Raw genomic sequence first — 56,181 nt, 5'->3', positions numbered from 1 at the left:
GTTTTTCTTCGAGAAGCTGTCGATGGTGCCGGGGATTCAGGAGGTCAACTCGATTGTGGCGCTGTCTGAGATCAAGTCGACCACCAGCCTGCCAGTATTGCGCTGACCGGCCTCATCGGGGCAGTCGAATCGTCGTACCGCGACGATTCGACTGCCCCGATGGCGATATTACAGACGCAGGAGGGTCTTCCAGGCACGGTTCTGATACACCGCAATCGCCTGATGCATGCGCGCATCCAGCGACTCGTCGGTGATCGGCTGGTTGGCCAGTTGCACCAGCTTGTTCAGCTCGCCGTACAAACGATCCAGTTCCGGAATATCCACCACGTTACGCGCATGGTGCAGCCAGGCCTGGATGCGCTCGATGCGTGGCAGTTGCTCTGCCAGGTCTTCCGGCTGCTGCTGGTAGCGCGGCAGTTGAAGGGCGACGGCATCGTCGGCCAGCAGGCGCGGCAGCCAGTTGGTGATTTGCGCGGCGCCCTGGCGGTTGCCGCGCACGTTGCGGTCGGCGGTCCAGGTGCGGGCCATTAGCCAGCGCGACGTGTTCAGCGAGAACCAGCCCCAGCGTACGTCATCCAATTCTTCGGCGAATTGCTCGGGCGCGGCTTTGCGAATGTCTTCGTCGTCGTCACCGGCCTGGACCAGCGGGCGCCAGTCTTCCAGCAGTGCATCGAGTGCGCTGCGCAGTTCGCTGGTGGATTGACGCGGTGCGGCCTGGCCAAGGCTGCCGATCAGGGCGCGCAGTTCGCCGAGGTTGTCGACCCAGTCCTGCAGTAGACGCCAGTGGCCATTGAAGCGGTATTGCTCGGCCAGGCGCTGGCTGCTGCCGAGCAGGTGCCACATGATTGCGGCGAAGGCGTCGTCCAGCGGCATTTCGGCGTGGATCTGCGGGGCCGGCAGGCTCAAGGAGTAGCTGCTGGCGTCGTACAGGCGGTAGCCGCGCTCGGCCTTGCTGATGTCACACGGCATCAGTGCGAGGGTGGCGGCCAGCTCGGCGGCCAACTCCAGCAGGGCAGCCGGTTCGCCTTCGCGCAGTTCCAGTTCCAGCTCGCAGATTTCTTCTTTCTGCTTGCCGACCACCACATGGCCCAGGTCCAGGGCGGCTTCGATCACCACCTTGGCCTTGCCACGGCCCCAAGCGATTTCGGCGCGTTCGCGCACGAAGTCGGTGGTGAAGATCGGCTTGAGGGTCTTTTTGTCCAACTCGGCCAGCTGCTCGGGCCAGCACTCGCCGTCGAGTTTCTTTACGTCGAGCTTGGCTTTGGGCAGGTCCCAGTTGTACTCGTTGCGTTCCGACAAACCGGCGACGCTTTGGCCACGGGTCTTGAGGGTCTGGATAATGTCGTCACCGTCCTTGCGCAGGCGCAGGGCGACTTTGGCCTGGGCCAGGTCGCGCTCGGGGGTGTCGAAGTACTGGTTCATCAACTCACGGCGTTCCCAGCCACTTTTGTTGCGTTTTTTCAGTAACGGGTGCTCACGCAGCGCGGCGAGTGTTTCGCGGCTGACGCGGAGCTTGATTTCGGTTTCTTTCTGCATGGCCGGAAAATCCAGAATCGGGAGCGCAGCCGGGAAAAAGAGTGGCTGCCAAGGTCGTGCAGTGTACAGGACTGAGCCCGGCAACGCGCCGCAACGGTTTATTGTGTCGTGCAGATGGCTCTATAGTGGGGCTCATCCGGGAAGTAGGGAGACCGCGCATGCCGTTACCGTCCATGAAAGAGCAGTTCGCCGCGCTGATTGCCGCGCCTTCGGTCAGTTGCACCCAAGCGTCTCTCGACCAGACTAACCGCCCGGTGATCGATCTGCTCGCCAGTTGGTTGGGCGACCTGGGTTTCTCCATCGACATCCAGTCCGTCAGCCCCGGCAAATTCAACCTGTTGGCCAGTTTCGGCACTGGCCCCGGCGGTCTGGTGTTGGCCGGCCATAGCGATACCGTTCCTTATGACGCGGCGTTGTGGAAGACCGATCCGCTCAAGCTGACGGAAGTCGACGGCCGTTGGGTAGGATTGGGTAGTTGCGACATGAAGGGCTTTTTCGCGCTGGCGATTGAAGCGGTGTTGCCGCTGCTGGATCAGCCGTTCAAGCAGCCGTTGCTGATCCTCGCCACCTGCGATGAAGAAAGCTCCATGTCCGGTGCCCGGGCATTGGCCGAAGCCGGGCGCCCGCTGGGCCGCGCGGCGGTGATCGGCGAACCGACCGGCCTCAAGCCGATCCGCCTGCATAAAGGCGTGATGATGGAGCGCATCGACATTCTCGGCCAAAGTGGCCATTCGTCGGATCCAAGCCTGGGCCACAGCGCCCTGGAAGCCATGCACGACGCCATCGGTGAGCTGCGCGGCCTGCGCCTGGCCTGGCAGCGCGAGTACCGCAATGCACAATTCAGCGTGCCGCAACCGACCATGAACTTCGGCTGTATCCATGGCGGCGACAACCCCAACCGCATCTGTGGCCAGTGCTCCCTGGAATTCGACCTGCGGCCCTTGCCGGGCATGGATCCCGAAGTGCTGCGTGCGGCTATCCGGCAAAAGCTCGAACCGCTGGCCGAACGCCATAAAGTCAAGATCGACTACGCGCCGTTATTCCCCGCCGTGCCGCCGTTCGAACAGGCCGAAGACGCCGAGTTGGTGCGGGTCGCGGAACGATTGACCGGTCATCGTGCCGAAGCAGTAGCGTTCGGCACCGAAGCGCCTTATCTTCAGCGCCTTGGTTGTGAAACCCTGGTGCTGGGGCCTGGCGACATCGCCTGTGCCCATCAACCTGGCGAGTACCTCGAAATGTCACGCTTGACGCCTACAGTGCGTCTATTGCGGGAACTGATCGAACATTACTGCCTGAAACCTGCGTAAATTAACCCCTGTCCATTCGTACATAAGGAGAGCGAGCGTGTCGCCAAGCCTGTTCCGACGATAACCATCAGCCCGCTGTGCGTTTTCACGACTCATCCTTTTTCGGCTGCTTTTTATTACAGGCCCAGGTTCCATGCCCGACTACGTTAATTGGCTTCGTCACGCTTCGCCCTACATCAACGCCCACCGCGATTGCACCTTTGTGGTCATGTTGCCCGGCGACGGTGTGGATCATCCGAACTTCGGCAATATCGTCCACGACCTGGTGCTGCTCCACAGCCTGGGCGTGCGCCTGGTGCTGGTGCACGGTTCGCGCCCTCAGATCGAAGCGCGCCTTGAAGCGCGCGGCCTGATCCCGACTTACCACGAAGGCATGCGCATCACCGATGCCGCGACGCTGGAGTGTGTGATCGACGCGGTTGGCCACCTGCGTATCGCCATCGAAGCGCGCTTGTCGATGGACATGGCCTCGTCGCCGATGCAGGGCTCGCGCCTACGGGTGGCCAGCGGCAACCTGGTGACCGCGCGGCCTATTGGCGTGCTTGAAGGTGTGGATTACCACCACACCGGCGAAGTGCGCCGGGTCGACCGCAAGGGCATCAACCGCCTGCTGGATGAGCGCTCCATTGTGCTGTTGTCACCCCTGGGCTATTCGCCTACGGGTGAGATCTTCAACCTGGCCTGCGAAGACGTCGCCACCCGCGCCGCCATCGACTTGGGGGCCGACAAGCTGCTGCTGTTCGGCGCTGATCTCGGCCTGATCGATGAAAACGGCCGTCTGGTGCGCGAACTGCGCCCGCAACAAGTACCGGCGCATCTGCAACGCCTGGGCAGCAGCAACTACCAGTCCGAATTGCTCGATGCGGCCGCCCAGGCCTGCCGGGGTGGGGTAGGGCGCAGCCATATCGTCAGCTACGCCGAAGATGGCGCCTTGCTCACCGAGCTGTTTACCCGCGATGGCGGCGGTACGCTGGTGGCCCAGGAGCAATTCGAACTGGTGCGCGAGGCGGCGATTGAAGACGTCGGTGGTTTGCTCGACCTGATCAGCCCGCTGGAAGAGCAGGGCATCCTGGTACGCCGTTCGCGGGAAGTGCTCGAACGTGAGATCGAGCAGTTCAGCGTGGTGGAGCGCGAAGGCATGATCATCGCGTGTGCGGCGTTGTATCAGATCGCCGATTCGGACGCGGGTGAGCTGGCGTGCCTGGCGGTGAACCCTGAGTACCGCCATGGCGGGCGTGGTGATGAGCTGCTGGAGCGTATCGAAACCCGTGCCCGGGCGCAGGGTTTGAAGACCTTGTTTGTACTTACCACGCGGACTGCCCACTGGTTCCGTGAGCGCGGCTTTGTGCCGAGCAGCGTTGATCGCCTGCCGTCGGCGCGGGCCTCGCTGTACAACTACCAGCGTAACTCGAAGATTTTCGAGAAGGCCTTGTAAAGCCCTACCTCCCAAGTCAATGAGCAGGCTCGTGTAAGAGCCTGCCCGCGTCGCAGGCCAATCTGGCGTGCCGTCACGCACGACTAAAGTTTAAGCATTCTTGATCTGACGCCGATAACAGGATGGCGGCTATGGGTAGATTGTGGGAGTTCCACACACACCTGAATCGTCGAAGGGGCGGCTTGGACAGCAAAAGAAACTATTAGTGACACAAAAACTGTAACAAATTGACGAGAGGATGTGCCTTTGGCCATGATGGCGTCGCCTTTTTGATCGTGGGTGACGTATGCGGCAGAGCGTCAACACTAATCGTTCTAAAAAAGCGCTAATAAATACCCTTTAGGAATTAGCTTGTGGAGCAGATGGTCTATGCTCGCCTGTCCGCATCACGGAATGGCTTATTCCTGAATCGTATTAAAAAGAATGAAATAATTCTTTTTGGGTGTATGAAAAACTCATTACCCTGCAGGGACCAAATCAACGGTGGTTAGACGAAGGTAGTAGACACACAAGGTTACGATTGACTTGGCAGTCACTATCCGGTGCTAATCGCGCATCTGTGGATCAAGGGCGTCAGACCCGAGACCAAAGAAATACAAAAATTAGAAATGAGAGGAGCGGTACATGAAGAAGTCCACCTTGGCGTTGGCTATAGCGTTGGCGGCAGTCGCCCAGCAAGCTGCAGCAGCCGGTTTCATTGAAGACAGTAAGGCCAGTGTCAGCTCGCGTACCTTGTATTTCGATAACGATCAGCGTGATGGCGGTGCTGATCAACGCGAAACAGCTACCGGTCTGAAGTTCGATTACAAGTCTGGCTTCACTCAAGGTGTCGTTGGTTTTGGTATCGACGCCCAGGCATTGGTAGGTGTTCACTTGGATGGTGGCCGCGGTCATCACCCAAACAGCAACTCCTTCGTTCCAAGTGACACCGACGGTTCTGCGGTAAGCAGTTGGAGCAGTGCGAGTGCCAACGCCAAGGCCCGCTTCTCCAAGACCGAGGCACACTTGGGTGGTGCCCTGGCGCCGAACCTTCCAATCCTGATCGCGAGCGACGGCCGTTTGTTGCCGCAAAGCTTTGAAGGCGGCACTGTCACTTCCAAAGAAATCGACAACGTGACCTTTAACGCCGGTCAACTCGAACATGCCACTGGTCGTGCTTCAAGCAACAGCACTGGCCTGGCCGTCGCCGGCGGTACCGAGGAAAGCAATAAGTTCCGTTTTGGTGGCGCTGATTGGAAAGTCACCAAAGACTTGACCCTGCAGTACTACTACGCAAACCTCGAAGACTACTATAAGCAGCACTTCCTGGGCTTGTTGCACGTATACCCGATCAGCGAAGGTCAGTCATTCAAGACCGACCTGCGCTACTTCGACAGCAGTTCTGATGGCAAGAACGGTCAGGCTGGGTATCGCTTCAACAACAACGGTGGCTACGCGAAGAACACGGGTGAGGTTGATAACAAAACCTGGAGTGCCATGTTCACTTACACCCTGGGTGGCAGCGCCGTTATGCTCGGCCATCAGCGTGTCAGCGATGACGGTGGTTTCGTCTGGGTGAACCAGGGTAACGTTTTGGATGGTAATGGTCGTAACGAAGGTGCTGGCGGGTCGAGCTTCTACCTGTTCACCGACAGCATGATCAACTCCTTCGTCCGTGCGGGTGAAAACACCACCTTCGGTCAGTACTCTTATGACTTCGCTGCACTGGGTGTTCCAGGCCTGCGAACCTCGATTGCCTACTTGCACGGCGACAACATCAAAGCCGTGGGCGGTGGCAGTGATCAGTCCGAGTGGGAGCGCGATATGCGTATCGACTACACCATTCAGGCAGGCGCACTCAAAGGTTTTGGCACCACTCTGCGGCACGGTGCGTACCGTGGCAGCGGTACCGGTATCCAGGACCAGGATCAGACACGTCTGATCTTCAACTACACTTACAGCTTCTTGTAAGGCTGGATAAGGAAAACCTCGCGTTATCGCGAGGTTTTTCTCACGTTCAATCAAGTCGGGCTAAACCCCCGCAAGCCCTTCCTGAACCCCTCTTTGTACAGCGTCTCAAGGCCTTCTCGAACCTTGGAACCGATGGTGCGCCTCTCCATTTCCCACGTCCAATGAACACATTTTTAATATTCCTTTATCGTCTAGATAAATCGATATTTATTCTTTTTAAATAACCCGTAATCCATGCACAGTGGGCTCCATAAGCACTCACCAGGAGCCACACCATGAGCCTAAGACTGGGCGACATCGCCCCCGACTTCGAACAGGATTCCAGCGCCGGCAAGATTCGTTTTCACGAATGGCTGGGCGACAGCTGGGGTGTGTTGTTTTCCCACCCGGCGGACTTCACCCCGGTGTGCACCAGTGAGCTGGGCTTTACCGCCAAGCTCAAGGACGAATTCGCCAAGCGCGGCGTCAAGGCCATCGCCCTGTCGGTGGACCCGGTGGACTCGCACCACAAGTGGATCGAAGACATCAACGAAACCCAGGACACCGTCGTCAATTTCCCGATCCTGGCCGACGCCGACCGCAAGGTTTCGGACCTCTACGACCTGATCCACCCGAACGCCAGTGACACCCTCACCGTGCGTTCCTTGTTCGTGATCGACCCGAACAAGAAGGTCCGCCTGACCATCACCTACCCGGCCAGCACCGGCCGTAATTTCCACGAAATCCTGCGGGTCATCGACTCGCTGCAACTGACCGACAACTACAAAGTCGCCACCCCCGCCAACTGGCAGGACGGTGATGAAGTGGTGATCGTGCCGTCGCTCAAGGATGAGGAAGAGATCAAGAAGCGCTTTCCGAAGGGTTATCGGGCGGTGAAGCCCTACCTGCGGCTTACTCCACAACCCAATCGTTGAAACTGAATCACAACAGGGGTTTTCAGGCCGTGTTTACGGCCTTTTTTTTCGCCTAAAGACTCAGAATCTGTATATGCATTTAAAGAATAAACAAATGAAAAAATAAGATTTATAGATATATAAATCTGCTGCTAAGGTCTGTTCCATCTTGGCGCTATCGCCACACAGCGAACCGCCGGCACTTGCTCAAGGAATTCCTGCATGTTGGTCGTAACACTTGGAGGCAGTCCCAGCCAGCGTTCCCGCTCCGGGGTCTTGCTGGAAAAAACCCGTCAGTGGTTGCAAGACAAAGGCGTTGAAGTGGTGAGTTACCAGATACGGGACTTCCCGGCTGAAGACTTGCTGCATGCGCGCTTCGACAGCCCCAAGGTCATTGACCTGCTGCAACAGGTGGCTAACGCGGATGGCCTGGTGATCGCCACGCCGGTGTACAAGGCGTCGTTCTCCGGCGCGTTGAAAACCGTGCTGGACCTGCTGCCCGAACGCGCCCTGGCCCACAAGGTTGTGCTGCCGATGGCGACCGGCGGCAGCATCGCCCACATGCTGGCGGTGGATTACGCCTTGAAGCCGGTATTGTCGGCCCTCAAAGCCCAGGAACTGCTCCACGGGATTTTCGCCGAAGACAGCCAGATCGCCTACGGCGAAGGCAGTGCCCAGGCGCAACTGGTGCCGGTCCTCGAACACCGTTTGCACGAAGCCCTGGAGACGCTTTATGGCGCCATGGCCCGTCGTCCGAAACCGCTGGACCCGCATGTGTTGAATGAACGTTTGTTGAGTGCTCGCTGGAGCATTTAAGTAAGCCTCACCGCTATATAGATGTACTCACCTTACTCAGCCGCCAACGGCCAAGCAGGTGCAGCCAACCCCCTCATCGCACTATTTGGAGAGAGCGCCATGCGCACTGTCATCTTGCGTCGTGGTCTGGTCGCACTGTTTGTTGCGGCTGTGTCCTTCGGCGCCATCGTTCAGGCTCAAGCCGCCGAGACCCTGCGGATCGGTTACCAGAAATACGGAACCCTGGTGCTGCTCAAGGCCAAGGGCACCCTGGAAAAACGCCTGGCCGCCCAAGGTGTGCAGGTGCAATGGACCGAGTTTCCCGGCGGCCCGCAACTGCTCGAAGGCCTGAACGTCGGCTCCATCGACTTCGGTGTCACCGGCGAAACCCCGCCGGTCTTCGCCCAGGCCGCCGGTGCCGACCTGCTCTATGTGGCCTACGAGCCGCCAGCGCCCACCAGTGAAGCGATCCTGGTGCCGAAAGACTCGACGATCAAATCGGTGGCCGAGCTCAAGGGCAAGAAAGTCGTGCTCAACAAAGGCTCCAACGTGCACTACCTGCTGGTGCGTGCCCTGGAAGACGCCGGCCTGAAATACACCGACGTGCAGACCGTCTTCCTGCCGCCCGCCGATGCCCGTGCCGCCTTCGAGCGTGGCAGCGTGGATGCGTGGGTGATCTGGGACCCGTACCAGGCCGCCGCCGAGAAACAACTGCAAGCGCGCACCCTGCGTGACGGCACCGGCATCGCCGACAACCACCAGTTCTACCTGGCCACCAAGCCGTACGCCGAAAAGCACCCTGAAGTGGTCAAGGCGCTGATCGAAGAAGTGCGTGCGGTGGGCGAGTGGTCCAAGGCCAACCCTCAGGAAGTGACCGAGCAGGTCGCACCACTGCTCGGCCTGCCGGCTGACATCACCCTGACCTTGGTAAAACGCCAGGGCTACGGCGCGCTGTTCCTGACCCCGGAAGTGGTGGTGGCCCAGCAGAAAATCGCCGACAGCTTCTACCAACTCAAATTGATCCCCAAGCCCTTGAGCATCAAGGACGTGATCTGGACGCCACCTGCTGCCGTGGCTAAAGCGCCGTAATCCGATTTCTTCAGGAGACAACTCCATGAGCCTCACTATTTTCTGGTTCCTGCCTACCCACGGCGACGGCCATTACCTTGGCACCGCCGAAGGCGCTCGCGCTGTTGATCACGGTTATCTGCAGCAAGTGGCCCAGGCCGCTGACCGCCTGGGATTCGGCGGGGTGCTGATCCCCACCGGTCGTTCCTGCGAAGACTCGTGGTTGGTGGCCGCCTCGCTGATCCCGGTGACCCAGCGTTTGAAATTTCTTGTCGCACTGCGCCCCGGGATCATTTCCCCGACGGTGGCGGCGCGCCAGGCCGCGACCCTGGACCGCCTGTCCGGCGGCCGCGCGCTGTTCAACCTGGTGACCGGTGGTGACCCGGAAGAGCTGGCCGGCGATGGCTTGTTCCTCAGTCACGAAGAGCGTTATCAGGCTTCGGTGGAATTCACCCGTATCTGGCGCCGCGTGCTGGAAGGCGAAACCGTGGATTACGACGGCGAGCACATCAGCGTCAAAGGCGCCAAGTTGCTCTACCCACCGATCCAGCAACCACGCCCGCCGCTGTACTTCGGCGGTTCCTCCGAAGCGGCCCAGGACCTGGCCGCCGAACAAGTGGAGATGGTGCTGACCTGGGGCGAGCCACCGGCCGCGGTCGCCGAGAAGATCGAACAGGTGCGGGCCAAGGCGGCGAAACTCGGGCGCACCGTGCGCTTCGGCATTCGTCTGCATGTGATCGTGCGCGAAACCAATGATGAAGCCTGGAAAGCCGCCGACAAACTGATCTCCCATCTGGACGACGACACCATCGCCCGTGCCCAAGCTTCCCTGGCGCGCTTCGATTCCGTCGGCCAGCAGCGCATGGCGGCCTTGCATGGCGGTAATCGCGACAACCTGGAAGTCAGCCCCAACCTGTGGGCCGGCGTCGGCCTGGTGCGTGGCGGTGCTGGCACCGCGCTGGTGGGCGATGGTCCGACGGTTGCAGAACGGGTCAAGGAGTACGCAGCGCTGGGCATCGACACCTTCATCTTCTCCGGTTATCCACACTTGGAAGAGTCGTATCGGGTTGCCGAGCTGCTGTTCCCGCACCTGGATATCGAACGTCCAGAGTTGCCGAAAAGCGCCGGTTACGTGAGCCCGTTCGGCGAAATGGTCGCCAACGATATCCTTCCCAAAGCTGCGTCACAGAGCTGAGGCGGCGCCATGAACTTTGAAAAATTGAGCCATCGCGTGGCGCCCTGGGTGCTGCCGATTCTATTGCTGGCGGTGTGGCAGTTATCGGTGTCGGCGGGCTGGTTGTCGACGCGTATTCTGCCGGCGCCCAGCGCGGTGATTGAGGCCGGGGTCAACCTGGTGCGCAGCGGCGAAATCTGGACGCACCTGGCTATCAGTGGCTGGCGGGCGGGCCTGGGCTTTGTGATCGGTGGCAGCATCGGCCTGGCGCTGGGATTTATCACCGGCCTGTCGACGTGGGGCGAACGCCTGCTGGACAGCTCGGTGCAGATGATCCGCAACGTGCCGCATTTGGCGCTGATTCCGCTGGTGATCCTGTGGTTCGGCATCGATGAGACCGCAAAGATTTTCCTGGTGGCCCTCGGCACGCTGTTCCCGATCTACCTCAACACTTACCACGGCATCCGCAACGTCGACCCGGCTCTGGTGGAAATGTCGCGCAGCTATGGCTTGTCCGGCTTCAGCCTGTTCTGGCAAGTGATCCTGCCGGGCGCGCTGCCGTCGATCCTGGTGGGCGTGCGCTTTGCCCTGGGCTTTATGTGGCTGACGCTGATCGTGGCGGAAACCATCTCTGCCAGCTCCGGCATTGGTTACCTGGCGATGAACGCCCGCGAATTCCTGCAAACCGACGTAGTGGTGTTGGCCATCGTGATGTACGCCATCCTCGGCAAACTGGCCGACCTGGCCGCTCGCGGTCTGGAACGTGTTTGGCTGCGCTGGCACCCGGCGTATCAAGTCAATAAAGGAGGTGCGGCATGACCGCTCAACAACCTCCGCGCCTGCTGAAAGGGATTCCCCTGGCGGTGCGCAAATTGCGCAAGGCCTTCGGCGCGCGGGAAGTGCTCAAGGAAATCGATCTGCACATTCCGGCGGGCCAGTTCGTGGCCGTGGTCGGTCGCAGTGGCTGCGGTAAAAGTACGTTACTGCGCTTGTTGGCCGGCCTGGACAAAGCCAGCGGCGGCGAGCTGCTGGCCGGTTCGGCGCCGCTGAGCGAGGCGATTGAAGACACGCGGTTGATGTTCCAGGAAGCGCGCCTGCTGCCGTGGAAAAAGATCATCGACAACGTCGGCTTGGGCCTCAAAGGTAACTGGCGCCCTAAAGCCTTGGAAGCCCTGGAAGCGGTCGGCCTGGCCGAGCGTGCCAATGAGTGGCCGGCGGCCTTGTCCGGTGGCCAGAAGCAACGCGTGGCCCTGGCTCGCGCGCTGATCCACCAGCCGCGCTTGCTGCTGCTGGATGAGCCGCTGGGTGCGTTGGACGCCCTGACCCGTATCGAGATGCAGCAACTGATCGAAAACCTTTGGCAAAAGCACGGTTTCACCGTGTTGCTGGTGACCCATGACGTCAGCGAAGCCGTGGCCATTGCCGACCGGGTAATCCTGATCGAAGACGGCGAGATCGGCCTCGACCTGATCGTCGATCTGCCGCGCCCACGGGCCCGTGGTTCATATCGCCTGGCCGCGCTGGAAGCCGAAGTGCTCAACCGTGTGCTGTCGTTGCCCGGTACCCCGCCGGACCCCGAACCTGTTTCACCGCTGCCTACGCAATTGCGTTGGGCTCAATAACTCACTTGTCCCGAGAAGGAAGAACACCATGACTATTAAAGCCATCAACGTGCGTAACCAGTTCAAAGGCACCATCAAGGAAATCGTAGTCGGCGATGTGCTGTCGGAAATCGACGTGCAGACCGCGTCCGGTATCGTCACTTCCGTGATCACCACCCGCTCGGTCAAAGAGCTGGAGCTGGTGATCGGCAGTGAAGTGATTGCCTTCGTGAAGTCCACCGAGGTGTCGATCGCCAAGTTGTGATTTGCGTCGCTCTTGAGACCGTCATCGGGGGCAAGCCCCCTCCCACATATTGATCTGTGAACACATTCAAAATGTGGCAGGGGGCTTGCCCCCGATGAGGCCGGCCCAGCCAACCCAGGATTCAGCGCTTAGGCAGATACGCTGGCAAATACAGCCCCACATACGCATCAAAAACCCGCATCCCTTCCTCCGCCATACGCGGCGTGATCAGCCCATGCTGATGCACCGAGCGCGCATACACGCGGTCGCTCAGCTCCAGCGCCAGGGCGAACACATCCACATCGCTGGGCAGTGTCGGCACTTCGAAATGGCGGTTGAACACCTTGAACATCAGATCGCCCAGTTCCAGATCATGCTGGCGGTCGGCCTGGGTCACTTCGGTGAGGCCATGCTGCGCCAGGATCAACTGGCGCGCGGCGGCGTCCTGATCGTAGATGATGAGCATGCGTTGTTCGACGATGTAGGACAGATCGCGCCAATGCTTGAGTGAATCGTGGTCGATGGGCGCCTGGATGGCCGCACGGAATGCGGCATGCACATCCGCCGTCAACGCCTCCAGCAGCGCCGGCACACTGGCGAAAAAGTGATACACCGACGACGGCGGAATCTGCGCGCGCTCGGCCACGCTGTAGATCGACAAATTCGCCACGCCTTCGGCGGCCAGCAAGGTGCGGGCGGCGTCGAGAATCGCGTCGATCCGCGCCTGGCTGCGGGCACGGGGTTTGCGAAGGGTGGCGGGGCGGGTGGTCATGGAAGTCTCCTACAAGGCAGCGGGCATTGTATGAGCAGGAAGGAGTGTTGTCTTCCAGACCCCTCCCACACTTTGATCTGTGAATACATTCAAATGTGGGAGGGGGCTTGCCCCCGATGAGGCCAACTCGATCTACCGGAAGAAACCCATAAAAAAACGCCACAGGCCAAAGGCCCGCAGCGTTTTTTCAATGCAGCAACCGCTTACACGGTATGCAGGTACCAGTTGTACTCAAGGTCGGAGATGGAGTGTTCGAACTCTTCCAGCTCACTTTCCTTACAGGCGACGAAGATATCGATGTATTTAGGATCGATGTACTTGGCCATCACCTCGCTGTCGTCCAACTCGCGCAGGGCATCGCGCAGGTTGTTCGGCAGGCTCTGTTCGTTCTGCTCGTAGCTGTTGCCTTCCACGGGTGCGCCCGGTTCGATCTTGTTGGTCAGACCGTGGTGCACGCCTGCCAGGACCGAAGCCATCAGCAGGTAAGGGTTGGCGTCGGCACCGGCCACACGGTGTTCGATCCGTACGGCGTCGGACGAGCCGGTCGGTACGCGAATCGCCACGGTGCGGTTGTCCAGGCCCCAGCACGGCGAGTTCGGCACGTAGAACTGTGCGCCGAAACGACGGTAGGAGTTGACGTTAGGGCACAGGAACGCCATTTGGGCGGGTAGGGTCTCGAGCACACCGCCGATCGCGTGACGCAATGCGGCGTTCTGCTCGGGATCCTCGCTGGCAAAGATGTTCTTGCCGTCCTTGTCCAGGATCGAGATATGTACGTGCAAACCGTTACCTGCCTGGCCTGGGTAAGGCTTGGCCATGAAGGTGGTATCCATCTCATGGTCGTAGGCGATGTTCTTGATCAGGCGCTTGAGCAGTACTGCGTAGTCGCAGGCCTTGATTGGGTCGGCCACGTGGTGCAGGTTCACTTCGAACTGCGCCGGGGCACTTTCCTTGACGATGGCGTCGGCCGGGATGCCTTGCTCTTTGGCACCTTCCAGGATGTCCTGGAGGCAGTCGACGTATTCGTCGAGGTCGTCGATCAGGTAGACCTGTGTCGAGTGCGGGCGTTTGCCGGAGATCGGCGAGCGGGGCGGTTGTGGGCGGCCGTTCACGTTCTCCTGGTCGATCAGGTAGAACTCAAGCTCGAAGGCGGCGCAGATGGTCAGACCGAGGTCGTCAAACTTGCTTACAACTTGGCGGAGCACTTCGCGCGGATCGGCGAAGAAAGGTTCACCTTCAAGTTCGTGCATGGTCATCAGCAGTTGCGCGGTAGGGCGCTTTTGCCAAGGTTCATTGCACAGGGTGTCAGGGATCGGATAACAGATTCGGTCAGCATCACCGATGTCCAGGCCCAGGCCGGTGCTTTCCACCGTCGAGCCATTGATATCCAGGGCAAATAAAGAGGCAGGCAGGTTAATGCCCTTCTCGTAAACCTTGTGGAGGCTGGTGCGTTCGATGCGCTTACCGCGCACCACACCATTCATATCCGCAATTAGAAGGTCTACGTACAGAACCTCAGGATGATCCTTAAGGAACGCGTTCGCTTCGTTAAGCTGAACGGCACGCGGGGGTACCGACATGATGCAACACCTTTGTTGTTAAAAATATCAATCATTGATCTTTTCTGGTTTCAGTCAACCCGAACGGCATGCCGAAGTCAAGCGAGGCCTTTTTTGCCCTAAAAAAGCGCCGTGGCGGCATTTTTGGGGCTTTTTGGGGCGGTTTTTTCGGGTTGACGGGCTTGGGACTCGCAGGCTTGAGCGGGCCGTGTTGTATTTTTTACGGGGGTGTTGTGTAAAAAAATGAACAAGGCTAAGCTCGATTCAAACCCATAACAGCAATAATACCGGGGTGCTTCATGTCTCGCCTGCCGCCACTCGGCGTCTCAGCCTGCTTCAGCCAGGCTTTGTCCGCAGTCCGTTCGTCCCGCGTGAGTGCCCACGCACCGGCCAATATTCTTGACGGCCCATCCGCTCTCCTCTTTGCCATTTCGACTGCCACTGACCGGCTCTCTTCTGCGCGGCCGCTCATGATTCTGCACGACTTTGGCTTGAGGAATGCAACGCTGCAGCAAATGGCAGGTAAGCTCCTACCCTGAACGAAAAAACGACGCGGATGCTGCGTCAACCAACGCCTGGCCTTTAATGGATGCCAGGAAACCCAGCCCAGAGGCATTTATGAGTAACAACCTCGACCAGCTCACCGATTGGTTGAAAGACCACAAGATCACAGAAGTCGAATGCATGATTGGCGACCTGACCGGTATCACCCGGGGCAAGATCTCGCCGACCAACAAGTTCATCGCCGAAAAAGGCATGCGCCTGCCCGAGAGCGTTCTGTTGCAGACCGTGACCGGCGACTATGTCGAAGACGACATCTATTACGAATTGCTCGACCCGGCGGACATCGACATGATCTGCCGCCCCGACCAAAACGCGGTGTTCCTGGTGCCCTGGGCCATCGAGCCGACCGCCCAGGTGATCCACGACACCTACGACAAGCAAGGCAACCCGATCGAGCTGTCGCCGCGCAACGTACTCAAGAAAGTCCTCAAGCTCTACGCCGACAAAGGCTGGCAGCCCATCGTGGCGCCTGAGATGGAGTTCTACCTGACCAAACGCTGCGAAGACCCTGACTTCCCGCTGCAACCGCCGATCGGTCGTTCCGGGCGTCCGGAGACCGGCCGCCAGTCCTTCTCTATAGAAGCAGCCAACGAATTCGACCCGTTGTTCGAAGACGTCTATGACTGGTGCGAGCTGCAGGAGCTGGACCTCGACACCCTGATCCACGAAGACGGCACGGCGCAGATGGAAATCAACTTCCGTCACGGTGATGCCTTGTCCCTGGCCGACCAGATCCTGGTGTTCAAGCGCACCATGCGTGAAGCCGCGCTCAAGCACGACGTGGCGGCCACCTTCATGGCCAAGCCGATGACCGGCGAGCCCGGCAGCGCGATGCACCTGCACCAGAGCATCATCGACATCGCCACCGGCAAGAACGTCTTCTCTAACGAAGACGGGACCATGAGCCAACTGTTCCTCAACCACATTGGCGGCCTGCAGAAGTTCATCCCTGAATTGCTGCCGCTGTTTGCTCCCAACGTGAACTCGTTCCGTCGCTTCCTGCCCGACACCTCGGCGCCGGTGAACGTGGAGTGGGGCGAAGAAAACCGCACCGTCGGCCTGCGCGTCCCGGATGCCGGCCCGCAGAACCGTCGCGTGGAAAACCGCCTGCCGGGCGCCGACGCCAACCCGTACCTGGCGATTGCCGCCAGCCTGCTGTGTGGCTACATCGGTATGGTCGAAGGCCATAACCCGAGCGCCCCGGTGGTGGGGCGTGGTTACGAGCGCCGCAACCTGCGCCTGCCGTTGACCATCGAAGACGCCCTGGAGCGTATGGAAAACAGCAAGACCATCGAGAAATACCTGGGTCAGAAATTCATCACAGGCTACGTCGCGGTCAAGCGGGCCGAGCATGAAAACTTCAAGCGCGTGATCAGTTCGTGGGAGCGGGAATTCCTGCTCTTCGCCGTCTGATGCGCCGGGCGCACGGGGAAACCTGTGCGCCCTTCACTGAAAAGTCTAGGAGATTGGTATGTCCAGCAACAACCCGCAAACCCGTGAATGGCAAGCCTTGAGCAGTGATCACCACCTGGCGCCGTTCAGCGACTTCAAGCAATTGAAAGAGAAAGGCCCACGGATCATCACCAAAGCCCACGGCGTTTACCTGTGGGACAGCGAAGGCAACAAGATCCTCGACGGCATGGCCGGCCTGTGGTGCGTGGCGATCGGTTACGGTCGCGATGAACTGGCCGACGCCGCCGCCAAGCAAATGAAAGAACTGCCGTACTACAACCTGTTCTTCCAGACCGCTCACCCACCTGTACTGGAGTTGGCCAAGGCGATTTCCGACATCGCGCCTGCCGGCATGAACCACGTGTTCTTCACCGGTTCCGGCTCCGAAGGCAACGACACCATGTTGCGTATGGTCCGCCACTATTGGGCGATCAAGGGCCAGCCGAACAAGAAAACCATCATCAGCCGCAAGAATGGCTACCACGGCTCCACCGTGGCTGGCGCCAGCCTGGGCGGCATGACCTATATGCATGAACAGGGCGACTTGCCGATCCCGGGCATTGTCCATATCGCCCAGCCGTACTGGTTCGGCGAAGGCGGCGACATGAGCCCCGAAGAGTTCGGGATCTGGGCGGCCAACCAACTGGAAGAAAAGATCCTGGAACTGGGCGTGGACAACGTCGGTGCCTTTATTGCCGAGCCGATCCAGGGCGCCGGCGGCGTGATCGTACCGCCAGACAGCTACTGGCCGCGCATCAAGGAAATCCTCGCCAAGTACGACATCTTGTTTGTTGCCGACGAAGTGATCTGCGGTTTCGGCCGTACCGGTGAGTGGTTCGGTAGCGATTTCTACGACCTCAAGCCCCACATGATGACCATCGCCAAGGGCCTGACCTCCGGTTACATCCCCATGGGCGGCCTGATCGTGCGCGACGACGTGGTGGCCGTGCTCAACGAAGGCGGTGATTTCAACCACGGCTTCACCTACTCCGGCCACCCGGTGGCTGCGGCAGTGGCCCTGGAAAACATCCGCATCATGCGCGATGAAAAAATCGTTAACCGCGTCCACGACGAAACGGCACCGTATTTGCAGAAACGTCTGAGGGAGCTGGCGGATCACCCGTTGGTGGGGGAAGTGCGCGGTGTCGGCATGCTCGGTGCAATTGAGCTGGTTCAGGACAAGGCGACGCGCAAGCGTTACGAGGGCCGGGGCGTAGGCATGATCTGCCGAACCTTCTGCTTCGAGAATGGCCTGATCATGCGTGCCGTGGGCGACACCATGATCATTTCGCCGCCTCTGGTGATCAGCAAGGCTGAAATCGACGAGTTAGTGACCAAGGCTCGTCATTGCCTGGACCTGACTTTGGCGGCATTGCAGGGCTAAGTGCTAGGCTCAGTGCGCAGCGCACCGGGCAGTTATAAATGTAGGGGCTTTGGTTGAAAGCCGGCCCCTGAACTTGCCAGACTGTCGCCCTGTTTTGTTGCCCTCTGGAAGGGTCGCTGAACATAAAAGAACGTGGCCCAAAAAAGAAAAATTGGAGCATCACCAAATGAAGGCATTAGGTTTGAAGAACGCTGGCAAGACCCTCCTGGCCTTGTCCCTGATGGGCGCAATGGCGGGCGCGGCCCAGGCAGACGATAACGTGCTGCACGTCTACAACTGGTCCGACTACATTGCACCGGACACCATCGCCAACTTTGAAAAAGAGTCGGGCATTAAAGTGGTGTACGACGTTTTTGACAGCAACGAGACACTCGAAGCCAAGTTGCTGGCAGGCAAGTCCGGTTACGACATCGTCGTACCGTCGAACAACTTCCTCGCCAAGCAGATCAAGGCCGGTGTCTACCAGGAGCTGGACAAGTCCAAACTGTCCAACTACGGCAACCTGAACACCTCCCTGCTTAAAGCCGTGTCGGTCAGCGACCCGGACAACAAGCATGCTTTCCCGTACATGTGGGGTTCGATCGGCATCGGCTACAACCCGGACAAGGTCAAGGCCGCGCTGGGCGTGGACAAGATCGATTCGTGGGACGTGCTGCTCAAGCCTGAAAATATCGCCAAGCTCAAGAGCTGCGGCGTGAGCTTCCTCGACTCGCCGACCGAAATGCTGCCGATCGCGCTGCATTACCTGGGCCTGCCAACCGACAGCCAGAAGAAAGAAGACCTCAAGCAGGCCGAAGCGCTCTTCTTGAAAATCCGTCCTTCGATCGGCTACTTCCACTCGTCCAAGTACATCTCCGACCTGGCCAACGGCAACATCTGCGTAGCCGTGGGTTACTCGGGTGACATCCAGCAGGCCAAGTCCCGCGCGGCTGAAGCCGGTGGCAAGGTCAAGGTGGCCTACGACATTCCGAAAGAAGGCGCCGGTAGCTTCTTCGACATGGTCGCCATCCCTAAAGATGCCGAAAACGTCGACGCTGCTTATAAGTTCTTGAACTACCTGCTCAAGCCGGAAGTCATGGCTTCGATCACCAACAGCGTGCGCTTCCCGAACGGTAACGAGAAGGCCACCGCACTGGTCGACAAAGACATCACCAATGACCCGGGCATCTACCCGCCAGCGGATGTGCAAGCCAAGCTCTACGCCATTGCAGACTTGCCGGCTGCCACCCAGCGTGAAATGACACGCAGCTGGACCAAGATCAAGTCCGGTAAATAAACCGGTCTTTGTTAACCACCGCGCAGCCCGCGGTGGTTAATGAAACAAATAAATGACAGAAAGTTTTGCCGGATCGGTTTATCGAGGGTAAGTTGCGCGCCGGTTTTGTTGCCGGGCAACAACTTTAAGGCCCAACTATTTAAGAGGACCTCCACTTGCCAATTTCTTTATTTCGCCAAGCCTTGCTGGTAGGTGCAGGTATCACGCTGGCTGTCAGCGTGCAGGCTGCACCGACTGTGCATATTTATAACTGGTCGGATTACATCGGCCCCGACACCCTGGCCAACTTCGAAAAGGCCACCGGCATCAAACCCGTGTATGACGTGTTTGATTCCAACGAAACCCTGGAAGGCAAGTTACTGGCCGGGCGTACCGGCTATGACGTGGTGGTGCCGTCCAACCACTTCCTCGGCAAGCAGATCAAGGCCGGTGCGTTCCAGAAGCTCGACAAGTCGCTGCTGACGAACTACGCCAACCTGGATCCGGTGTTGCTCAAGCGCCTGGAGAAGAACGACCCTGGCAATCAGTACGCCGTGCCGTACCTGTGGGGTACCAATGGCATCGGTTACAACGTCGACAAAGTGAAGGAAGTGCTGGGCGTCGACAAGATCGACTCCTGGGCCGTGTTGTTCGAACCGGAAAACATGAAGAAGCTGGCCACCTGCGGTGTGTCGTTCATGGACTCGGCGGACGAAATGCTGCCGGCAGTGCTTAACTACATGGGCCTGGACCCTAACAGCACCAACCCGGACGACTACAAGAAGGCTGAAGAAAAGCTGCTCAAAGTGCGGCCCTACGTGACCTACTTCCATTCTTCCAAATACATCTCCGACCTGGCCAACGGCAACATCTGCGTGGCCGCCGGGTTCTCCGGCGATGTGTTCCAGGCCAAGGCTCGCGCAAGCGAAGCGGGCAAAGGCGTGAACATCGCCTACGCAATTCCGAAGGAAGGCGGCAACCTGTGGTTTGACGTGCTGGCGATTCCCAAGGATGCCACCAACGTCAAGGAAGCCCACGCCTTCATCAACTATTTGCTGAAATCTGAGGTGATCGCTCAGGTCAGTGACACCGTCGGCTACGCCAACCCTAACCCAGGGGCGGACAAGCTGATGGAGCAATCGATACGCACCGACGAAGCGGTTTACCCACCGCAGGCGGTTCTCGACAGGACATTCGTCAACTTCGAGCTACCCCCGAAAGTGCAGCGTTTAATGACCCGTAGCTGGACCAAGGTCAAGACGGGTAAGTAAGGCTCACACTATCCTGGGTTCGCCCGCCTCGGGCGAACTGCACTCTTTTTTGGGAGTTTCGTAAATGGCAGTTGCCTCCGGCGCCTATAAGAAAGCCCTCGAGGGCGACCAGACACCGAAAAAGGTGCTGGTCAAAATCGACCGGGTCACGAAGAAGTTCGACGAGACGATTGCCGTGGACGATGTGTCCCTGGAAATCAAGAAAGGCGAGATCTTCGCCTTGCTCGGCGGTTCGGGTTCGGGCAAGTCCACCCTGCTGCGTATGCTCGCAGGCTTCGAGCGCCCGACTGAAGGTCGGATTTACCTCGACGGTGTGGACATCACCGATATGCCGCCCTACGAGCGGCCGATCAACATGATGTTCCAGTCCTACGCCTTGTTCCCACACATGACCGTGGCGCAGAACATTGCGTTCGGCCTGCAACAGGACAAGATCCCCAAGGCCGAGGTCGATGCCCGCGTGGCCGAAATGCTCAAGCTGGTCCAGATGAGCCAGTACGCCAAGCGCAAGCCGCACCAGTTGTCCGGTGGCCAGCGTCAGCGTGTGGCGTTGGCCCGCTCCCTGGCCAAGCGCCCGAAACTGCTGCTGCTCGATGAGCCGATGGGCGCCCTCGATAAAAAGCTGCGCTCGCAGATGCAACTGGAACTGGTAGAGATCATCGAGCGCGTCGGCGTGACCTGCGTGATGGTGACGCACGACCAGGAAGAGGCCATGACCATGGCCGAGCGCATCGCGATCATGCACCTGGGCTGGATCGCCCAGATCGGCAGCCCGATCGACATCTACGAGACGCCGACCAGCCGCCTGGTGTGCGAATTCATCGGTAACGTCAACATCTTCGACACCCAGGTGGTGGACGACGCCGAAGGCCACGCGGTGCTCAAGTGCCCGGACCTGGACCGCGATATCTACGTGGGCTACGGCATCGCCACCTCGGTGGAAGACAAGTCGGTGACCTACGCCATCCGCCCGGAAAAACTGCTGGTCACCACCGAAATGCCGACCTGCGAGCACAACTGGTCCAGCGGCAAGGTGCACGACATCGCCTACCTGGGCGGCCACTCGGTGTTCTACGTCGAGCTGCCAAGCGGCAAGCTGGTGCAGTCCTTCGTCGCCAACGCCGAACGCCGTGGCCAGCGTCCAACCTGGGGTGACCAGGTGTACGTGTGGTGGGAAGACGACAGCGGCGTGGTACTGCGCACATGAACATGAAGAAGCTCAAGCGGCGCTTGCACCGCATCGTCCCCAGTGGCAAGCAGGTGGTCATCGGGATTCCGTTCCTGTGGCTGTTCCTGTTTTTCGCCCTGCCGTTTTTCATTGTCCTGAAAATCAGCTTCGCCGAAGCCGACGTAGCGATCCCGCCGTACACCGAGATCTACACCTACGTCGAACAGAAGCTGCAGGTGGTGCTGAACCTGGCCAACTACAGTTTGCTGGCAGGTGATGAGCTGTACATCGCGGCGTACCTGGGCTCGCTGAAAATGGCGTTCTTCAGCACGCTGCTGTGCCTGCTGATCGGCTACCCGATGGCCTACGCCATTGCCACTGCGCGCAAAGAGATGCAGACCGTGCTGGTGCTGCTGATCATGATGCCGACCTGGACCGCGATCCTGATCCGCGTGTATGCGTGGATGGGCATCCTCAGCAACAACGGTTTGCTCAATGGCTTCCTGATGTCCATGGGGTTGATCAACGAGCCGCTGCAGATCCTCAACACCAACATCGCGGTGTATATCGGCGTGGTCTATTCGTACCTGCCGTTCATGATCCTGCCGCTGTACGCCAACCTGGTGAAGCATGACCAGAGCCTGCTGGAAGCCGCATCGGACCTGGGTTCGAGCACATTCAACAGCTTCTGGAAAATCACCGTGCCGCTGTCCAAGAACGGCATCATCGCCGGCTGCATGCTGGTGTTTATCCCGGTGGTGGGCGAGTTCGTGATCCCGGAACTGCTCGGCGGCCCGGAAACCCTGATGATCGGTAAAGTGTTGTGGCAAGAGTTCTTCAACAACCGTGACTGGCCGGTGGCGTCTGCCCTGGCGGTAGTGATGCTGGCGATCCTGATCGTGCCCATCATTCTGTTTAACCGCAGCCAAGCCAAAGAGATGGAGGGCAAGATATGAAGCGCGTCAGTTTCTCAAGCTTCATGCTGGTGGCGGGGTTGTTGTTCATCTACCTGCCGATGCTGATCCTGGTGATCTACTCGTTCAACGAATCCAAGCTGGTAACGGTGTGGGGCGGTTGGTCGATCAAGTGGTACGTGGGCCTGCTGGACAACACCCAGTTGATGGGGTCGGTGGCACGTTCCCTGGAAATCGCCTGCTACACGGCGGTGGCCGCTGTTGCGCTGGGTACGTTGGCGGCGTTTGTGCTGACGCGCATCAGCCAGTTCAAGGGCCGCACGCTGTTCGGCGGCCTGGTGACCGCACCGTTGGTGATGCCGGAAGTGATCACCGGTCTGTCGCTGCTGCTGCTGTTCGTGGCCATGGCGCAGATGATCGGCTGGCCCCAGGAGCGTGGCATCGTCACCATCTGGATCGCCCACACCACGTTCTGTGCGGCGTATGTGGCGGTGGTGGTATCGGCGCGCTTGCGTGAGCTGGACCTGTCGATCGAAGAAGCGGCGATGGACCTGGGTGCGCGGCCGTGGAAGGTGTTCTTCCTGATCACCATCCCGATGATCGCGCCGTCGTTGGCGGCGGGCGGCATGATGTCGTTCGCACTGTCCCTGGATGACCTGGTACTGGCCAGCTTCGTCTCGGGCCCGGGCTCTACGACGTTGCCGATGGAAGTGTTCTCGGCCGTGCGCCTTGGGGTAAAACCCGAGATCAACGCCGTGGCCAGCCTGATTCTGCTGGCGGTGTCGCTGGTGACCTTCCTGGTGTGGTTCTTCAGCCGACGTGCCGAAGAGATGCGCAAGAAGGCCATCCAGCAAGCCATCGAAGAAGCCGCTGCCGATGGCTGGAAACAGCCGGACGTGCGTCGGGCGCAGGCGCCGGTCTAAAGGTGGGAGGGGGCTTGCTCCCGATGGCGGTGGGTCAGTCAATAGATGCAGTGACTGACACTCAGCAATCGGGGGCAAGCCCCCTCCCACATTTGATCGCATTTCAACTCCGCTACGCCAACCACGGCGACTTGCGAATCACCTCGACAAAATTCATCGGCTTGAACCCCGGCTCCTGATCCACCAGCACATCCGTCTTCACGTTGCCAAACGTGGTCTGCGGGCGGTGGCGCAAGCCGTCGGCAAACGCGCAGATGATGCACTCCTTGAACCCTTCTCCGCGTGGATGTGCATGCACCACGGCTTCGCGCTGCACGCTGCTGAACGCGGCGTAGTCCATGCCCAGCACGTCCATTTCGACGCCGGCTGTCACCAGGGCCACGGTCGGGCGCAGGTGCTGCGGTACGCCCGGCGTGGTGTGCAGGGCGATGGACAGCCACACCTGTTCGATATCGTCGTCGCTCAGCCCGTAAGGCTTGAGAAAGGCCGCGGCGGCGTTGGCGCCGTCCACTTCGAAGCGTTCGTCGTCACTGCGATGGCCTTCCACCAGGCCCAGGTCATGGAACATGGCGCCGACGTAAAGCAGCTCCGGGTTGTAGGCCAACTGCTTGCGCTCACCGCTCAAGGCGCCGAAGAGGAACACCCGGCGAGAGTGGTGGTAGAGCAGGTCGGATTCGATGTCGCGGATGTATTCGGTGGTGGCCTTGGCCAGGGCGCTGTCCGGGATCTTGATGCCGGCGATGGTGGTGGTCATGGTGGCTCTCCTCTGGAAAGCAGTCAGTTTGGTCGCTGGTCGGTGCAGCGACCATCGCGGTGAGGGCGCGATCCCGGCCAATGTGCCGACACATCGTGCCAAGCAGAAATCGACTAGGGTGTAGCGGGCGATATCACTCTGGAAGCCTGCGAAAATCCCAGTGTGGGAGGGGGCTTGCTCCCGATTGCTGAGTACCAGGCACTGCATCTGCTGACTGATACAGCGCCATCGGGAGCAAGCCCCCTCCCACAGGGTTTGCATTTTATTCCGCTAGAAAAAGGTGTCTGTGAGCATGCACAAGACCGTCGCGATCCTGATCTTCCCCGGCGTCCAGTCACTGGATGTGACCGGTCCCATGGATGTGTTCTGCGAGGCCAACCGCTTTCTGGTGCTCGAAGATCATTACCAGTTGGAAGTGATAGGTTTAGGCCACGGCACGATGGCGGCTTCCAATGGCCTGTCACTCCAGGCCCATAAGCATTACAGCGAAGCCCTGCAGGCCTATGACCTGCTGCTGGTCGCGGGCGGCCCGCAGTTACCCTTCGAGGACTTCGGCGCTCCGTTCGATGATTGGCTGCGTGGCGCCACCGCCCGGGCGCGACGGTTTGGCTCAATCTGCAACGGGGCCTTCATGCTAGCGCGCGCCGGATTGTTGGACGGAAAAACTATCACCACCCATTGGAACGACGCCGCTGACCTGGCGCGCCTGTGTCCTTCGGCTCAGGTCGAAGCCGACCGCCTCTACGTGCAGGACGGCAACCTTTACACCTCGGCCGGGGTCACGGCGGGCATCGATTTGTCGCTGTACCTGCTGGCCCAGGACCACGGCCCGGAAGTGGCGTTGAGCGTGGCCAAGCGCTTGGTGGTGTTCACCCAGCGTTCGGGCGGGCAGTCGCAGTTCAGCCCGTTTCTTACACCCCACGCCGAAACCACATCGGCGGTAGCGCTGGTGCAGCTGTATGTATTGGCGAATTTGACCGGGGATCTGACCATCGCCGACCTGGCAAGGGCCGCCAATATGAGCGCGCGCAATTTTTCTCGGGTGTTTGCCCGTGAGGCGCAGATTACGCCTGCGGAATTTGTTGAGCGGGCGCGGGTGGATGCGGCGCGGGTGATGCTTGAAAGTACTCACGCGCCATTGAAAACCGTGGCGTACCAATGCGGTTTTCGCGATGCCCAGCACATGCGCAGTGTGTTCAATCGCCGCCTGGGGGTGACGCCGCAGCAGTTTCGGCTCAACTTTGCACCCCCAGCAACGGCGTAGACCAACTGTAGGCAGGGCTACCGCGCCGGTAGTAGCTTCAAGGTGCCGCGCGTATTCGCCGTGACTTCCTCATCACTGAAATGCGCCTGCTCGTAACCGCCTTCGATATAGGTCTCTGCCTGGTCGCCATAGTGCTTGTCAAACGGCACACCGCTTTGCCCGACCGGGTTGATCGTCAGTGCATGGGCCACATCGGCGAAGTCGATCAGACGGCGGGTCGAAGGGCCGTAGGTCACCGGCCACGGCGCCGGGCCGATGGCGGCCGACTGGTTGTTCGGCACTTCGTGGGTGCCGGGTGCCGGGAAGGGGCCGACGTTGACGATCAGGTCCAGCGGCTTTTGCGAACCCAGCGGATGACCGTGGGTCAGGGTATGGGCCTTGCCCCACTGCCATTGCGTCGGGTCATCGCCGAAGGTGGCCTTGAGGTGCGCGAGGCTGTTGTCCCAGGCCCGCTTGACGCTGTCGGCGCGCTTGCCGTCCCACCAGGGCGAGGCCGGGTCGGCAGCCAGGCGGGGCAGGGCGGCGTCGATCACGCGGGTCGTGAGCAAGGTCTTGAACATACCGTCGCCCAGTTTCGGGTGGAAAGCCGCGTCGGCGAGGTTGAACAGGAACTGGTTGAACAGCGTGGCGCTGGTGGAATCCAGCGGGTAGTCACCCTTCCAGCTGGCAAGCTGTTCCACCAGCTTCAACTGCGCCGGGTCCGTGACCACCTCGCGTAGTACCGGCAACAGCGGCGCGAGCAGGCGCGGGCCGAAGGCGGTGGTGGTGCCCAGTTGCAGGGCCTGGCTGTTGTTCACATCCCACTTCACGCTCTTGTCGCTCAACTGCGCGTTCAACTGCTGGCCACGGTCGGCGAGGTTGTAATAGCCGGGGATTTCCATGCCGGTGGGCGATACCGGCTGGGCATTGGCCGACACCACATAGCCACGCGCCGGGTTTTCTTCTTGGGGGTTGGCGCTGAAGGGGTAGAAGCCCAGCTTGTCGGCCTGGGCGGTGCTGCCGTCGAGGATAAAACCTGGGTTGGTGCCGGCCGGGCGAATCGGCAACTGCGCCGCCGCCCACCAGCCGATGTCGCCCTTGGCATTGGCCCACACGATATTCAGCCCCGGTGCCGACACCTTGGCCGCCGCCGCGCGCGCCTTGGCCAGGGTGTCGGCGCGGTTGAGCTGGTAGAAACCTTCGAGGATCGGGTTCTGGGTGTCGAGGAACGCCCACCACATGGCAATCGGCGTCTTGCCGCCGTTCTCGCCGAGCACGTCATTGACGATCGGGCCGTGGGGCGACTGGCGCAGGGTGAGGCTGACCGGTGCCTGGCCTTTTACGGCGATCTGTTGCTCGCTGCGGGTCATGTCGACCCACTGGCCGTGGTACCAGACCTGGTTGGCGTTGTCCGGGTTGACCTTTTCGGCGATCAGGTCGAGGTCGTCGTTCTGGAACATGGTCAGGCTCCAGCCGAAATCCAGGTTGTGCCCCAGGAACGCCACGGGCACCAGCGCGTTGTGGTAGCCATACAGCTCAAACCCCGGCGCCGACAGTTGCGCCTCGTACCACACCGATGGCACCGAGAAGCGGATATGCGGGTCACCCGCCAGCAGCGGTTTGCCGCTCTTGGTGCGGCTGCCACTGATGGCCCAGGCGTTGCTGCCCTCGAATTGCGGCAAGCCGTTGTCGGCCAACGCCTGCTCGCTCAGGGCGGCGAGGGCGTCGAGGGTTTTCCAGTCATTGTCGGCCAGGTTGAGGGCGCCTTTGGGTTGCCAGTCGAGGTCGAAGACTTTCAGGTAATCGCTGCCCAATTGGTCGCGCACGTAAGTCAGCAAGGGCTCGGTACGAAACGCAGCGGCAAAGCTGTAGGCCATGTACCCGGCGACGCTGATGGTGTCCTCGGCGGTAAACGGGCGCCTGGGGATGCCCAGCACGTCGAACTCCATCGGGCGGGCGTGGCTGTCCTGATATTGGTTGATCCCGTCCAGGTAGGCTTGCAGGGCCTTCCAGTGCGCCGACTCATGGTCCTGCTGCGCCACGTAGGTGGCGGCGCGGTCGCGAATGCGCAGGCTGCGGAACAGCTTGTCGGTCTCCAGCAGCTTCGGCCCGAGCACCTCGGCCAACTCGCCACGGGCCAGGCGCCGCATGACCTCCATCTGGAACAGGCGGTCCTGGGCATGCACGTAGCCCAGGGCGCGATACAGGTCGGTCTCGTTCTCGGCGCGAATATGCGGCACGCCACGATCGTCGTAGCGCACGGTGACCGAGCCTTGCAGGTTGGCCAGTTCAACCGTGCCCTGGCGGCTGGGTTGCTTGCTGTAGACGTACCAGCCCGCACCGAGGCCGATCAGCACCAGCAGAACCGCGAGAACCCGCAAGACGCGCTTCATGGACATTCCTTACCGAGAGTGGGTGGCGAGCTACAAATCTTTCGACCACGAACAATAGCAGCCCACCGCCAGGGTGTGCGTGGCATTCACCTCTCGCCCAGCTTCAAGGGCTTTCAGGATCGGCTCGATAAAACTGTTATTGGCGTTACACGTCAGCCCTTCGCTGTACGGCCCGAAATACGCGAGCTTGCCGGTTCGGTCCCAGATGCCCACGGCCGGGCTGGCCGGCACCTGGTCGGCGCCGGGCAGGGCAGTGAGGGTTTTCATCTGGCGCAGGTTATCGGGCAACTGACCGTGGCTGCCGGCTTTTTGCAGGGCATAGAACTCGACGCCCTGGGGCGCGTACTGCTCGATCAACTCGCCCAGGTGTTGCTGGTTGCCGACATTGCACGGGCAAGCCGGATCCCAGAAATGCACCAGGCGGATCGGCCCGGGGCCTGCGAGTTCGGCGGGCAGTTGCAGGGCATCGCCGGAAAACACTGCCGTGTGTTCACTGAAAGCGCGCAGGTAGCGGCCCTGGAACCAGTCATACGCCGCCCACAGCACACCGGCGCAGATGATCAGGATCAGGCTGGCGAACAGGGCGTTACGGTAAGGCTGTCGCATTCGGATCTATCCTCGCAGGTCGCGTAGCTTGCCATGCTTGTCCTGACAGATGAATATCGCAGCTCGATATTCATCTTCGCCGCAAGTCTGGAACCCTTTATGCCCGTGACCTTTGACCCTGATCACCTTCGCGAAAGCCTGCGGCCCCTGGTGGATGCGCAACCGCTTTCAGCCGAAGCGCGGGTCTACCAGCGTTTCTATGGACTGGACCTGAGCACACGCAAAGTGCCGACAGTGAGTCGGCTGGGGCGTTTCGAGGTGGATGGGTTTGAGGTGGTCGCTCAGGTGTGGTGGCCGCCCGTGCCGGTGGCGACGATGTTTATGTTCCACGGCTTCTACGACCATATGGGCCTTTATCGCCACGTAGTGAACTGGGCGCTGGACCAGGGCTTTGTGGTGATCGCCTGCGATTTGCCGGGCCATGGTTTGTCCAGCGGCGCGCGCGCCAGCATCGATGATTTTGCCGTGTACCAGGATGTGGTGCAGGCGCTGTTCGTCCAGGCCCAAGCGCTGCAATTGCCGCAGCCCTGGCATTTGTTCGGGCAAAGCACCGGCGGCGCGGTGGTAGTAGACCACCTGCTCAACCAGGGGGCCGAGAGCCCGGCCCAAGGCAAGACCTTCCTGCTCTCACCGCTGGTGCGGCCGCGTGCGTGGGGGTGGTCGCAGGTCAGCTATTACCTGCTGCGCCCGTTCGTCAAAGGCATCGCCCGGCGTTTCAGCGAGAACACCAATGACCCGCAGTTCAAGCCGTTCCTGGAGGCCGACCCGCTTCAGCCGCGCCAATTGCCAACCGCCTGGGTAGGGGCGCTGGCGCGCTGGATCAAACGCATCGAAGCCGCCCCGCGCAGCCCACGGCGGCCGGTGATTGTGCAGGGGGAGGAAGACATGACGGTGGATTGGCAGCACAACTTGCAGGTGCTGCGGGGCAAGTTCGACCAACCCGATGTGTTAATGCTGCCGCGTGGCCGGCATCACCTGGCGAACGAGATTCCGGAGATTCGTGAAGAGTATTTCCGGTATTTGACAGACCATTTGAAATAACACAATCCAAATGTGGGAGGAGGCAAGTCGAATCGTCGCACCGCCCCTCCCACATTTTCTACTGCGTCAGGCTTGAAGTGCTCTGGCCGACCGCCAGCCCCGCACGAATCGCTGCCAGCGCCGCCTGGTAATACGCCTTACCCTCCGGCGACTCCGCAAACGTCGCGAACTCCTCCAGCTCGGGGTCGGACAAATCCCGATAGACGTACAGCAACGTGTTGTTCAAGTCCTTGTCGATCTGTTGCATCAGCCGCTCACGCTGCCCATTCAACATGCCCTGAGCCTGGCCACCACCCAGCAGGCCGGGGATCATCTGGCTCAAGCTGTCGGCGGCTACACCGGCAATCGCCAGGCTCACTTCGGCCCCGGCTTCACGGGCCGGCAGGGCCTGGGCCAGGTGGCCGATGATCAGGCTGCGGGTGGCGTCGGCTTCGACCTTGGGCAGGCCCTGGGCATTTTTTGCCAGTTGGTCACGGCGCGTGGCCAGCAATTCGGCGGCGACGATCTTGCGGCCCAGCGGCGACTGGAAGAACGCCAAGGCGGGCTTGGGGTCCGCCAGGTTCTTGCGCAGTTGCGCCTCGGCACGTTGGTCCATGGCCTGGGCGCCAAAGCGTTTATTGCTGTTGTCCACCAGCGCCTGGTACACCGCCGGCGGCAGGCTATTGCGGTAGCGTTGCTGGGCAGCACTGAGGGCGTCATTGAAGTGCGCACGTTGTTCGGCCCAGCCGGCGACCTTGTACAACTGGTCATGGCCGTCTGCCCAGGCGGGCAAAACGCAGAACATCAGCAAGGAAAAAAACAAACGACGCATATGGACTCCTGTCAGTCGGCCACTATTGTCCGTGTCGGGCGTAGGATTTGTCGAGAAGTCCTATCAGTCACCTGACTAAAGTGTATTCAGACGCTCGGCGGCTCTGTCGGATTCACAGGCGTATGGATACTATGCGCGCCATGCAAATACCCCTCGATCACCCCCTGCTGCAACGCATCGTTGATGACCTGGCCGAAAAAGGCTGGTCGCAGCAGAACGGCTTCCTGCCCCAGGCTCTGACCCTGGAACTGGCGGCTGAGTGCCGTAAACGTGCGGCCGAGGGCGAATTAGCCCCTGCGGCGGTGGGGCGCGGACCGGCCCAGGAGATTCGCGAGGGCATTCGCGGCGACCATATCCAGTGGCTGGAGGAGGGCGACGCGGCGGTCTGCGACAGCTATATGGCGGTGATGGACAGCCTGCGCCTGGCGATGAACCGTGGTTTGTTCCTCGGCCTGGAGGATTTCGAAAGCCACTTCGCGATGTACCCGCCCGGCGCGTTTTACCTCAGGCACCTCGACCGTTTTCGCGACGACGACCGGCGCATGGTCTCGGCGGTGATCTACTTGAACGATGCCTGGCTGCCCGAGCACGGTGGCCAGTTGCGCATGTACCTCAAGGACGGCGTCGAATACGATGTGGTGCCCACCGGCGGAAGCCTGGTGGTGTTCCTGTCGGGCGAGGTGCCCCATGAAGTCATGCCAGCCACCCGCGAACGCCTGTCCCTCACCGGGTGGTTTCGCCGGCGCGGCAACGAGCCGTTTTAACCATGCAAAAGATTCTGATCAGCCGCTGCCTGCTCGGCCACAAGGTGCGCTATGACGGCGGGGCCAGCGGGCCGTTCGACCCGTTGGCGGCGTGGCAGGCTGAAGGTCGTGTGGTTGCGATCTGCCCGGAAGTGTCGGGCGGTTTGCCGACGCCCAGGCCCTCTGCCGAGATTCCGGGCGGGCAGGGCATCGATGTGTGGGAAGGCCGCGCCCGAGTGCTGACTGCCGAGGGCGAAGACTTCAGCGCCGCCTTCCTCGACGGCGCCCGCAAAGCTCTGGCGTTGGTGCAGCGCCATAACATCCGTATCGCCATCCTCAAGGCCAATAGCCCGTCCTGCGGCAACCTGCTGACCTATGACGGTACCTTCACCGGTGTAAAGGTCAGTGGCGAGGGTGTAACGGCGGCGCTGCTCAAGCGCCATGGCGTGCAGGTGTTCAGTGAGCTGGAGTTGCCTGAGGCGGCACAGGCGTTGGCGCGCCTGTAGGGGCGTCGCCCTCGAACCACTTCTGCGACAGCGCCTTTAATCGGCCATCGTCCTTCACCCGCTTCAATGCCCCGTCCAAGCTCGTCTTGAAGGCCGGGTTGCCCTTCTGGAACGGGATCGCCAACTCAGGCTTCTCGTGATAAGCCTCGCTGAAATCGAAACGATCCTTAAGCTCGGCAGTCATAGCGATATGGTTGATGGCCACATCGTATTTGCCGGTTGAGACCCCTGGCAGCATATCGGCGTCATCGGTGGTGATAAATGAGGGGCGCACGTCCATTTCTTTTGCCAGCAGTTCACCCAGCTCGACTTCAAAGCCGGTGAGTTTGTCGCCTTCCTTGAAGTTGTAGGGCGGGGTGTTGGCTTCAAGGGCGATGCGCAGTTCGCCGCGATCATTTACATCGTCGATCAGTTCGGCGTGAGCCAGGGGGCTCAGAAGGGGTAGCAAAAGTAACAGGCCAGGCGAAAAGCGCATGGTCACTCCTAGAGAATTCGAATGTGCGAGGCGCCGTTCAGCATCGCTTTGCTATGGTGGTGAGTGCCTTGGACAGCAATTTATCGCGAAGTTGTCGAAACCCTACAGATTTCACAGAAAAACTGGAGAAGCGAATGAAAGCCCTATTGTCCCGTGCAACGATTGCCAGCCTGTTGCTGGGTGCCTCGATGTTGGCGACCGCCGCCGACGGCATCCCGCGCAGCGCGCCACCCGAAGGCGCCAAAGTGTTTATCGTCTCGCCAAAAGACGGTGCCACCGTTGATAAGACCTTCACCGTCAAATTCGGCATGGAAGGCCTGAAGCTGGCTCCGGCCACTGACCAAACCGCAGGCACCGGCCACCACCACCTGCTGATCGACCAGAAAGCGTTGCCTGACGCCAGCGTACCGATCCCGGCCACCGACACCGTGATTCACTACGGCAAGGCCCAGACCGAAACCGAGCTGACCCTCACCCCAGGCAAACACACCCTGCAACTGGTGGCCGGCGACAAGCTGCACATGCAGTTCGACCCGACGGTAGCCTCGAAAGTCATCACGGTTAACGTCAAGTAAGATGTGTTCAGACAAAAAAATGGGAGACCCACACGGGCCTCCCATTTTTTTTGCCGCGTTTGCAGCGTTAGAACAACACGCGGCTACGGATAGTACCGTTGATGTGCTGCAGCTTCTCTTGCGCCAGGTCCGAATACTCGGCATCGACGTCGATCACCACGTAGCCGACCTTCTCGTTGGTCTGCAGGAACTGACCGGAGATGTTGATGCCGTTTTCCGCGAAGACCTTGTTGATCTCCATCATCACGCCAGGAATGTTCTGGTGGATGTGCAGCAGACGGTGCTTGCCAGGGTGAGCCGGCAGGGCTACTTCCGGGAAGTTGACGGACGAGACCGACGTACCGTTGTCGCTGTACTTGACCAGCTTCTCCGACACTTCCAGGCCGATGTTGGCCTGGGCTTCAGCGGTGGAGCCGCCGATGTGCGGGGTCAGGATCACGTTGTCCAGGCCACGCAGCGGGCTTTCGAAGATGTCGTCGTTGGAGCGTGGCTCCACCGGGAACACGTCGATTGCGGCGCCGATCAGGTGCTTGTCCTTGATCGCGTCGGCCAGGGCGTCCAGCTCGACCACGGTGCCGCGTGCAGCATTGATCAGGATGCCGCCTTTCTTGATGGCGCGGATTTCCTTTTCGCCGATCATCCACTGGGTCTCAGCGGTTTCCGGAACGTGCAGGGTGACGATGTCGGACATGCCCAGCAGTTCGGTCAGGCTCGACACCTGGGTGGCGTTGCCCAATGGCAGCTTGGTCAGGGTGTCGTAGAAGAACACCTGCATGCCCAGGCCTTCGGCCAGTACCGACAGTTGCGTACCGATCGAACCGTAACCAACGATACCCAGCTTCTTGCCCCGGATTTCGAAGGAGTTGGCCGCGCTCTTGATCCAGCCGCCACGGTGGCAGGAGGCGTTCTTCTCAGGGATACCGCGCAGCAGCAGGATGGCCTCGGCCAGCACCAGCTCCGCCACGGAACGGGTGTTGGAGTACGGCGCGTTGAACACTGCAATGCCGCGCTCGCGCGCTGCGTTGAGGTCGACCTGGTTGGTGCCGATGCAGAAACAGCCGACCGCCACGAGTTTCTTGGCGTGGTCGAAGATCTCTTCGGTCAGCTGAGTGCGGGAGCGAATGCCGATAAAGTGCGCGTCGGCGATCTTTTCCTTGAGCTGGGCTTCCGGCAGAGAACTGGTGATGTACTCAATGCTGGAGTACCCGGCGGCCTTCAGTACGTCGACGGCCGATGGGTGGACGCCTTCCAGAAGAAGGAACTTGATCTTGCTCTTATCGAGAGAAGTCTTGCTCATCTGCGTAAACCTGTATCCCGGAGAAAAATGGCAGGGAATCGAGCAGCGCAAGCTGACCCGGACGGCAGGAAAGCCGTCACCGCAGAAACGCCCTTGGGCTCTGTCCTGCGGGGGCGGTATGCTAGCATACGCGCCCCGCTAAACACCTATTCCTGCGACGTGAAGCGTTCTCAGGATGACCATGAATTGTTCGAGAGTTCTGTCGATGACCCATCCTGCCCTGATTGATGAGCTAAAGACCCTGGTTGAGCCCGGCAAAGTGCTGACCGACGCCGACTCCCTGGAGGCTTACGGCAAGGATTGGACCAAGCACTTCGCGCCCGCGCCGACCGCCATCGTGTTCCCCAAGACCACCGAACAGGTGCAGGCCATTGTCCGTTGGGCCAATGAGCATAAGGTGGCGCTGGTGCCATCCGGTGGTCGTACCGGCCTGTCGGCTGCTGCCGTGGCGGCCAATGGCGAAGTGGTCGTTTCGTTCGACTATATGAACCAGATCCTCGACGTGAACCTCACCGACCGCACCGCGGTGTGCCAGCCGGGCGTGGTCACCAAACAATTGCAGAACGTCGCCGAAGAAAAAGGCCTGTACTACCCGGTGGACTTCGCGTCGTCCGGTTCCAGCCAGATTGGCGGCAATATCGGCACCAATGCCGGCGGGATCAAGGTCATTCGCTACGGCATGACCCGCAACTGGGTGGCCGGCATGAAAGTCGTCACCGGCAAGGGTGACGTACTGGAGCTGAACCGCGACCTGATCAAGAACGCCACCGGCTATGACATGCGCCAACTGTTTATCGGCGCCGAAGGCACCCTGGGCTTTGTGGTCGAAGCCACCATGCGCCTGGACCGTGCGCCGAAAAACCTCACGGCGATGGTGCTCGGCACCACCGATTTCGACTCGATCATGCCGGTGCTGCACGCCTTCCAGAGCAAGTTGGACCTGACCGCCTTCGAGTTCTTCTCCGATAAGGCGCTGGCCAAAGTCCTCGGTCGCGGCGACGTGCCCGCGCCGTTCGAAACCGAGTGCCCGTTCTACGCGCTGCTGGAATTCGAAGCCACCACCGAAGAAGTCGCCAACCACGCCCTGGAAACCTTCGAGCACTGCGTCGAGCAGGGCTGGGTGCTGGACGGCGTGATGAGCCAGAGCGAAACCCAGCTGCACAACCTGTGGAAACTGCGCGAGTACATCTCCGAGACCATTTCCCACTGGACGCCGTACAAGAACGATATTTCGGTCACTGTCTCGAAAGTGCCGGCATTTTTGAAGGAAATTGACACGATAGTCGGCGAACACTACCCGGACTTCGAAATTGTCTGGTTCGGCCATATCGGCGATGGCAACCTGCACCTGAACATCCTCAAGCCGGAAAACCTGAGCAAGGATGAGTTCTTCGCCAAGTGCGCCACCGTGAACAAGTGGGTGTTCGAAACCGTTCAGAAGTACAACGGTTCGATCTCCGCCGAACACGGCGTGGGCATGACCAAGCGTGATTACCTGACCTACAGCCGCTCGCCGGTTGAGATCGAATACATGAAAGCAGTGAAGGCGGTGTTCGACCCGAACGGGATCATGAACCCTGGCAAGATCTTCGCTGTTTAACCGCCCCCGAAGGAGTCGTTTCATGAGCTACCAGCACAAGTATGTCGACGGCACCAACATCCACTTTCCCGTGGGTAAGGTGGTGTGCATTGGGCGTAACTACGCCGAACATGCCAAGGAACTGGACAATCCGGTGCCGACCGAGCCGTTGCTGTTCATCAAGCCGGGCAGTTGCGTCGTCCCGCTGGAAGGCGGTTTCAGCATTCCGACCGAGCGTGGTTCGGTGCACTACGAGGCGGAAATCGCGGTGCTGATCGGCAAACCGCTGTCGAACAAGCCCAGCCGTGAAGAAGTGCTGGATGCCATCTCCGGCTTCGCCCCGGCCCTGGATCTGACCCTGCGCGATAAGCAATCCGAACTGAAAGCCAAGGGCCTGCCATGGGAAATCGCCAAGTCCTTCGATGGCGCGGCGGTGCTTGCGCCGTTCGTGGTCGGCAGCACCTTCGCGGACGTGACCGACATTGGCATTCGCCTGACCATCAACGGAGAAGTGCGTCAGGACGGCAACAGCGCGAGCATGCTCAACCCGATCGTACCGATGATCCAGTACATGGCCGGTTGCTTCTCGCTGCAGGCCGGCGACGTGATCCTCACCGGTACCCCGGCCGGCGTGGGCCCGTTGAATGTGGGTGATGACCTGGTGTTGGAATTGACCGGCGTAAACCGCTTCGAAAGCAGCGTTCGCTAAGCACCTGGTGTGGGAGGGGGCAAGTCCCCTCCCACATTGGGTCCGAGTCCATCTCGTGCATCGGCTTTTGCATTTTTTTCACACGCCATCCGGATAATCCTCAGCCTCCAGCGCGCGGGTCCGTTGATCCTGTGCTATCACCTACCGCTGACTTTCCGGAAAAAGCACCCAATGGCCGTGTCCCTGCCTTCCGCCACACCCAAGCCGCGTTCTCGTTTTGCCCTGCGCTGGTATTCCTGGCTGTTTCTGGCGGGGGTGATCGTCTATGGCCTTTCCTGGGCCATGCATTGGGACGATCGCGGCGTGCTGTGGGTGTTGGAGGGCTTTGAAACTCCCGCCGAGCGCAGCGAAAGTGTGTGGTTGCCTGACTATCACGTCGTCATCGACGCCAAGTTGTTGCCGGGTATGGAGAAGGATGAGGCATCGGACATCTCCTACAACCCGCAGACCAAAACCCTGTTTTCCGTGATGGGCAAGAATCCCTTCCTCGTCGAACTGAGCCTGCAGGGCGATGTTCTGCGCAAGATGCCGCTCAATGGCTGGGACAACCCGGAAGGCGTGACCGTGATGGAAAATGGCCTGATGGCGGTGGTCGACGAACGCCAGCACAGCCTGACCATCGTCAAGGTCGACGCCGCCACCCAGCAATTGAACAAGGCGGACTTTCCCAACTACGACCTCGGTCCCTCAAAAGACCAGAACAAAGCCTTCGAAGCCGTGGCCTGGGACAGGCGCAACCAGCAGTTGATCCTCGGCGAAGAGCGCCCGCCGGCGTTATTCACCTGGAAAAGCGATGGTAGCCAGGCCCTCGAGGGCGGCAAGCAGAAACTGGCCAGTAAAGAGTTGGACATGCGCAACCTCTCGGCCCTGGCCGTCGACCCGCGCACCGGCCATCTGCTGGTGCTGTCGGCCGATTCACACTTGTTGCTGGAGTTGGACGAGAGGGCTGAACAAGTCAGCTTCATGACCCTGCTCGGTGGCTTCAATGGCCTCAAGAACACCATCCCCCGTGCTGAAGGGGTAACGATGGATGAGGACGGCACGCTCTACGTGGTCAGTGAGCCAAACCTGTTCTATCGTTTCGAAAAGCAGAAATAACAGACGAATCACGTCGGATATTTCTCTATTAGCGGCATTCGCCAGACGCCAGGGTGCGTTTAAGTTTAAATTCAGACAGGCGTGATATTCATTCGCCACTTTTGACTTTGAGCACCCCCCGATGCGTCGATTTGCCCGCCCCAAACCCATTCTCTTTATGCTTGTGCTGATCGCCCTGGTCAGCGCCGGGGCTGTAGCGCAGCACTTTCGCCTGTTCGAGCGCGCCTGGTTCAACTGGCAGGCCTGGCGTCAGCCGGCGGACGAGCGCTCCATCGGCCTGGCGGATTACCGAGTGACCCTTGAGGCCCAGGTTATCGAAGGGCTCGACGACGATGTCTCGGCCCTCACCTACGATCCGGTGCGCAAGAGCCTGTTTACCGTTACCAATAAAAACGCCGAGCTGATCGAGCTGTCCCTTGAGGGCAAGATCCTGCGACGTATCCCGTTGGTGGGATTTGGTGATGCCGAGGCCGTGGAATTTATCAGCGACAACATTTACGTCATCACCGACGAACGCCAGCAGCGGCTGATCAAGGTGCATGTGGATGACGATACCCAATTCCTCGACGCCGCCGATGCGGAACAGATGACCCTGGGCCTGCATGTGGGGGGCAACAAGGGGTTTGAGGGGTTGGCCTATGACTCGGTAGGCAAGCGCCTGTTCGTGGCCAAGGAGCGCGACCCAATGCTGATCTACGAGGTCCACGGCTTTCCCCATTTCAAACCGGAAAAAACCTACTCGGTGCACGTGATCAACAACCCCAAGCGCGATGCCGGGTTGTTTGTGCGCGACCTGTCGAGCCTGCAATACGACGAGCGCAGCGGCCATCTGCTGGCGCTGTCGGATGAGTCGTTTCTGGTGTTGGAGCTGGATATCGACGGTCGTCCATTGAGCAGCTTATCTCTGCTCAATGGGCGCCATGGCCTGAAAAAACGGGTGCCCCAGGCCGAAGGAATCGCCATGGATGACGAGGGCACGTTGTATCTCGTCAGCGAGCCGAACCTGTTCTACGTGTTCAAGAAACCAGAATCCTGAAAATACCGCCGCCCAATGTGGGAGGGGGCAAGTCGAATCGTCGCACCGCCCCTCCCACATTTGGTTTTGCATCAGGCCTTGAGGGTTTTGACGCCTTCAGCGGTGCCCAGCAGCAGCACATCCGCCGGACGCGCGGCGAACAGGCCGTTGGTGACCACGCCGACGATGGCGTTGATCTGGGTCTCAAGCTCCACCGGGTTGGTGATCTGCATATTGAATACGTCGAGGATGATGTTGCCGTTGTCGGTCAACACGCCTTCGCGGTACACCGGATCGCCACCGAGCTTCACCAGTTCGCGGGCTACGTGGCTGCGGGCCATCGGGATGACTTCCACCGGCAGCGGGAACGCGCCGAGCACCGGTACCAGCTTGCTGGCGTCGGCGATGCAGATAAAGGTCTTGGCCACCGCCGCGACGATCTTCTCGCGGGTCAGGGCTGCACCGCCGCCCTTGATCAGGTTCAGGTGTTCGTCGCTTTCATCGGCGCCGTCGACGTAGAACTCCAGGTCGCTCACGGTGTTGAGCTCGTACACCGGAATGCCATGGCCCTTGAGGCGCGCGGCGGTGGCTTCGGAGCTGGCCACGGCGCCGTCGAACGCGCCTTTGTGCCGGGCCAGCGCATCGATAAAGCAGTTGGCGGTGGAGCCGGTGCCGACACCGACGATGCTCTTGTCGTCGAGTTTAGGAAGGATTAAATCGACGGCGGCCTGGGCCACTGCCTGTTTGAGTTGATCCTGGGTCATGCGGGCTCCGGAACGGGCGGGGAGTAAAGAGGGGCGCGAGTATAACCCAACAAAACCTCTGGATTCGTGTGGTCGCCCGGCCAAACGCTGGGTTAGACTCCTTGGCCCTGCCCAACCCGCCCAGTGATTTCCGCCGATGCTTGAACAGTACGTCAAAAAGATCCTCACCTCGCGCGTCTATGACGTTGCCGTAGAAACCCCGCTGCAGACCGCCCGCCAGCTCTCCGAGCGGCTGGGTAACAAGGTCTGGCTCAAGCGTGAAGACTTGCAGCCGGTGTTCTCGTTCAAGATTCGCGGCGCGTATAACAAGCTGACTCAGTTGACCACCGAAGAGCGTGCGCGCGGCGTCGTCACTGCCTCGGCGGGCAACCATGCCCAGGGCCTGGCCCTGGCGGCCAAGGTGCTGGGGGTCAAGGCCACGATCGTGATGCCCAAGACCACCCCGGAGATCAAGGTCGAAGGCGTGCGCTCCCGTGGCGGCAAAGTGGTGCTGCATGGCGACTCCTTCCCGGAGGCCCTGGCCTACTCGCTGAAACTGGTCGACGAAAAAGGCTACGTCTACATTCACCCCTACGATGATCCGCACACCATTGCCGGGCAGGGCACCGTGGCGATGGAAATCCTGCGCCAGCACCCTGGGCCGCTGGATGCGATTTTCGTACCGGTGGGCGGCGGCGGGCTGATCGCCGGCATTGCGGCGTACGTGAAATACCTGCGCCCGGAGATCAAGATCATCGGCGTCGAACCGGATGACTCCAACTGCCTGCAAGCCGCCATGGCCGCCGGCGAGCGTGTGGTGCTGCCCACCGTAGGTATCTTTGCCGATGGCGTGGCGGTGGCGCAGATCGGCCAGCACACCTTCGAGATCTGCAAGCACTATGTGGATGAAGTGATCACTGTGAGCACCGATGAAATCTGTGCGGCGATCAAGGACATTTACGACGACACCCGCTCCATCACCGAGCCGGCCGGCGCGCTCGGCGTGGCAGGCATCAAGAAATACGTGGAAACCCGTGGCATCACCGGGCAAACCCTGGTAGCCATCGACTCCGGCGCCAACGTCAACTTCGACCGCCTGCGCCATGTGGCCGAGCGCGCCGAGCTGGGTGAAGGTCGCGAAGCCATTATCGCCGTGACCATCCCTGAGAAGCCGGGCAGCTTCAAGGCGTTCTGCGAGGCCGTGGGCAAGCGCCAGATCACCGAATTCAACTACCGCTACCACTCCGGCAGCGAAGCGCACATCTTTGTCGGCGTGCAGACCCACCCGGAAAACGACCCCCGCAGTGCGCTGATCGCCAGCCTCACCAGCCAGGGTTTCCCGGTGCTGGACCTGACCGAGAACGAGCTGGCCAAGTTGCACATCCGCCATATGGTGGGCGGGCATGCGGCCCAGGTCAGTGATGAAGTGGTGTTTCGCTTCGAATTCCCGGAGCGTCCGGGGGCCCTGTTCAACTTTCTTAACAAATTGGGCGGGCGCTGGAACATCTCGATGTTCCACTACCGCAACCACGGTGCCGCTGACGGCCGTGTGGTCGCCGGCCTGCAAGTGCCGGCGAACGAGCGCCATCTGGTACCGGCGGCCCTGGAGGCCATTGGCTACCCGTATTGGGATGAAAGCGATAACCCGGCCTACAAACTGTTTCTCGGTTGAGCGACTACGCTGATTGGGGCGGCCTTTAAGGAAGACGACACATGGAAACCCTGACCACCCTCAAAGTTATCCACATAGCGGCCACCGTGGTGCTGCTGCTCAGCGGCCTCGGCCTGGCGCTGTTGGCCTGGCGCAAGCGCAGCGCCGGCCCGGCCGTGACTGTGCAGCGCCCGTGGGCGTTCGTGTGGTTGCTGATGGGCGTTTGCATGGTCAGCATGCCGTTTACCGGCTGGTGGCTGGTGCATCTGGTCGGCTGGCCATTGGGGCAGACCTGGATCCTGGGTTCCAGCATCCTCTATACCGTGGCCGCGTTGGCCTGGTTCTGGCTGGTGGCACGGCTTAACCGGCTGCGCAAAGGCGAGGGCGGCAGCTTGAATTTTACCCTGGTGCTGGCGGTGGTGAGCCTGGTGGGGTTTGTGGCGATTGCGGGGCTCATGGGCGCCAAGCCGGTTTAGGGTTTTAAACCGCGTCGGCTGCATCGGGAGCAAGCCCCCTCCCACACTCGACCGCATTCCAAAGGATGTACTCGGTTAAATGTGGGAGGGGGCTTGCCCCCGATAGGGCCATCAGCTACGCAGCGTAATCACCGGCCAACCACGCTTCTCGGCTTCAGCGCGCAGATTCGGGTCGGGGTCCACCGCCACCGGATGCGTCACCTGCTCCAACAGCGGCAGGTCATTCATCGAGTCGCTATAGAAGTAACTGTCTTCCAGGCTATGCCCGGTTTCTTCCAGCCAACGATTCAAGCGCGTCACCTTGCCCTCGCGAAAGCACGGTACATCGGTGCTGCGTCCGGTGTAGCGGCCGTTTTCCATCTCGCATTCGGTGGCGATCAGGGTTTCCACGCCCAGGCGTGCGGCAATTGGCGCGGTGACGAAACGGTTGGTGGCGGTGATGATCACCAGCTTGTCGCCAGCGGCGCGGTGCTTGGCCAACAGTTCAGCGGCCAGGGGCAGCATGATCGGCTCGATGCAGTCGCGCATATAGTCGTTATGCCATTCGTCCAACTGTGCCATCTCGGTGCGGCCGAGGATTTCCAGGCAGAAGTTCAGGTAGGCGGCGTTGTCCAGCTTGCCGGCCAGGTAGTCCTGGTAGAACTCGTCGTTGCGGGCTTTGTAGGCGACCGCGTCGAGAATCCCCCGTTCGCAGAGGTAATCGCCCCAGGCGTGGTCGCTGTCACCGCCGAGAAGGGTGTTGTCCAAGTCGAATAAAGCCAGGCGCATTGCAGTTACTCGCTGAAAAGTCTGTAAAAAGGCGTCAAGAATACGGTCTTTTCACAAGAGTGCACATAAGGTAAGAAGCCTCGTTGCCGCTGGAACAACCTTTGTGGAACAATGCGGCGACATGCGTTTGCGAGGTTGTTGCCGTGATCGACCCCGATGGTTTCCGTCCTAATGTCGGGATTATTCTTACGAATGATGCCGGACAGGTGCTATGGGCTCGCCGAATCAACCAAGATGCCTGGCAGTTTCCTCAAGGCGGGATCAACCCCGATGAAACCCCTGAAGACGCCTTGTACCGTGAGTTGAATGAAGAAGTAGGCCTTGAGCGCGAAGATGTGCAAATTCTGGCCTGTACCCGGGGCTGGTTGCGCTATCGTTTGCCGCAACGCCTGGTGCGTACCCACAGCCAACCGCTGTGCATCGGCCAGAAGCAGAAATGGTTTCTCCTGCGCCTGATCTCCAACGAGCAGCGGGTGCGGATGGATTTGACCGGTAAACCGGAGTTCGATGGCTGGCGCTGGGTCAGCTATTGGTACCCGTTGGGCCAGGTGGTGACATTCAAGCGCGAGGTTTATCGTCGCGCTCTCAAAGAGCTTGCCCCGCGCCTTTTATCGCGCGACTGACGACGGAGTTCGACCCCGAGCCATGCTCAATACGCTGCGCAAGATCGTCCAGGAAGTTAACTCCGCCAAGGATCTCAAGGCGGCGTTGGGGATTATTGTGTTGCGCGTCAAGGAAGCCATGGGCAGCCAGGTCTGCTCGGTTTACCTGCTGGACCCAGAGACCAACCGTTTTGTGCTGATGGCCACCGAGGGCTTGAACAAGCGCTCCATCGGCAAGGTCAGCATGGCGCCCAATGAAGGTCTGGTGGGCTTGGTAGGGACGCGTGAAGAACCCCTGAACCTCGAAAACGCGGCCGATCACCCGCGTTATCGCTACTTTGCCGAAACCGGCGAAGAGCGTTACGCCTCGTTCCTCGGCGCACCGATCATTCACCACCGCCGCGTCGTCGGCGTGTTGGTCATCCAGCAAAAAGAGCGTCGCCAGTTCGACGAAGGTGAAGAAGCCTTCCTCGTGACCATGAGCGCGCAGCTCGCCGGGGTTATTGCCCACGCCGAAGCCACTGGCTCGATTCGCGGCCTGGGGGGCCAGGGCAAGGGTATCCAGGAAGCCAAGTTCGTCGGCGTGCCGGGTTCGCCGGGTGCGGCGGTCGGTACTGCTGTGGTCATGTTGCCGCCGGCCGACCTCGATGTGGTGCCGGACAAGCACGTCGACGACATCGACGCTGAAATCAAACTGTTCAAGACGGCCCTGGAAGGCGTGCGCGCCGACATGCGCAACCTGTCGACCAAGCTGGCTACCCAGTTGCGCCCTGAAGAGCGCGCGCTGTTCGATGTGTACCAGATGATGCTCGACGACGCGTCCCTCGGGAACGAAGTCAAGACCGTGATTAAGACCGGCCAGTGGGCCCAGGGTGCGCTGCGCCAGGTGGTCACTGATCACGTCAACCGTTTCGAATTGATGGACGACGCCTACCTGCGCGAGCGGGCCTCGGATGTGCGTGACCTCGGTCGCCGTCTGCTGGCCTACCTGCAGGAAGACCGCACTACCAACCTGGTCTACCCTGACAACACCATCCTGATCAGTGAAGAACTGACCGCCACCATGCTCGGCGAAGTGCCCGAAGGCAAATTGGTGGGCCTGGTCTCGGTCCTGGGGTCGGGTAACTCCCACGTCGCGATTCTGGCCCGGGCCATGGGCATTCCGACGGTGATGGGCCTGGTCGACCTGCCGTATTCCAAGGTCGATGGCATCGACATGATCGTCGATGGGCATCGCGGCGAGGTGTTTACCAACCCCAGCGAAGTCCTGCGCAAGCAATACGCAGAGGTGGTGGAAGAAGAGAAGCAACTGGCGCTCGGGCTCGATTCGTTACGCGAATTGCCGTGCGTGACCCTCGACGGCCACCGCGTACCGCTGCTGGTCAACACCGGCCTGCTGGCCGATGTGGCCCGCGCGCAACAGCGCGGCGCCGAAGGGGTGGGGCTGTACCGCACCGAAGTGCCGTTCATGATCAACCAGCGTTTCCCGAGTGAGAAGGAGCAGCTGGCGATTTATCGCGAGCAACTGTCCGCCTTCCACCCGTTGCCGGTGACCATGCGCAGCCTGGACATCGGCGGCGACAAGTCACTGTCGTATTTCCCGATCAAGGAAGACAACCCCTTCCTCGGCTGGCGCGGTATTCGCGTCACCCTCGACCACCCTGAAATCTTCCTGGTGCAGACTCGTGCCATGCTCAAGGCCAGCGAAGGCCTGAACAACCTGCGTATCCTGCTGCCGATGATCTCCGGCACCCATGAGCTGGAAGAAGCCTTGCACCTGATCCACCGCGCCTGGGGCGAAGTGCGCGACGAAGGCGCCGACGTGCCGATGCCGCCGATTGGCGTGATGATCGAAATCCCGGCGGCGGTGTACCAGGCCAAGGAGCTGGCGCGGCAGGTGGACTTCCTGTCGGTGGGCTCCAACGACCTGACCCAGTACCTGCTGGCCGTGGACCGTAACAACCCACGGGTGGCCGACCTCTACGACTACCTGCACCCGGCGGTGCTGCAAGCCCTGCAACACGTGGTGCGCGACGCCCATGCCGAAGGCAAGTCGGTGAGCATCTGCGGTGAGATGGCCGGCGACCCGGCGGCGGCGGTGCTGTTGATGGCGATGGGCTTTGACAGCCTGTCGATGAACGCCACCAACCTGCCGAAGGTGAAGTGGATGCTGCGCCAGGTTGAGCTGAGCATGGCCAAGGATCTGCTGGCGGAGTTGATGACCATCGACAACCCGCAGGTTATCCACAGCTCGCTGCAATTGGCGCTGAAGAACCTGGGGCTGACGCGGATGATCAATCCGGCTTCCGCCAAAACCTTGTAGGAGCGAGGGTGACGCCTGGTTCTTGCTCGCGAAGAACGTCAACGATAACGCGGGGTGCCTGATTCCCCGCGGCGTTCTCAGGTTTTTCGCGAGCAAGAACTAGGCGTCACCCTCGCTCCTACAGGTTGATGTCTACCTCGCCCAACCGCCCACCATGCGGTCCAAAGCTTCGCTCCACCATCCGCCGCGTGCCATCGGCATTCACAATCAACGCCGTGCTCGCCCGTGTCCCATAACTCGGGCTGGCGATAAACACACTCGACAGCAGGCTCTCGGTCGCCAACCCCACGCCGGTATCCGGCAGCTCGGCAAACGGTGCAATCTGCGGATCGCTCAGAATCTCCAGTAGCGCTTCGGGCTGGGGATCGTTCAGCAACTCACTCAGCGCGGCTTTGGCCTTAAGCAGTTTCGGCCAAGGTGTATCCAGCCCTGCATTGGATAACCCATACACGCCGGCTTTCAACTGCGTCGGCTCGGTGTGATTGGCGTTGTAATGCCACAAAGCCTCCCGCGTCCCCACCAGCAGGTTAAATCCGGCATATTCAATCGAACGGCCGTTAACGTCGGCCAAATATTCGTCAATCGGTAGCGAACCACTGAGAAACCGCGCCACCAGTTCACCGCGGGACTTGCGTGCAGGCGGCTGGTGAGGATCACGGATGTTGGTCAGGGCGGCAAACCGCCCATCGGCATTAACTCCCAGCCAGGTGCCGCCGGCTTCCTGGTCGCGGCCGGCGTAGACTTCGGGCGCATCCGGCCACTGGGCCAGCGGCAGGCTGGGGCGGGCGTAGAACTCATCACGGTTGGCCGCGACGATCAGTGGCTGGGCATGGCCCGGCCGCCAGGCAAAAACAATCAGGCACATCAGGCGATTCCCTTTTGTGTTTTTAGCCACTCTACCCACACAGGCAGCAGCGTTCCATCGTATCCAGTTGGGTCGCATGCCTTCCATCCGTTAACATGCCGGACTTGGTTTGGGGGCTCCCATGGAATTTCTGCTGTATTTGCTGCTGGGCGCATGTGCGGGTGTGCTCGCCGGGCTGTTTGGCGTGGGCGGCGGGATCATCATTGTGCCGGTGCTGGTGTTCAGCTTCACCTTGCAGGGCTTCGACCCGCAGGTGCTGACCCACCTGGCCGTGGGCACGTCCCTGGCAACAATCATCTTTACCTCGGTCAATGCCGTGCGTGAGCACCACCGACGTGGCGCGGTGCGTTGGCCGATCTTTGTATGGATGACCGTGGGTATCCTGCTCGGCGCCGGTTTTGGTGCGCTGACCGCCGAAGCGATTTCCGGCCCCAACTTGCAGAAGATCATCGGCGTATTCGCCCTGATCATCGCCGTGCAACTGGCCCTGGAGGTCAAACCCAAGGCCAGCCGCACGGTGCCGGGCAAGCTTGGCCTGACCCTGGCCGGTACCGTGATCGGCTGGGCTTCGGCGATTTTCGGCATCGGCGGCGGCTCGCTGACCGTGCCGTTTCTGACCTGGCGCAGCGTGCCGATGCAACAGGCGGTGGCCACCTCGTCCGCCTGTGGCCTGCCGATTGCCCTGGCCGGTGCATTAAGTTTCATGATTCTGGGCTGGCATGACCCGCTGTTGCCCGCTCATAGTCTAGGGTTCGTGTATTTGCCGGCGCTGCTGGGCATTGCCCTGACCAGCATGGTGTTTGCCCGTTTCGGCGCACGCCTGGCGCACCGGTTGTCGCCGCGCTTGCTCAAGCGGTTGTTCGCCGGCTTGCTGTTTTGTGTCGGTTTGAATTTTTTGCTGTAACGCAGGCTTAATCGCGCCCGGGCATGGTCCGGTCGCCATAACGAATGATTTAACGAGGAGTCGCAATGCTGCCTTACCCGCAGATCGACCCGGTGGCCCTGGCCATCGGTCCGCTGAAAATCCACTGGTACGGGTTGATGTACCTGATCGGCATCGGCGGTGCATGGCTGCTGGCCTCCCGGCGCCTGAACCGTTTCGACCCGACCTGGACCAAGGAGAAGCTCTCCGACATGGTGTTCTGGTTGTCGATGGGCGTTATTGTCGGCGGGCGACTGGGGTATGTGCTGTTTTACGATCTCTCTGCCTACATCGCCAACCCGACGCTGATCTTTGAAGTGTGGAAAGGCGGCATGGCATTCCACGGTGGCTTTATCGGCGTGATGATCGCCGCCTGGTGGTTCGGCCGTCGTAACGGCAAGTCGTTCTTCCAACTGATGGACTTCGTCGCGCCCCTGGTGCCGATCGGCCTGGGGGCCGGGCGCATCGGTAACTTCATCAACGCCGAGTTGTGGGGCAAGCCGACCGACGTGCCGTGGGCCATGGTGTTCCCGCCGTTCAGCGACCCGGCGCAACTGCCTCGCCATCCGTCGCAGCTCTACCAGTTCGCGTTGGAAGGGGTGGCACTGTTCCTTATCCTGTACCTCTTCTCGCGCAAACCGCGCCCGACCATGGCCGTTTCCGGCATGTTTGCTCTGTTCTACGGGATCTTCCGTTTCATCGTCGAATTCGTGCGCGTGCCGGATGCCCAACTGGGCTACCTGGCGTGGGGCTGGCTGACCATGGGGCAAGTGCTCAGCATTCCGATGATCCTGGTCGGCCTGGGCTTGCTGTGGTGGGCGTACAACCGCCCGCAACCGCTGAAGAACACCGCGCTTTAAATTCGAATTCCGGGGCCTGCGAGGTCCCGGCTTCAACGATACAGGTAATGACATGAAGCAATATCTCGAACTACTGAACGACGTCGTGACCAATGGATTGACCAAGGGCGATCGCACCGGCACCGGCACCAAGGCCGTGTTCGCCCGTCAGTATCGGCATAACTTGGCCGACGGCTTCCCGTTGCTGACCACCAAGAAGCTTCACTTCAAAAGCATCGCCAACGAGCTGATCTGGATGTTGAGCGGCAACACCAACATCAAGTGGCTGAATGAAAACGGCGTGAAAATCTGGGACGAATGGGCCACCGAAGAAGGTGACCTGGGCCCGGTGTACGGCGAGCAGTGGACCGCCTGGCCGACCAAGGACGGCGGCACGATCAACCAGATCGACTACATGGTGCACACGCTCAAGACCAACCCCAACAGCCGTCGCATCCTGTTCCACGGCTGGAACGTCGAGTACCTGCCGGACGAAACCAAGAGCCCGCAGGAAAACGCGCGCAACGGCAAACAAGCCCTGCCACCGTGCCACCTGCTGTACCAGGCGTTCGTGCATGACGGCCATCTGTCGATGCAGTTGTACATCCGCAGTTCCGACGTGTTCCTCGGCCTGCCGTACAACACCGCCGCCCTGGCGCTGCTGACCCACATGCTGGCCCAGCAATGCGACTTGATCCCCCACGAGATCATCGTCACCACCGGCGACACCCACGCCTACAGCAACCACATGGAACAGATCCAGACCCAGCTGGCGCGCACGCCGAAGAAGCTGCCGGAACTGGTGATCAAGCGTAAGCCTGCGTCGATCTACGATTACAAGTTCGAAGACTTTGAAATCGTGGGCTATGACGCTGATCCAAGCATCAAGGCCGATGTCGCCATCTAGAGTCTGACGGTGTCCAGTGTGGAAGGGGACAAGCCCCCTCCCACATTTGGCCTGTTTAATGGCCGTGGCTTCTGCCCACATGTGAAGGCTCGGCCTCGCTGGCGGCAACACCTCCGCTGACCTCCAGCTGCTGCAAAATCCCACAGTGGTCCCCGCCGCCACAGCGTTGACGCAGGTCCAGCAACTGCTCCTGCAACGCCAACAGCCCATCAATCCGCGCTTTCACATGGTGGATATGCTCATCAATCAAGGCATTCACATTTTCGCACTGGTCCTGGGGGCTGTCCCGTAAGCCGAGCAAACTGCGGATTTCTTCCAGGGTCATGTCGAGGCTGCGGCAGTTGCGGATGAAGATCAGCCGCTCGGTGTGCGCCTGGGTATACACGCGGTAGTTGGCCTCGGTGCGTGCCGGGGGTGGCAGCAGGCCTTCTTTCTCGTAATAACGGATGGTTTCCACCGGGCAGTCGGTCAGTTTGGCCAGTTCGCCGATCTTCATCGCAGCAATCTCCAAATGGGTGCTTGACCCTATAGTGGCTACAGGGTCTTTACTTGGCAACAGGCACCTTACGGACGCGACCTGATGAGCGATTCCATTCACACCCCGCATAAGCACGACCATGACCACGACCACGATCATGGCCCGAAGAAACTCACGCCTGTGCATGACCACGGTCATGGCGGTTCGTGCTGTTCCGGCACGCCCGCGCCTGCACTGGTGCAGTTGAGCGAGGCGCCTACCGCCGGTTCGCGCCTGAGCACCTTCCGCATCGAAGCCATGGACTGCCCCACCGAGCAGACGCTGATCCAGAACAAACTGGGCAAGCTGGCCGGTGTGCAGCAGCTGGAATTCAACCTGATCAACCGCATCCTCGGCGTCACCCATGATCTGCCGAGCACCGCGCCGATCATCGATGCGATCAAGTCCCTGGGCATGCAGGCCGACCCGATCGTGGAGGGTACCCCGGCCGCCGAGCCGCCTGCCAAGAAGCATTGGTGGCCGTTGGCGTTGTCCGGTGTGGGGGCGTTGGGCGCAGAAATACTGCACTTCACCAACGCCGCGCCGACCTGGGTCATCGCCATCGTGGCACTGGTGTCGATCCTCAGCGGTGGCCTCACCACCTACAAGAAGGGCTGGATCGCCCTGAAAAACCTCAACCTGAACATCAACGCGCTGATGAGTATCGCGGTCACCGGCGCGATCCTGATTGGCCAGTGGCCGGAAGCGGCGATGGTGATGTTCCTGTTCACCGTGGCCGAGTTGATAGAAGCCAAGTCCCTGGACCGTGCGCGCAATGCCATCAGTGGCTTGATGCAGATGACACCGGAACAGGCCACGGTTCAGCAGGCTGATGGCCGCTGGATTGAAACGGAGGTCAAAAGCATTGAACTGGGCGCAATCGTGCGGGTAAAACCTGGCGAGCGCATTGGTCTGGACGGTGAAGTCACCGCCGGCCAATCCACCATCGACCAGGCGCCGATCACCGGTGAAAGCCTGCCGATTGAAAAGACCGTGGGCGATAAAGTCTTCGCCGGCACCATCAACCAGGCCGGTTCCCTGGAGTACAAGGTCACGGCGGCCGCCAACAACTCCACCCTGGCCCGCATCATCCATGCGGTGGAACAGGCTCAGGGCGCACGGGCACCTACCCAGCGTTTTGTCGATAGCTTCTCGAAAATCTACACCCCGGCCGTGTTCCTGTTCGCCCTGGGCGTGGCCGTAATCCCACCGCTGTTCATGGCTGGCGCCTGGTTCGACTGGATCTACCGCGCCCTGGTGCTGCTGGTGGTGGCGTGCCCTTGCGCTTTGGTGATTTCCACCCCGGTGACCATCGTCAGCGGCCTGGCGGCTGCGGCGCGCAAAGGCATCCTGATCAAGGGCGGCGTGTACCTGGAGGGCGGATACAAGCTGGACTACCTGGCGCTGGACAAGACCGGCACTATCACCCACGGCAAGCCGGTGCAAACCGATTACCTTGCGCTGTTCCCCACTGTCGAAGACAGCGCCCCGGCCCTGGCTGCCAGTTTGGCCGGGCGTTCCGACCACCCGGTGTCCCTGGCAATCGCCAACGCGGCTGTGGATAAAAACCTGCCTGTGCACGTTGTGGATAACTTCGAAGCCCTGGCCGGTCGCGGCGTGCGCGGCGATATCAATGGCCAGACCTACCACTTGGGCAACCACCGCCTCGTGGAAGACCTGGGCTTATGCTCGCCGGAGCTGGAGGAAAAACTGTTTGCCCTGGAGAAACAAGGCAAGTCCGTGGTGCTGTTGCTCGACACGTCCGGCCCGCTGGCCCTGTTCGCGGTGGCCGACACGGTCAAGGACAGCAGCCGCGAAGCCATCCAGCAATTGCATGAGCTGGGCATCAAGACCCTGATGCTCACCGGCGACAACACCCACACCGCCCAGGCGATTGCCGCTCAGGTCGGCATCGACCAGGCTCAGGGCGACCTGTTGCCCACCGACAAACTGCACGCCATCGAAACCCTCTACGGCCAAGGCTACCGGGTTGGCATGGTCGGCGACGGCATCAACGACGCCCCGGCCCTGGCGCGCGCCGAGATTGGCTTTGCGATGGCTGCAGCAGGTACCGACACCGCCATCGAAACTGCCGACGTCGCCTTGATGGACGATGATTTGCGCAAGATTCCGGCATTCATTCGTTTGTCGCGGCAAACGTCGAGTATCCTCAAGCAGAACATCACCCTGGCGCTGGTGATCAAGGCGATCTTCCTGGTGGTCACGTTCCTGGGCATGGCTACCATGTGGATGGCGGTGTTCGCCGACATGGGCGTGGCCCTGCTGGTGGTGTTCAATGGCCTGCGCCTGTTGCGCAAATAGAGGATGAGAGGGTGGTGTGCTGAGTGCCGAGCTGAAGGCGTTTTTTATGGTTGCCCGCCTGGGCAGCATCACCCAGGCGGCGAAAAAACTCGGCCTGAGCCAGCCCACGGTCACCACCCAGATTCGCAACCTGGAAAGCCAGTACGGCGTTGAGCTGTTCTACCGTGGCGGGCGCCGCCTCACCGTCAGCGACGAGGGCGCGCGCCTGCTGCCGATGGTCAAGACGTTGCTGCAGCAGGAAGCGGACATCGAGTTTTTCCTGCGTAACAGCGGCCAGGTCCAGGGGGCGCTGAGAATCGCCGCGACGGCGCCGTACTACATCCTCGACCTGGTCAAAGCCTTTCGCGAACGCCTGCCGCACGTGGAAGTGTCGGTGGAAATCGGCAACTCCCAGCAGGTGCTCGAAGCACTGGACGATTACCGCGTCGATGTCGCCGCGTCCTCGCAGTTGCTCGAAGACCCGCGCCTGATCCGCCGCGTATTGGGCACCGATCCCCTGGTGTTGGCGGTGCACCGCAATCACCCACTGGCCAAGCTCGACCATGTACCGCTCAGTGCGTTGGCCGGGCATACGTTGTTGATGCGTGAAGCGGGCTCAACCACGCGACGGCTTACGGAAGAGATGCTGCAAGGTGCGGGCGTGAATTACGGGCCACTGCTGGAAATCGGCAGCCGTGAATCGATCCGCGAAGCGGTGCTGCGCAATATCGGCATCAGCATCATCGCCCGCCAGGAAGTGCCCCATGACCCACAATTGCGGGTGCTGACCATCGAGAATGCGCCGCAGATTCCGGAGTACCTGTACTGCCTCAAGGAAAGAAAAGGCGCTCGCCTGCCGGCGGCGTTTTTGGGGTTGGCGCAGGAAATGTCGCCGATCTAAAGCCTTGTAGTGGCTTTGGGGACCAATCGGGAGCAAGCCCCCTCCCACATTTGACCGAGTTCCAACATGGAAATGCGGTCACCTGTGGGAGGGGGCTTGCCCCCGATTGCGGTAGACCAGGCAACCCGTCTCTAAATGGCCTACCCAAATCTACGAATACCACTATCGCCGCGTTTTGCCTTTCTGCCACAAGAGGGACGCATTGCCTGCCTAGCATGGCCTTCATCAGTTTGATGAGGTGCCACCATGAACACAGCCCTGACCCAACCCGGCGCGCCGATGAACGTGCGCGGTATCCAGAAACGCTTCGGCGCTTTTACTGCGTTGGACAATGTGTCCCTGGACGTAGCTGCCGGCGAGCTGGTGTGCCTGCTGGGCCCTTCCGGCTGCGGCAAGACCACGTTGCTGCGCTGCATCGCCGGCCTGGAACGCCAGGACAGCGGCGAACTTTACCTGGGTGATCGCGATGTTTCCCGGCTGCCGCCCCAGGCTCGGGACTACGGCATTTTGTTCCAGTCCTACGCGCTGTTTCCCAATCTCACCGTCGAAGCGAACATCGGCTACGGCCTCACCGGCAGCGGTCGCGATGAAGTGCGCCAGCGTGTCGGACAGATGCTTGAACTGGTGGGGCTACTCGGCAGTGAAAAGAAGTACCCCGGCCAACTCTCCGGCGGCCAGCAGCAGCGCGTCGCCCTGGCCCGTGCGCTGGCGCCGGCCCCGTCGTTGCTGTTGCTGGATGAGCCGATGTCGGCCCTCGATGCCCGCGTGCGCGAACATCTGTGCACCGAGCTGCGCCAGCTGCAACGGCGCCTCGGTATCACCACCCTGATGGTCACCCACAACCAGGACGAAGCGATGTTGATGGCCGACCGCATTGCCGTGATGAACAACGGCAAGGTCGAGCAATACGCTACGCCCCAGGAAATCTACGACCGCCCGGCCACGCCGTTTGTGGCGGAGTTTGTCGGCCAGGGCAATTGGCTGCCGTTCAGCCGCAACAGTGCCAGCCATGCCCAGGTCGGCGGGATGAGCATGCGCCTGGCCGAGGATGCCGGCGGGGCCAAGTCCGGCCGGCTGTTCTGCCGCCCGGAAGCCATCAGCGTCAACCCGCCGGTGCATGAAGAAAACCTGTTCCCGGCCAAGGTCCGCGAGATCACCTTCCTCGGCAACCGCTGCCGCATGAGCTTTGAGCTGGAGCAACTGCCCGGCCATCCGCTGCTTGCCGAGCTGGCCCCGGAAGCCATGCCGCGCCTGGGCGCCCAGGACATCTGGGTCGCCTTGCCGCCGCGCAGCCTGCAGGTGTTTGCCTGACATGGCCGCTGTCATGACGCTGCCGCGCCAGGTGTCCCGCGCCGAAACCGGCGACCGTATTTTCGTGGTCGGCGGCAAACTGCTCTGGCTGTTGCTGCTGGGCATCGCCGTATTGCTGCCACTGTTGGCGATCTTCTGGCGTGGCTTCAGCAGTGAAGCCGGGCAGGGCGGTGGCCTGGTCGCCGCACGGGCGTTGGTCTCCAGCGCCAACTTCCACTGGCTGCTGGGCAATAGCCTGAAAGTCTCCCTCAGCGTAGCGGCCATTGTCGTACCGCTGGCCTACCTGTTTGCCTACGCTCTGCAACGCACGTTGATTCCCGGCAAGGCCCTCTGGCGAGGCCTGTCGCTGCTGCCGCTGATGGCACCGTCGATGCTGCCAGGGATTGCACTGGTCTACCTGTTCGGTAACCAGGGCATGCTGCGCGGGCTGCTCTCGGACAACATCTACGGCTTCTGGGGCATTGTGCTCGGTGAAGTGATCTACACCTTCCCCCATGCCCTGATGATTTTGCTCTCGGCGCTGTCCCTGGCCGATGCGCGTCTGTTCGACGCGGCCTCGAGCATGGGCGCCAGCCCTGCGCGGGCGTTCCGCAGCATCACCTGGCCGGCCACGCGCCAGGCGGTGTTTGCGGCGTTTTGCCTGGTGTTCACCCTGACCATCACGGATTTCGGCGTGCCCGTGGTGGTCGGTGGGGATTATCAAGTGCTGGCGCTGGAAGCCTACAAGGCGGTGGTCGGCCAGCAACAGTTTGGTCGGGGTGCGTTGATCGGCATGGTGCTGCTGCTGCCGGCGCTGTTCAGCTTTGGCGTCGATGCCTGGTTGCGTCGGCGCCAAGGCGATGGCATGAGTGGCCGCGCCCAAGTCTTCCGGCCGGTGCCGTCGCGTTTAAGGGATGGTTGCTATCTGCTCATCGTGCTGCTGATTTGTGCCGTGTTGCTGCTGGTGTTCGGCATGGCGGTGTACTCCTCGCTGGTGAAGTTCTGGCCGTACAACCTGTCGCTGTCGCTCAGCCACTACCAGTTCGAAGACACGGCCGGCGGCGGCTGGCTGGCCTATCGCAACAGCCTGACCCTGGCGTTGTGCACGGCATTGATCGGCAGCGTATTGATCTTCACCGGCGCCTACCTGATGGAAAAGACCAAGGGCCAGAAGGGCCTGAACCTGGCGCTGCGCATGCTCAGCTTTGTGCCGATGGCCGTGCCGGGGTTGGTGCTGGGCCTGGGCTACGTGTTCTTTTTCAACCTGAGCGGCAACCCGCTGCATGTGTTCTACGGCACCATGACCCTGCTGGTGGTGTGCACCATTGCTCACTATTTGACCACCGCACAGATGACCGCCACCACCGCGCTGCGCCAGCTGGACGCCGAGTTCGAAGCGGCTGCGCTGTCGCTCAAGGCGCCGCTGTATCGCCATTACTTGAAAGTCACCGTGCCGATCTGCCTGCCGGCGCTGCTGGACATCGTGCGCTACCTGTTTGTGTCGGCGATGACCACCGTCTCCGCCGCGATCTTCCTCTACAGCCCCGACACCATCCTCGCCGCCGTCGCCGTGTTGAACATGGACGACGCCGGCAATGTGGGCGGCGCGGCGGCCATGTCGACCCTGATCCTGTTCACCTCGGCCGGCGTTTCGCTGCTGCTGGCGTGGGCTTCACGTGGCGCGCTGCGCCGCTCCCAAGCCTGGCGCCAGACCGCGCCCGGCCAATAAACATCCCTGAAGGAGGTGCTCCATGTTCAAGCCCCTGGCGCTGGTCGCTGCCGTACTCACTGCATTCAGCCTGAATGCTTTCGCCAAGACCGAGTTGACCGTGTACACGGCCCTTGAAGCCGAGCAGTTGAAGACCTACAAAAAAGCCTTCGAACAGGCCAACCCCGACGTCGAGATCAAATGGGTGCGCGACTCCACCGGCATCATTACCGCCAAGTTGCTGGCCGAAAAAGACCGCCCGCAAGCCGACGTGGTCTGGGGCCTGGCCGCGTCGAGCCTGGCGATCCTCGATCAGCAAGGCATGCTGGACAACTACGCCCCTAAGGACCTGGACAAGATCGGCAAGCATTACCGTGACGCCGCCAACCCACCGGCCTGGGTCGGCATGGATGTGTGGGCCGCGACCATTTGCTTCAATACGGTCGAAGCCGAGAAACAGGGCCTGACCAAGCCGGTGAGCTGGCAAGACCTGACCAAGCCCGAGTACAAGGGCAAGATCGTAATGCCCAACCCGGCATCGTCCGGCACCGGCTTCCTGGATGTGAGCGCCTGGCTGCAAACCTTCGGCGAGAAGCAGGGCTGGCAGTACATGGACGACTTGCACCAGAACATCGGCCAATACGTACATTCGGGCTCCAAGCCCTGCAAGCTGGCGGCTTCCGGTGAGTTCCCGATCGGTATTTCCTTTGAGTATCCGGCCGTGCAGCTGAAGCGCCAGGGCGCACCGCTGGACATCATCCTGCCGAAGGAAGGCCTGGGCTGGGACATCGAAGCCACCGCCGTGATCAAGGGCACCGCCCATGCGGACGCCGCCAGAAAGCTCGCCGACTTTTCCGCCAGTACAGCGGCGATGGACCTGTACAAGGACAATTTCGCCGTGCTCGCCCAGCCGGGGATCGCCAAGCCGCAGACCGAATTGCCGGCCGACTACGAGCAGCGTTTGATCAAGAACGACTTTGCCTGGGCGTCGAAGAATCGCGACAGCATTTTGACCGAGTGGCGTAAGCGCTATGACGGCAAGTCGGAGAAGGTGGCGGGGCAGTAAGGTTTTCGTTAGGGCTACTGGCCTCATCGGGAGCAAGCCCCCTCCCACATTTGGAATGCGTACCCCTGTGGGAGGGGGCTTGCCCCGGTACAAACCGGGGACATCGTTTACATTTCTAACCGGGGACATGGTTTACAGGCTAATACGCATGATCAGGAGGTAACTGATCATGCCCTGGAACCAAGAGTCCCC

The 56,181-nt window shown here is 60.7% G+C and carries 52 protein-coding genes (1 of these 52 only partly in view); 39 read left to right on the top strand and 13 right to left on the bottom strand.

Going from position 1 to position 56,181, the window contains the following annotated elements; translation table 11 throughout:
- On the top strand, window positions 1-106 hold the final stretch of the coding sequence (locus tag HCF10_RS28230; protein ID WP_003195279.1) for an Lrp/AsnC family transcriptional regulator. 365 nt of this gene lie to the left of the window's left edge; the window shows 106 of its 471 coding nt (coding positions 366-471); its start codon lies beyond the left edge, outside the window; its stop codon occupies window positions 104-106.
- Between the two features lie 62 nt (window positions 107-168).
- On the opposite strand, the gene HCF10_RS28225 is transcribed toward HCF10_RS28230, so the two are convergent.
- Window positions 169-1,536 (bottom strand): CYTH domain-containing protein, encoded by a 1,368-nt coding sequence (locus HCF10_RS28225; RefSeq protein WP_167656846.1) that lies wholly within the window; start codon window positions 1,534-1,536, stop codon window positions 169-171.
- A gap of 158 nt (window positions 1,537-1,694) precedes the next feature.
- On the opposite strand from HCF10_RS28225, the gene argE reads away from it, so the two are divergent.
- From argE to HCF10_RS28175, 10 genes are all read left to right on the top strand, one after another.
- Window positions 1,695-2,843: an acetylornithine deacetylase gene (gene argE, locus HCF10_RS28220; protein ID WP_131697565.1), complete on the top strand. Its 1,149-nt coding sequence runs from the start codon at window positions 1,695-1,697 to the stop codon at window positions 2,841-2,843.
- A gap of 133 nt (window positions 2,844-2,976) precedes the next feature.
- Window positions 2,977-4,278 (top strand): amino-acid N-acetyltransferase, encoded by a 1,302-nt coding sequence (gene argA / locus HCF10_RS28215; protein ID WP_090401578.1) that lies wholly within the window; start codon window positions 2,977-2,979, stop codon window positions 4,276-4,278.
- Window positions 4,279-4,902: 624 nt separating this feature from the next.
- A complete protein-coding gene (locus HCF10_RS28210) occupies window positions 4,903-6,228 on the top strand; it encodes an OprD family outer membrane porin (protein WP_131697564.1) in 1,326 nt (441 codons plus the stop codon).
- 275 nt (window positions 6,229-6,503) lie between these two features.
- Window positions 6,504-7,142 (top strand): peroxiredoxin, encoded by a 639-nt coding sequence (locus HCF10_RS28205; RefSeq protein ID WP_167656845.1) that lies wholly within the window; start codon window positions 6,504-6,506, stop codon window positions 7,140-7,142.
- A gap of 201 nt (window positions 7,143-7,343) precedes the next feature.
- Window positions 7,344-7,937 carry an NADPH-dependent FMN reductase gene (ssuE, locus tag HCF10_RS28200; RefSeq protein WP_027608396.1) on the top strand — a complete coding sequence of 198 codons (594 nt, stop codon included), beginning with the start codon at window positions 7,344-7,346 and terminating at the stop codon, window positions 7,935-7,937.
- Between the two features lie 99 nt (window positions 7,938-8,036).
- Window positions 8,037-9,005, top strand: coding sequence for a sulfonate ABC transporter substrate-binding protein (locus tag HCF10_RS28195; protein WP_167656844.1), 969 nt, complete (start codon window positions 8,037-8,039; stop codon window positions 9,003-9,005).
- A gap of 25 nt (window positions 9,006-9,030) precedes the next feature.
- Window positions 9,031-10,179: an FMNH2-dependent alkanesulfonate monooxygenase gene (gene ssuD / locus HCF10_RS28190; RefSeq protein ID WP_065874422.1), complete on the top strand. Its 1,149-nt coding sequence runs from the start codon at window positions 9,031-9,033 to the stop codon at window positions 10,177-10,179.
- Window positions 10,180-10,188: 9 nt separating this feature from the next.
- Window positions 10,189-10,977: an aliphatic sulfonate ABC transporter permease SsuC gene (gene ssuC, locus HCF10_RS28185; protein WP_053127863.1), complete on the top strand. Its 789-nt coding sequence runs from the start codon at window positions 10,189-10,191 to the stop codon at window positions 10,975-10,977.
- On the top strand, window positions 10,974-11,780 hold the full coding sequence (ssuB, locus tag HCF10_RS28180) for an aliphatic sulfonates ABC transporter ATP-binding protein (protein WP_167656843.1): 807 nt from the start codon (window positions 10,974-10,976) through the stop codon (window positions 11,778-11,780). Before ssuC ends, ssuB begins: the two co-directional genes overlap by 4 nt.
- 28 nt (window positions 11,781-11,808) lie before the next feature.
- A complete protein-coding gene (locus HCF10_RS28175; protein ID WP_003176783.1) occupies window positions 11,809-12,024 on the top strand; it encodes a TOBE domain-containing protein in 216 nt (71 codons plus the stop codon).
- A gap of 121 nt (window positions 12,025-12,145) precedes the next feature.
- Here HCF10_RS28175 and HCF10_RS28170 read toward each other — a convergent pair whose 3' ends face one another.
- A complete protein-coding gene (locus tag HCF10_RS28170) occupies window positions 12,146-12,775 on the bottom strand; it encodes a TetR/AcrR family transcriptional regulator (protein ID WP_167656842.1) in 630 nt (209 codons plus the stop codon).
- Window positions 12,776-12,978: 203 nt separating this feature from the next.
- Window positions 12,979-14,355, bottom strand: coding sequence for a glutamine synthetase family protein (locus HCF10_RS28165; protein WP_003213894.1), 1,377 nt, complete (start codon window positions 14,353-14,355; stop codon window positions 12,979-12,981).
- 597 nt (window positions 14,356-14,952) lie between these two features.
- On the opposite strand from HCF10_RS28165, the gene HCF10_RS28160 reads away from it, so the two are divergent.
- The 7 genes from HCF10_RS28160 (at window position 14,953) to HCF10_RS28130 (ending at window position 23,265) form a co-directional block, all read left to right on the top strand.
- The gene (locus HCF10_RS28160) at window positions 14,953-16,311 is read left to right on the top strand and encodes a glutamine synthetase family protein (RefSeq protein ID WP_003176780.1); all 1,359 of its coding nucleotides are present in this window, start codon (window positions 14,953-14,955) and stop codon (window positions 16,309-16,311) included.
- Between the two features lie 58 nt (window positions 16,312-16,369).
- The gene (locus HCF10_RS28155) at window positions 16,370-17,734 is read left to right on the top strand and encodes an aspartate aminotransferase family protein (RefSeq protein ID WP_145336938.1); all 1,365 of its coding nucleotides are present in this window, start codon (window positions 16,370-16,372) and stop codon (window positions 17,732-17,734) included.
- Between the two features lie 181 nt (window positions 17,735-17,915).
- On the top strand, window positions 17,916-19,010 hold the full coding sequence (locus tag HCF10_RS28150) for a polyamine ABC transporter substrate-binding protein (protein WP_167656850.1): 1,095 nt from the start codon (window positions 17,916-17,918) through the stop codon (window positions 19,008-19,010).
- A gap of 155 nt (window positions 19,011-19,165) precedes the next feature.
- Window positions 19,166-20,260 (top strand): polyamine ABC transporter substrate-binding protein, encoded by a 1,095-nt coding sequence (locus tag HCF10_RS28145; protein ID WP_145336937.1) that lies wholly within the window; start codon window positions 19,166-19,168, stop codon window positions 20,258-20,260.
- A 64-nt stretch (window positions 20,261-20,324) separates the two neighbouring features.
- Entirely contained in the window at window positions 20,325-21,467 is a 1,143-nt protein-coding gene (locus HCF10_RS28140) for an ABC transporter ATP-binding protein (RefSeq protein ID WP_027608405.1), read from the top strand.
- Window positions 21,464-22,384 carry an ABC transporter permease subunit gene (locus HCF10_RS28135; protein ID WP_027608406.1) on the top strand — a complete coding sequence of 307 codons (921 nt, stop codon included), beginning with the start codon at window positions 21,464-21,466 and terminating at the stop codon, window positions 22,382-22,384. The genes HCF10_RS28140 and HCF10_RS28135 overlap by 4 nt, the downstream gene beginning before the upstream one ends.
- The gene (locus tag HCF10_RS28130; RefSeq protein ID WP_095185162.1) at window positions 22,381-23,265 is read left to right on the top strand and encodes an ABC transporter permease subunit; all 885 of its coding nucleotides are present in this window, start codon (window positions 22,381-22,383) and stop codon (window positions 23,263-23,265) included. The genes HCF10_RS28135 and HCF10_RS28130 overlap by 4 nt, the downstream gene beginning before the upstream one ends.
- 112 nt (window positions 23,266-23,377) lie before the next feature.
- Here the strand turns inward: HCF10_RS28130 and HCF10_RS28125 are convergent, their stop codons facing one another.
- On the bottom strand, window positions 23,378-24,019 hold the full coding sequence (locus HCF10_RS28125) for an HD domain-containing protein (RefSeq protein WP_053127875.1): 642 nt from the start codon (window positions 24,017-24,019) through the stop codon (window positions 23,378-23,380).
- Window positions 24,020-24,311: 292 nt separating this feature from the next.
- On the opposite strand from HCF10_RS28125, the gene HCF10_RS28120 reads away from it, so the two are divergent.
- Window positions 24,312-25,283 carry a GlxA family transcriptional regulator gene (locus HCF10_RS28120; protein ID WP_167656841.1) on the top strand — a complete coding sequence of 324 codons (972 nt, stop codon included), beginning with the start codon at window positions 24,312-24,314 and terminating at the stop codon, window positions 25,281-25,283.
- 17 nt (window positions 25,284-25,300) lie between these two features.
- On the opposite strand, the gene HCF10_RS28115 is transcribed toward HCF10_RS28120, so the two are convergent.
- Both HCF10_RS28115 and HCF10_RS28110 read right to left on the bottom strand, forming a co-directional pair.
- Entirely contained in the window at window positions 25,301-27,655 is a 2,355-nt protein-coding gene (locus tag HCF10_RS28115) for a penicillin acylase family protein (protein WP_167656840.1), read from the bottom strand.
- Between the two features lie 30 nt (window positions 27,656-27,685).
- A complete protein-coding gene (locus HCF10_RS28110; RefSeq protein WP_131697555.1) occupies window positions 27,686-28,261 on the bottom strand; it encodes a DUF6436 domain-containing protein in 576 nt (191 codons plus the stop codon).
- Window positions 28,262-28,360: 99 nt separating this feature from the next.
- Here HCF10_RS28110 and HCF10_RS28105 point away from each other — a divergent pair, with 99 nt between their 5' ends.
- Entirely contained in the window at window positions 28,361-29,302 is a 942-nt protein-coding gene (locus tag HCF10_RS28105; protein WP_167656839.1) for an alpha/beta hydrolase, read from the top strand.
- A 58-nt stretch (window positions 29,303-29,360) separates the two neighbouring features.
- Here HCF10_RS28105 and HCF10_RS28100 read toward each other — a convergent pair whose 3' ends face one another.
- Window positions 29,361-30,113: a DUF2059 domain-containing protein gene (locus HCF10_RS28100; RefSeq protein WP_167656838.1), complete on the bottom strand. Its 753-nt coding sequence runs from the start codon at window positions 30,111-30,113 to the stop codon at window positions 29,361-29,363.
- Between the two features lie 131 nt (window positions 30,114-30,244).
- Here HCF10_RS28100 and HCF10_RS28095 point away from each other — a divergent pair, with 131 nt between their 5' ends.
- Together HCF10_RS28095 and HCF10_RS28090 are read left to right on the top strand one after the other, a co-directional pair.
- Window positions 30,245-30,877, top strand: a complete 633-nt coding sequence (locus tag HCF10_RS28095) for a 2OG-Fe(II) oxygenase (RefSeq protein ID WP_131697741.1) — start codon at window positions 30,245-30,247, stop codon at window positions 30,875-30,877.
- Window positions 30,878-30,879: 2 nt separating this feature from the next.
- Window positions 30,880-31,362, top strand: a complete 483-nt coding sequence (locus HCF10_RS28090) for a DUF523 domain-containing protein (protein ID WP_167656837.1) — start codon at window positions 30,880-30,882, stop codon at window positions 31,360-31,362.
- Here the strand turns inward: HCF10_RS28090 and HCF10_RS28085 are convergent.
- Window positions 31,313-31,837 carry a transporter substrate-binding domain-containing protein gene (locus HCF10_RS28085; RefSeq protein WP_167656836.1) on the bottom strand — a complete coding sequence of 175 codons (525 nt, stop codon included), beginning with the start codon at window positions 31,835-31,837 and terminating at the stop codon, window positions 31,313-31,315. The genes HCF10_RS28090 and HCF10_RS28085 overlap by 50 nt on opposite strands.
- A 134-nt stretch (window positions 31,838-31,971) precedes the next feature.
- On the opposite strand from HCF10_RS28085, the gene HCF10_RS28080 reads away from it, so the two are divergent.
- The gene (locus HCF10_RS28080) at window positions 31,972-32,412 is read left to right on the top strand and encodes a DUF4399 domain-containing protein (protein ID WP_131697550.1); all 441 of its coding nucleotides are present in this window, start codon (window positions 31,972-31,974) and stop codon (window positions 32,410-32,412) included.
- A 67-nt stretch (window positions 32,413-32,479) separates the two neighbouring features.
- Here the strand turns inward: HCF10_RS28080 and serA are convergent, their stop codons facing one another.
- Complete coding sequence (gene serA, locus HCF10_RS28075) at window positions 32,480-33,709, bottom strand: phosphoglycerate dehydrogenase (protein WP_010167810.1); 1,230 nt, start codon at window positions 33,707-33,709, stop codon at window positions 32,480-32,482.
- Window positions 33,710-33,914: 205 nt separating this feature from the next.
- Here serA and HCF10_RS28070 point away from each other — a divergent pair, with 205 nt between their 5' ends.
- From HCF10_RS28070 to HCF10_RS28055, 4 genes are all read left to right on the top strand, one after another.
- Window positions 33,915-35,309 carry an FAD-binding oxidoreductase gene (locus tag HCF10_RS28070; protein ID WP_145336929.1) on the top strand — a complete coding sequence of 465 codons (1,395 nt, stop codon included), beginning with the start codon at window positions 33,915-33,917 and terminating at the stop codon, window positions 35,307-35,309.
- 22 nt (window positions 35,310-35,331) lie between these two features.
- Window positions 35,332-35,997 carry a fumarylacetoacetate hydrolase family protein gene (locus HCF10_RS28065; protein ID WP_131697549.1) on the top strand — a complete coding sequence of 222 codons (666 nt, stop codon included), beginning with the start codon at window positions 35,332-35,334 and terminating at the stop codon, window positions 35,995-35,997.
- 171 nt (window positions 35,998-36,168) lie between these two features.
- A complete protein-coding gene (locus HCF10_RS28060) occupies window positions 36,169-37,095 on the top strand; it encodes an SdiA-regulated domain-containing protein (RefSeq protein WP_167656835.1) in 927 nt (308 codons plus the stop codon).
- 121 nt (window positions 37,096-37,216) lie between these two features.
- A complete protein-coding gene (locus HCF10_RS28055) occupies window positions 37,217-38,131 on the top strand; it encodes an SdiA-regulated domain-containing protein (protein ID WP_131697547.1) in 915 nt (304 codons plus the stop codon).
- A 71-nt stretch (window positions 38,132-38,202) separates the two neighbouring features.
- Here HCF10_RS28055 and rpiA read toward each other — a convergent pair whose 3' ends face one another.
- Window positions 38,203-38,874 carry a ribose-5-phosphate isomerase RpiA gene (rpiA, locus tag HCF10_RS28050; RefSeq protein ID WP_131697546.1) on the bottom strand — a complete coding sequence of 224 codons (672 nt, stop codon included), beginning with the start codon at window positions 38,872-38,874 and terminating at the stop codon, window positions 38,203-38,205.
- 136 nt (window positions 38,875-39,010) lie between these two features.
- Here rpiA and ilvA point away from each other — a divergent pair, with 136 nt between their 5' ends.
- Together ilvA and HCF10_RS28040 are read left to right on the top strand one after the other, a co-directional pair.
- Window positions 39,011-40,525, top strand: coding sequence for a threonine ammonia-lyase, biosynthetic (ilvA, locus tag HCF10_RS28045; protein WP_131697545.1), 1,515 nt, complete (start codon window positions 39,011-39,013; stop codon window positions 40,523-40,525).
- A 41-nt stretch (window positions 40,526-40,566) separates the two neighbouring features.
- Entirely contained in the window at window positions 40,567-40,980 is a 414-nt protein-coding gene (locus HCF10_RS28040) for a DUF2269 family protein (RefSeq protein WP_131697544.1), read from the top strand.
- Between the two features lie 111 nt (window positions 40,981-41,091).
- On the opposite strand, the gene HCF10_RS28035 is transcribed toward HCF10_RS28040, so the two are convergent.
- A complete protein-coding gene (locus HCF10_RS28035; protein ID WP_131697543.1) occupies window positions 41,092-41,748 on the bottom strand; it encodes an HAD family hydrolase in 657 nt (218 codons plus the stop codon).
- Window positions 41,749-41,891: 143 nt separating this feature from the next.
- Here HCF10_RS28035 and HCF10_RS28030 point away from each other — a divergent pair, with 143 nt between their 5' ends.
- Entirely contained in the window at window positions 41,892-42,371 is a 480-nt protein-coding gene (locus HCF10_RS28030; protein WP_053128161.1) for an RNA pyrophosphohydrolase, read from the top strand.
- A 22-nt stretch (window positions 42,372-42,393) separates the two neighbouring features.
- The gene (ptsP, locus tag HCF10_RS28025; protein WP_167656834.1) at window positions 42,394-44,673 is read left to right on the top strand and encodes a phosphoenolpyruvate--protein phosphotransferase; all 2,280 of its coding nucleotides are present in this window, start codon (window positions 42,394-42,396) and stop codon (window positions 44,671-44,673) included.
- Between the two features lie 118 nt (window positions 44,674-44,791).
- On the opposite strand, the gene HCF10_RS28020 is transcribed toward ptsP, so the two are convergent.
- Complete coding sequence (locus HCF10_RS28020; RefSeq protein ID WP_131697542.1) at window positions 44,792-45,538, bottom strand: NRDE family protein; 747 nt, start codon at window positions 45,536-45,538, stop codon at window positions 44,792-44,794.
- A 121-nt stretch (window positions 45,539-45,659) separates the two neighbouring features.
- Here HCF10_RS28020 and HCF10_RS28015 point away from each other — a divergent pair, with 121 nt between their 5' ends.
- The 3 genes from HCF10_RS28015 (at window position 45,660) to HCF10_RS28005 (ending at window position 48,206) form a co-directional block, all read left to right on the top strand.
- The gene (locus HCF10_RS28015; RefSeq protein ID WP_131697541.1) at window positions 45,660-46,442 is read left to right on the top strand and encodes a sulfite exporter TauE/SafE family protein; all 783 of its coding nucleotides are present in this window, start codon (window positions 45,660-45,662) and stop codon (window positions 46,440-46,442) included.
- Window positions 46,443-46,507: 65 nt separating this feature from the next.
- The gene (gene lgt, locus HCF10_RS28010; protein ID WP_090401608.1) at window positions 46,508-47,320 is read left to right on the top strand and encodes a prolipoprotein diacylglyceryl transferase; all 813 of its coding nucleotides are present in this window, start codon (window positions 46,508-46,510) and stop codon (window positions 47,318-47,320) included.
- A gap of 52 nt (window positions 47,321-47,372) precedes the next feature.
- On the top strand, window positions 47,373-48,206 hold the full coding sequence (locus HCF10_RS28005; protein ID WP_090401609.1) for a thymidylate synthase: 834 nt from the start codon (window positions 47,373-47,375) through the stop codon (window positions 48,204-48,206).
- Between the two features lie 55 nt (window positions 48,207-48,261).
- Here the strand turns inward: HCF10_RS28005 and cadR are convergent, their stop codons facing one another.
- Window positions 48,262-48,702, bottom strand: coding sequence for a Cd(II)/Pb(II)-responsive transcriptional regulator (gene cadR / locus HCF10_RS28000; protein ID WP_131697539.1), 441 nt, complete (start codon window positions 48,700-48,702; stop codon window positions 48,262-48,264).
- A gap of 84 nt (window positions 48,703-48,786) precedes the next feature.
- Between cadR and HCF10_RS27995 the strand changes: the two genes are divergently transcribed.
- From HCF10_RS27995 to HCF10_RS27975, 5 genes are all read left to right on the top strand, one after another.
- The gene (locus tag HCF10_RS27995; protein WP_167656833.1) at window positions 48,787-51,045 is read left to right on the top strand and encodes a heavy metal translocating P-type ATPase; all 2,259 of its coding nucleotides are present in this window, start codon (window positions 48,787-48,789) and stop codon (window positions 51,043-51,045) included.
- A gap of 16 nt (window positions 51,046-51,061) precedes the next feature.
- A complete protein-coding gene (locus HCF10_RS27990) occupies window positions 51,062-51,925 on the top strand; it encodes a LysR family transcriptional regulator (RefSeq protein WP_167656832.1) in 864 nt (287 codons plus the stop codon).
- 246 nt (window positions 51,926-52,171) lie between these two features.
- Window positions 52,172-53,236, top strand: coding sequence for a putative 2-aminoethylphosphonate ABC transporter ATP-binding protein (locus HCF10_RS27985; protein ID WP_167656831.1), 1,065 nt, complete (start codon window positions 52,172-52,174; stop codon window positions 53,234-53,236).
- A gap of 1 nt (window position 53,237) precedes the next feature.
- Window positions 53,238-54,944: a putative 2-aminoethylphosphonate ABC transporter permease subunit gene (locus HCF10_RS27980; RefSeq protein WP_167656830.1), complete on the top strand. Its 1,707-nt coding sequence runs from the start codon at window positions 53,238-53,240 to the stop codon at window positions 54,942-54,944.
- Window positions 54,945-54,966: 22 nt separating this feature from the next.
- On the top strand, window positions 54,967-55,989 hold the full coding sequence (locus tag HCF10_RS27975; RefSeq protein WP_167656829.1) for a putative 2-aminoethylphosphonate ABC transporter substrate-binding protein: 1,023 nt from the start codon (window positions 54,967-54,969) through the stop codon (window positions 55,987-55,989).
- Window positions 55,990-56,181: the final 192 nt, after the last annotated feature.

Source organism: Pseudomonas sp. B14(2022) (assembly GCF_012030485.1).
Taxonomy (GTDB): domain Bacteria; phylum Pseudomonadota; class Gammaproteobacteria; order Pseudomonadales; family Pseudomonadaceae; genus Aquipseudomonas.
Note: the sequence above shows the minus strand (reverse complement) of the source record. Positions and strands in the feature narration are given on the sequence as shown.

Bases quoted from the DNA above. Each gene is read 5' to 3' on its own strand.
- ilvA (WP_131697545.1), top strand. From the start codon at position 39,011: ATGCTTGAACAGTACGTCAAAAAGATCCTCACCTCGCGCGTCTATGAC.
- HCF10_RS28135 (WP_027608406.1), top strand. From the start codon at position 21,464: ATGAACATGAAGAAGCTCAAGCGGCGCTTGCACCGCATCGTCCCCAGT.
- HCF10_RS28155 (WP_145336938.1), top strand. From the start codon at position 16,370: ATGTCCAGCAACAACCCGCAAACCCGTGAATGGCAAGCCTTGAGCAGT.
- HCF10_RS28085 (WP_167656836.1), bottom strand. From the start codon at position 31,837: ATGCGCTTTTCGCCTGGCCTGTTACTTTTGCTACCCCTTCTGAGCCCC.
- HCF10_RS28065 (WP_131697549.1), top strand. From the start codon at position 35,332: ATGAGCTACCAGCACAAGTATGTCGACGGCACCAACATCCACTTTCCC.
- HCF10_RS28035 (WP_131697543.1), bottom strand. From the start codon at position 41,748: ATGCGCCTGGCTTTATTCGACTTGGACAACACCCTTCTCGGCGGTGAC.
- HCF10_RS28160 (WP_003176780.1), top strand. From the start codon at position 14,953: ATGAGTAACAACCTCGACCAGCTCACCGATTGGTTGAAAGACCACAAG.
- HCF10_RS28210 (WP_131697564.1), top strand. From the start codon at position 4,903: ATGAAGAAGTCCACCTTGGCGTTGGCTATAGCGTTGGCGGCAGTCGCC.
- rpiA (WP_131697546.1), bottom strand. From the start codon at position 38,874: ATGACCCAGGATCAACTCAAACAGGCAGTGGCCCAGGCCGCCGTCGAT.
- HCF10_RS28055 (WP_131697547.1), top strand. From the start codon at position 37,217: ATGCGTCGATTTGCCCGCCCCAAACCCATTCTCTTTATGCTTGTGCTG.
- HCF10_RS28175 (WP_003176783.1), top strand. From the start codon at position 11,809: ATGACTATTAAAGCCATCAACGTGCGTAACCAGTTCAAAGGCACCATC.
- HCF10_RS28140 (WP_027608405.1), top strand. From the start codon at position 20,325: ATGGCAGTTGCCTCCGGCGCCTATAAGAAAGCCCTCGAGGGCGACCAG.
- argA (WP_090401578.1), top strand. From the start codon at position 2,977: ATGCCCGACTACGTTAATTGGCTTCGTCACGCTTCGCCCTACATCAAC.
- HCF10_RS27980 (WP_167656830.1), top strand. From the start codon at position 53,238: ATGGCCGCTGTCATGACGCTGCCGCGCCAGGTGTCCCGCGCCGAAACC.
- HCF10_RS28170 (WP_167656842.1), bottom strand. From the start codon at position 12,775: ATGACCACCCGCCCCGCCACCCTTCGCAAACCCCGTGCCCGCAGCCAG.
- HCF10_RS28070 (WP_145336929.1), top strand. From the start codon at position 33,915: ATGACCCATCCTGCCCTGATTGATGAGCTAAAGACCCTGGTTGAGCCC.
- HCF10_RS28015 (WP_131697541.1), top strand. From the start codon at position 45,660: ATGGAATTTCTGCTGTATTTGCTGCTGGGCGCATGTGCGGGTGTGCTC.
- HCF10_RS28060 (WP_167656835.1), top strand. From the start codon at position 36,169: ATGGCCGTGTCCCTGCCTTCCGCCACACCCAAGCCGCGTTCTCGTTTT.
- HCF10_RS28095 (WP_131697741.1), top strand. From the start codon at position 30,245: ATGCGCGCCATGCAAATACCCCTCGATCACCCCCTGCTGCAACGCATC.
- HCF10_RS28040 (WP_131697544.1), top strand. From the start codon at position 40,567: ATGGAAACCCTGACCACCCTCAAAGTTATCCACATAGCGGCCACCGTG.
- HCF10_RS28195 (WP_167656844.1), top strand. From the start codon at position 8,037: ATGCGCACTGTCATCTTGCGTCGTGGTCTGGTCGCACTGTTTGTTGCG.
- HCF10_RS28125 (WP_053127875.1), bottom strand. From the start codon at position 24,019: ATGACCACCACCATCGCCGGCATCAAGATCCCGGACAGCGCCCTGGCC.
- HCF10_RS28005 (WP_090401609.1), top strand. From the start codon at position 47,373: ATGAAGCAATATCTCGAACTACTGAACGACGTCGTGACCAATGGATTG.
- HCF10_RS28130 (WP_095185162.1), top strand. From the start codon at position 22,381: ATGAAGCGCGTCAGTTTCTCAAGCTTCATGCTGGTGGCGGGGTTGTTG.
- HCF10_RS28205 (WP_167656845.1), top strand. From the start codon at position 6,504: ATGAGCCTAAGACTGGGCGACATCGCCCCCGACTTCGAACAGGATTCC.
- ssuD (WP_065874422.1), top strand. From the start codon at position 9,031: ATGAGCCTCACTATTTTCTGGTTCCTGCCTACCCACGGCGACGGCCAT.
- ssuE (WP_027608396.1), top strand. From the start codon at position 7,344: ATGTTGGTCGTAACACTTGGAGGCAGTCCCAGCCAGCGTTCCCGCTCC.
- HCF10_RS27975 (WP_167656829.1), top strand. From the start codon at position 54,967: ATGTTCAAGCCCCTGGCGCTGGTCGCTGCCGTACTCACTGCATTCAGC.
- serA (WP_010167810.1), bottom strand. From the start codon at position 33,709: ATGAGCAAGACTTCTCTCGATAAGAGCAAGATCAAGTTCCTTCTTCTG.
- ssuC (WP_053127863.1), top strand. From the start codon at position 10,189: ATGAACTTTGAAAAATTGAGCCATCGCGTGGCGCCCTGGGTGCTGCCG.
- lgt (WP_090401608.1), top strand. From the start codon at position 46,508: ATGCTGCCTTACCCGCAGATCGACCCGGTGGCCCTGGCCATCGGTCCG.
- ptsP (WP_167656834.1), top strand. From the start codon at position 42,394: ATGCTCAATACGCTGCGCAAGATCGTCCAGGAAGTTAACTCCGCCAAG.
- HCF10_RS27985 (WP_167656831.1), top strand. From the start codon at position 52,172: ATGAACACAGCCCTGACCCAACCCGGCGCGCCGATGAACGTGCGCGGT.
- argE (WP_131697565.1), top strand. From the start codon at position 1,695: ATGCCGTTACCGTCCATGAAAGAGCAGTTCGCCGCGCTGATTGCCGCG.
- HCF10_RS28090 (WP_167656837.1), top strand. From the start codon at position 30,880: ATGCAAAAGATTCTGATCAGCCGCTGCCTGCTCGGCCACAAGGTGCGC.
- HCF10_RS27995 (WP_167656833.1), top strand. From the start codon at position 48,787: ATGAGCGATTCCATTCACACCCCGCATAAGCACGACCATGACCACGAC.
- HCF10_RS28080 (WP_131697550.1), top strand. From the start codon at position 31,972: ATGAAAGCCCTATTGTCCCGTGCAACGATTGCCAGCCTGTTGCTGGGT.
- HCF10_RS28120 (WP_167656841.1), top strand. From the start codon at position 24,312: ATGCACAAGACCGTCGCGATCCTGATCTTCCCCGGCGTCCAGTCACTG.
- cadR (WP_131697539.1), bottom strand. From the start codon at position 48,702: ATGAAGATCGGCGAACTGGCCAAACTGACCGACTGCCCGGTGGAAACC.
- HCF10_RS28100 (WP_167656838.1), bottom strand. From the start codon at position 30,113: ATGCGTCGTTTGTTTTTTTCCTTGCTGATGTTCTGCGTTTTGCCCGCC.
- HCF10_RS28110 (WP_131697555.1), bottom strand. From the start codon at position 28,261: ATGCGACAGCCTTACCGTAACGCCCTGTTCGCCAGCCTGATCCTGATC.
- HCF10_RS28115 (WP_167656840.1), bottom strand. From the start codon at position 27,655: ATGAAGCGCGTCTTGCGGGTTCTCGCGGTTCTGCTGGTGCTGATCGGC.
- HCF10_RS28225 (WP_167656846.1), bottom strand. From the start codon at position 1,536: ATGCAGAAAGAAACCGAAATCAAGCTCCGCGTCAGCCGCGAAACACTC.
- HCF10_RS28105 (WP_167656839.1), top strand. From the start codon at position 28,361: ATGCCCGTGACCTTTGACCCTGATCACCTTCGCGAAAGCCTGCGGCCC.
- HCF10_RS28020 (WP_131697542.1), bottom strand. From the start codon at position 45,538: ATGTGCCTGATTGTTTTTGCCTGGCGGCCGGGCCATGCCCAGCCACTG.
- ssuB (WP_167656843.1), top strand. From the start codon at position 10,974: ATGACCGCTCAACAACCTCCGCGCCTGCTGAAAGGGATTCCCCTGGCG.
- HCF10_RS28165 (WP_003213894.1), bottom strand. From the start codon at position 14,355: ATGTCGGTACCCCCGCGTGCCGTTCAGCTTAACGAAGCGAACGCGTTC.